General features: G+C 71.5%; 48 protein-coding genes, 1 tRNA gene and 1 riboswitch (1 of these 50 running past the window's edge). Of the genes, 22 read left to right on the top strand and 27 right to left on the bottom strand.

The window, feature by feature from the left end; translation table 11 throughout:
• The 10 genes from ACGFRG_RS33175 to ACGFRG_RS33130 all read right to left on the bottom strand — a co-directional run.
• Positions 1–62: the start of a DUF501 domain-containing protein gene (locus tag ACGFRG_RS33175; protein ID WP_361427538.1), read on the bottom strand. Its footprint begins 502 nt before the window's first position; 62 of the gene's 564 nt are visible here — the first part of the coding sequence; it begins with the start codon at positions 60–62; its stop codon lies off the left edge, out of view.
• Positions 63–141: 79 nt separating this feature from the next.
• Positions 142–618: a septum formation initiator family protein gene (locus tag ACGFRG_RS33170; RefSeq protein WP_361427535.1), complete on the bottom strand. Its 477-nt coding sequence runs from the start codon at positions 616–618 to the stop codon at positions 142–144.
• 144 nt (positions 619–762) lie between these two features.
• Entirely contained in the window at positions 763–2,049 is a 1,287-nt protein-coding gene (eno, locus tag ACGFRG_RS33165; protein WP_361427532.1) for a phosphopyruvate hydratase, read from the bottom strand.
• 383 nt (positions 2,050–2,432) lie between these two features.
• A complete protein-coding gene (locus tag ACGFRG_RS33160) occupies positions 2,433–3,122 on the bottom strand; it encodes a transglycosylase family protein (protein WP_393269974.1) in 690 nt (229 codons plus the stop codon).
• Between the two features lie 3 nt (positions 3,123–3,125).
• Positions 3,126–3,323: riboswitch (cyclic di-AMP (ydaO/yuaA leader) on the bottom strand.
• 259 nt (positions 3,324–3,582) lie between these two features.
• Complete coding sequence (locus tag ACGFRG_RS33155; protein ID WP_393269971.1) at positions 3,583–4,485, bottom strand: transglycosylase family protein; 903 nt, start codon at positions 4,483–4,485, stop codon at positions 3,583–3,585.
• A 220-nt stretch (positions 4,486–4,705) separates the two neighbouring features.
• Entirely contained in the window at positions 4,706–5,938 is a 1,233-nt protein-coding gene (locus tag ACGFRG_RS33150) for a cytochrome P450 (protein WP_361427523.1), read from the bottom strand.
• 25 nt (positions 5,939–5,963) lie between these two features.
• Positions 5,964–6,923, bottom strand: a complete 960-nt coding sequence (locus ACGFRG_RS33145) for a nucleoside triphosphate pyrophosphohydrolase (protein ID WP_361427521.1) — start codon at positions 6,921–6,923, stop codon at positions 5,964–5,966.
• 37 nt (positions 6,924–6,960) lie between these two features.
• Complete coding sequence (locus ACGFRG_RS33140; RefSeq protein WP_393269967.1) at positions 6,961–7,629, bottom strand: SurA N-terminal domain-containing protein; 669 nt, start codon at positions 7,627–7,629, stop codon at positions 6,961–6,963.
• Positions 7,630–7,690: 61 nt separating this feature from the next.
• Positions 7,691–8,125, bottom strand: coding sequence for a GtrA family protein (locus ACGFRG_RS33135; protein WP_393269964.1), 435 nt, complete (start codon positions 8,123–8,125; stop codon positions 7,691–7,693).
• Entirely contained in the window at positions 8,122–9,123 is a 1,002-nt protein-coding gene (locus tag ACGFRG_RS33130) for a glycosyltransferase family 2 protein (protein ID WP_361427512.1), read from the bottom strand. The genes ACGFRG_RS33135 and ACGFRG_RS33130 overlap by 4 nt, the downstream gene beginning before the upstream one ends.
• Positions 9,124–9,311: 188 nt before the next feature.
• Between ACGFRG_RS33130 and ACGFRG_RS33125 the strand changes: the two genes are divergently transcribed.
• A complete protein-coding gene (locus ACGFRG_RS33125; protein WP_393269960.1) occupies positions 9,312–11,768 on the top strand; it encodes a YfhO family protein in 2,457 nt (818 codons plus the stop codon).
• Positions 11,769–11,838: 70 nt separating this feature from the next.
• Here the strand turns inward: ACGFRG_RS33125 and ACGFRG_RS33120 are convergent, their stop codons facing one another.
• On the bottom strand, positions 11,839–12,726 hold the full coding sequence (locus ACGFRG_RS33120; protein WP_393269958.1) for a glycoside hydrolase domain-containing protein: 888 nt from the start codon (positions 12,724–12,726) through the stop codon (positions 11,839–11,841).
• A gap of 888 nt (positions 12,727–13,614) precedes the next feature.
• On the opposite strand from ACGFRG_RS33120, the gene ACGFRG_RS33115 reads away from it, so the two are divergent.
• Together ACGFRG_RS33115 and ACGFRG_RS33110 are read left to right on the top strand one after the other, a co-directional pair.
• A complete protein-coding gene (locus ACGFRG_RS33115) occupies positions 13,615–13,800 on the top strand; it encodes a hypothetical protein (RefSeq protein WP_393269955.1) in 186 nt (61 codons plus the stop codon).
• Entirely contained in the window at positions 13,778–14,500 is a 723-nt protein-coding gene (locus ACGFRG_RS33110) for a hypothetical protein (RefSeq protein ID WP_393269952.1), read from the top strand. Before ACGFRG_RS33115 ends, ACGFRG_RS33110 begins: the two co-directional genes overlap by 23 nt.
• A gap of 5 nt (positions 14,501–14,505) precedes the next feature.
• On the opposite strand, the gene ACGFRG_RS33105 is transcribed toward ACGFRG_RS33110, so the two are convergent.
• From ACGFRG_RS33105 to mfd, 3 genes are all read right to left on the bottom strand, one after another.
• A complete protein-coding gene (locus ACGFRG_RS33105; RefSeq protein ID WP_393270023.1) occupies positions 14,506–15,216 on the bottom strand; it encodes an HAD family hydrolase in 711 nt (236 codons plus the stop codon).
• A 124-nt stretch (positions 15,217–15,340) separates the two neighbouring features.
• A complete protein-coding gene (locus ACGFRG_RS33100) occupies positions 15,341–16,039 on the bottom strand; it encodes an HNH endonuclease family protein (RefSeq protein WP_361427500.1) in 699 nt (232 codons plus the stop codon).
• A gap of 167 nt (positions 16,040–16,206) precedes the next feature.
• Positions 16,207–19,740 (bottom strand): transcription-repair coupling factor, encoded by a 3,534-nt coding sequence (mfd, locus tag ACGFRG_RS33095; RefSeq protein WP_361427497.1) that lies wholly within the window; start codon positions 19,738–19,740, stop codon positions 16,207–16,209.
• Positions 19,741–20,046: 306 nt separating this feature from the next.
• Here mfd and ACGFRG_RS33090 point away from each other — a divergent pair, with 306 nt between their 5' ends.
• The 4 genes from ACGFRG_RS33090 (at position 20,047) to ACGFRG_RS33075 (ending at position 23,867) form a co-directional block, all read left to right on the top strand.
• Entirely contained in the window at positions 20,047–21,207 is a 1,161-nt protein-coding gene (locus ACGFRG_RS33090; protein ID WP_393269948.1) for an acyltransferase family protein, read from the top strand.
• 160 nt (positions 21,208–21,367) lie between these two features.
• The gene (locus ACGFRG_RS33085; RefSeq protein WP_361427491.1) at positions 21,368–21,862 is read left to right on the top strand and encodes a SigE family RNA polymerase sigma factor; all 495 of its coding nucleotides are present in this window, start codon (positions 21,368–21,370) and stop codon (positions 21,860–21,862) included.
• Positions 21,855–22,421: a hypothetical protein gene (locus tag ACGFRG_RS33080; protein WP_393269943.1), complete on the top strand. Its 567-nt coding sequence runs from the start codon at positions 21,855–21,857 to the stop codon at positions 22,419–22,421. Before ACGFRG_RS33085 ends, ACGFRG_RS33080 begins: the two co-directional genes overlap by 8 nt.
• Before the next feature lie 66 nt (positions 22,422–22,487).
• On the top strand, positions 22,488–23,867 hold the full coding sequence (locus ACGFRG_RS33075) for a DUF2079 domain-containing protein (RefSeq protein ID WP_393270020.1): 1,380 nt from the start codon (positions 22,488–22,490) through the stop codon (positions 23,865–23,867).
• 80 nt (positions 23,868–23,947) lie between these two features.
• Here ACGFRG_RS33075 and ACGFRG_RS33070 read toward each other — a convergent pair whose 3' ends face one another.
• Both ACGFRG_RS33070 and ACGFRG_RS33065 read right to left on the bottom strand, forming a co-directional pair.
• On the bottom strand, positions 23,948–26,521 hold the full coding sequence (locus ACGFRG_RS33070; protein ID WP_361427485.1) for an FtsX-like permease family protein: 2,574 nt from the start codon (positions 26,519–26,521) through the stop codon (positions 23,948–23,950).
• On the bottom strand, positions 26,518–27,306 hold the full coding sequence (locus ACGFRG_RS33065) for an ABC transporter ATP-binding protein (RefSeq protein ID WP_361427482.1): 789 nt from the start codon (positions 27,304–27,306) through the stop codon (positions 26,518–26,520). Before ACGFRG_RS33065 ends, ACGFRG_RS33070 begins: the two co-directional genes overlap by 4 nt.
• Before the next feature lie 427 nt (positions 27,307–27,733).
• Here ACGFRG_RS33065 and ACGFRG_RS33060 point away from each other — a divergent pair, with 427 nt between their 5' ends.
• From ACGFRG_RS33060 to ACGFRG_RS33050, 3 genes are all read left to right on the top strand, one after another.
• Positions 27,734–29,320, top strand: coding sequence for an MFS transporter (locus ACGFRG_RS33060; protein WP_393269939.1), 1,587 nt, complete (start codon positions 27,734–27,736; stop codon positions 29,318–29,320).
• Between the two features lie 296 nt (positions 29,321–29,616).
• The gene (locus tag ACGFRG_RS33055) at positions 29,617–29,961 is read left to right on the top strand and encodes a DUF485 domain-containing protein (RefSeq protein WP_361427479.1); all 345 of its coding nucleotides are present in this window, start codon (positions 29,617–29,619) and stop codon (positions 29,959–29,961) included.
• Entirely contained in the window at positions 29,958–31,550 is a 1,593-nt protein-coding gene (locus ACGFRG_RS33050; protein ID WP_393269937.1) for a cation acetate symporter, read from the top strand. The genes ACGFRG_RS33055 and ACGFRG_RS33050 overlap by 4 nt, the downstream gene beginning before the upstream one ends.
• A 222-nt stretch (positions 31,551–31,772) precedes the next feature.
• Here ACGFRG_RS33050 and ACGFRG_RS33045 read toward each other — a convergent pair whose 3' ends face one another.
• The 3 genes from ACGFRG_RS33045 to ACGFRG_RS33035 all read right to left on the bottom strand — a co-directional run bounded on the left by ACGFRG_RS33045 (position 31,773) and on the right by ACGFRG_RS33035 (position 36,516).
• Complete coding sequence (locus tag ACGFRG_RS33045) at positions 31,773–32,675, bottom strand: cellulose-binding protein (RefSeq protein ID WP_393269934.1); 903 nt, start codon at positions 32,673–32,675, stop codon at positions 31,773–31,775.
• A gap of 239 nt (positions 32,676–32,914) precedes the next feature.
• On the bottom strand, positions 32,915–35,536 hold the full coding sequence (locus tag ACGFRG_RS33040) for an SUKH-4 family immunity protein (RefSeq protein WP_393269931.1): 2,622 nt from the start codon (positions 35,534–35,536) through the stop codon (positions 32,915–32,917).
• A gap of 5 nt (positions 35,537–35,541) precedes the next feature.
• Positions 35,542–36,516: an SMI1/KNR4 family protein gene (locus ACGFRG_RS33035; protein ID WP_393269928.1), complete on the bottom strand. Its 975-nt coding sequence runs from the start codon at positions 36,514–36,516 to the stop codon at positions 35,542–35,544.
• 290 nt (positions 36,517–36,806) lie between these two features.
• Here ACGFRG_RS33035 and ACGFRG_RS33030 point away from each other — a divergent pair, with 290 nt between their 5' ends.
• Positions 36,807–37,328 carry a YwqJ-related putative deaminase gene (locus tag ACGFRG_RS33030; protein ID WP_361427464.1) on the top strand — a complete coding sequence of 174 codons (522 nt, stop codon included), beginning with the start codon at positions 36,807–36,809 and terminating at the stop codon, positions 37,326–37,328.
• A gap of 10 nt (positions 37,329–37,338) precedes the next feature.
• Positions 37,339–37,830, top strand: a complete 492-nt coding sequence (locus ACGFRG_RS33025; RefSeq protein WP_361427461.1) for an SUKH-3 domain-containing protein — start codon at positions 37,339–37,341, stop codon at positions 37,828–37,830.
• A gap of 61 nt (positions 37,831–37,891) precedes the next feature.
• Here ACGFRG_RS33025 and ACGFRG_RS33020 read toward each other — a convergent pair whose 3' ends face one another.
• Positions 37,892–39,205 (bottom strand): histidine kinase, encoded by a 1,314-nt coding sequence (locus ACGFRG_RS33020; RefSeq protein WP_361427458.1) that lies wholly within the window; start codon positions 39,203–39,205, stop codon positions 37,892–37,894.
• Between the two features lie 173 nt (positions 39,206–39,378).
• On the opposite strand from ACGFRG_RS33020, the gene ACGFRG_RS33015 reads away from it, so the two are divergent.
• The 5 genes from ACGFRG_RS33015 (at position 39,379) to pth (ending at position 43,593) form a co-directional block, all read left to right on the top strand.
• Positions 39,379–39,453, top strand: a tRNA-Gln gene (locus ACGFRG_RS33015).
• Positions 39,454–39,586: 133 nt separating this feature from the next.
• Positions 39,587–41,035 carry a bifunctional UDP-N-acetylglucosamine diphosphorylase/glucosamine-1-phosphate N-acetyltransferase GlmU gene (gene glmU, locus ACGFRG_RS33010; protein WP_361427455.1) on the top strand — a complete coding sequence of 483 codons (1,449 nt, stop codon included), beginning with the start codon at positions 39,587–39,589 and terminating at the stop codon, positions 41,033–41,035.
• 117 nt (positions 41,036–41,152) lie between these two features.
• A complete protein-coding gene (locus ACGFRG_RS33005; RefSeq protein ID WP_361386297.1) occupies positions 41,153–42,127 on the top strand; it encodes a ribose-phosphate diphosphokinase in 975 nt (324 codons plus the stop codon).
• 195 nt (positions 42,128–42,322) lie between these two features.
• Positions 42,323–42,910 (top strand): 50S ribosomal protein L25/general stress protein Ctc, encoded by a 588-nt coding sequence (locus ACGFRG_RS33000; protein ID WP_361427452.1) that lies wholly within the window; start codon positions 42,323–42,325, stop codon positions 42,908–42,910.
• 89 nt (positions 42,911–42,999) lie between these two features.
• Positions 43,000–43,593: an aminoacyl-tRNA hydrolase gene (gene pth / locus ACGFRG_RS32995; RefSeq protein WP_361427449.1), complete on the top strand. Its 594-nt coding sequence runs from the start codon at positions 43,000–43,002 to the stop codon at positions 43,591–43,593.
• Positions 43,594–43,659: 66 nt separating this feature from the next.
• Here the strand turns inward: pth and ppc are convergent, their stop codons facing one another.
• Positions 43,660–46,389, bottom strand: coding sequence for a phosphoenolpyruvate carboxylase (ppc, locus tag ACGFRG_RS32990; protein ID WP_361427446.1), 2,730 nt, complete (start codon positions 46,387–46,389; stop codon positions 43,660–43,662).
• A gap of 218 nt (positions 46,390–46,607) precedes the next feature.
• Between ppc and ACGFRG_RS32985 the strand changes: the two genes are divergently transcribed.
• The 3 genes from ACGFRG_RS32985 to ACGFRG_RS32975 all read left to right on the top strand — a co-directional run bounded on the left by ACGFRG_RS32985 (position 46,608) and on the right by ACGFRG_RS32975 (position 50,313).
• Entirely contained in the window at positions 46,608–47,636 is a 1,029-nt protein-coding gene (locus ACGFRG_RS32985) for a fatty acid desaturase (protein WP_361427443.1), read from the top strand.
• A complete protein-coding gene (locus ACGFRG_RS32980) occupies positions 47,636–48,331 on the top strand; it encodes a TetR family transcriptional regulator (protein ID WP_393270017.1) in 696 nt (231 codons plus the stop codon). Before ACGFRG_RS32985 ends, ACGFRG_RS32980 begins: the two co-directional genes overlap by 1 nt.
• 278 nt (positions 48,332–48,609) lie before the next feature.
• The gene (locus ACGFRG_RS32975; protein ID WP_393269920.1) at positions 48,610–50,313 is read left to right on the top strand and encodes an FG-GAP repeat domain-containing protein; all 1,704 of its coding nucleotides are present in this window, start codon (positions 48,610–48,612) and stop codon (positions 50,311–50,313) included.
• A 67-nt stretch (positions 50,314–50,380) separates the two neighbouring features.
• On the opposite strand, the gene ACGFRG_RS32970 is transcribed toward ACGFRG_RS32975, so the two are convergent.
• Together ACGFRG_RS32970 and ACGFRG_RS32965 are read right to left on the bottom strand one after the other, a co-directional pair.
• Positions 50,381–50,746, bottom strand: a complete 366-nt coding sequence (locus ACGFRG_RS32970; protein ID WP_361427434.1) for a VOC family protein — start codon at positions 50,744–50,746, stop codon at positions 50,381–50,383.
• The gene (locus ACGFRG_RS32965; RefSeq protein ID WP_393270014.1) at positions 50,747–51,724 is read right to left on the bottom strand and encodes a methyltransferase domain-containing protein; all 978 of its coding nucleotides are present in this window, start codon (positions 51,722–51,724) and stop codon (positions 50,747–50,749) included.
• Positions 51,725–51,936: 212 nt separating this feature from the next.
• On the opposite strand from ACGFRG_RS32965, the gene ACGFRG_RS32960 reads away from it, so the two are divergent.
• Complete coding sequence (locus tag ACGFRG_RS32960; protein WP_361427428.1) at positions 51,937–52,434, top strand: MarR family transcriptional regulator; 498 nt, start codon at positions 51,937–51,939, stop codon at positions 52,432–52,434.
• Here ACGFRG_RS32960 and ACGFRG_RS32955 read toward each other — a convergent pair.
• Positions 52,393–53,160 carry a response regulator transcription factor gene (locus ACGFRG_RS32955; RefSeq protein WP_361427425.1) on the bottom strand — a complete coding sequence of 256 codons (768 nt, stop codon included), beginning with the start codon at positions 53,158–53,160 and terminating at the stop codon, positions 52,393–52,395. The genes ACGFRG_RS32960 and ACGFRG_RS32955 overlap by 42 nt on opposite strands.
• Before the next feature lie 253 nt (positions 53,161–53,413).
• Here ACGFRG_RS32955 and ACGFRG_RS32950 point away from each other — a divergent pair, with 253 nt between their 5' ends.
• Positions 53,414–53,857, top strand: coding sequence for a GNAT family N-acetyltransferase (locus tag ACGFRG_RS32950; RefSeq protein ID WP_361427422.1), 444 nt, complete (start codon positions 53,414–53,416; stop codon positions 53,855–53,857).
• 15 nt (positions 53,858–53,872) lie between these two features.
• On the opposite strand, the gene galK is transcribed toward ACGFRG_RS32950, so the two are convergent.
• The 3 genes from galK to galT are packed head-to-tail and all read right to left on the bottom strand — an operon-like array spanning position 53,873 to position 57,061.
• Positions 53,873–55,042, bottom strand: coding sequence for a galactokinase (gene galK / locus ACGFRG_RS32945; protein WP_393269914.1), 1,170 nt, complete (start codon positions 55,040–55,042; stop codon positions 53,873–53,875).
• Positions 55,035–56,006 (bottom strand): UDP-glucose 4-epimerase GalE, encoded by a 972-nt coding sequence (galE, locus tag ACGFRG_RS32940; protein ID WP_393269911.1) that lies wholly within the window; start codon positions 56,004–56,006, stop codon positions 55,035–55,037. Before galE ends, galK begins: the two co-directional genes overlap by 8 nt.
• Positions 56,003–57,061 carry a galactose-1-phosphate uridylyltransferase gene (gene galT / locus ACGFRG_RS32935; protein ID WP_361427413.1) on the bottom strand — a complete coding sequence of 353 codons (1,059 nt, stop codon included), beginning with the start codon at positions 57,059–57,061 and terminating at the stop codon, positions 56,003–56,005. Before galT ends, galE begins: the two co-directional genes overlap by 4 nt.
• Positions 57,062–57,308 lie beyond the last annotated feature (247 nt).

The raw sequence follows: 57,308 nt of genomic DNA, 5'->3' as shown, positions 1-57,308 counted from the left end.
AACGCGGCGATGTCCGCGGCGGTCGGCTCGGTGCTCGGCGTCTGGGGCGGAGGGGTAAGCATCTGGATTTCTTCTGTCTCTTGTCTGTCTCTGTCTACCGCTGGACTTCAGAGGGGGCGGCGCCGGGCCTCGACGGCCGGGTCAGTCGGCCGGGCGGTCGGCCTTGTCCACGCCGTCCCAGAGGTTCGAGTGCCAGGCGCGGCCGGTCGCGGCCTTGCCGTCGCGGCGCTCCTTGCCGGCCGCCGGGTCGGGCACGGTGTAGCCGGTCTCGCCCGGGAACTGCATGTGCAGATGCTCGCGGGCGAGCCGCTTGATGTACGCGTCGTCCTGGAGCCGCGCCTTCTCGTCGCGCAGCCGCTCGACCTGCGCGGCCGCCTCGCGCTCCTTGCGGCGCTGCTCGGTGATGTCGCCGCGCTGGGACACGTACTGCCGCATCGGGTACGCGAGCGCCACCACCAGCGAGCACATCACCAGGGCGAGCAGCGCGGCCCGGCCGGTGAGCCGGGAGCGGCGGGCCTGACGCTTGGTCTGGGAACGGTAGACCCGGGCGGCGGTCTGCTCGCCGAGCACCTTGAGCCGGGCCGCGGTGGAGAACCGGTCCCGGTTGCCCTTGGCCATTCGCCCCGCTCCCGTCACGTACGTACAACGTCCCCGGACACGGTACGGGACCGCGGCCGGGGACGTACGTACGACAGGGCGGTCAGCCCATGTCAGGACTGCTCAGCCCACATCAGGGACTGGTCGGTCCGCGTCAGGGACTGCTCAGCCCTTGAAGCGCGGGAACGCGCTGCGGCCCGCGTACACCGCCGCGTCGTCGAGGATCTCCTCGATGCGCAGCAGCTGGTTGTACTTGGCGACGCGGTCCGAGCGGGCCGGGGCGCCGGTCTTGATCTGACCGCAGTTCACCGCGACCGCGAGGTCGGCGATGGTGACGTCCTCGGTCTCGCCGGAGCGGTGGGACATCATGCACTTGAAGCCGTTGCGCTGGGCCAGCTCGACGGCGTCCAGGGTCTCGGTCAGCGAGCCGATCTGGTTGACCTTGACGAGCAGGGCGTTGGCGGAGCCCTCCTCGATGCCGCGGGCCAGTCGCTCCGGGTTGGTGACGAACAGGTCGTCGCCGACGATCTGGACCTTGGCGCCCAGGCGCGAGGTGATGGTGTTCCAGCCGGCCCAGTCGTCCTCGTACAGCGGGTCCTCGATGGAGACCAGCGGGTACGCGGAGACGAGCTCCTCGTAGTACTCGGTCATCTCGGCGGCCGAGCGGGACTTGCCCTCGAACTCGTACTTGCCGTCCTTGTAGAACTCGGACGCGGCGACGTCGAGCGCCAGCGCGATGTCCTTGCCCGGGACGTAACCGGCCTCCTTGATGGCCTCAAGGATGAGGTCCAGGGCGGCGCGGTTGGACTCCAGGTTCGGGGCGAAGCCGCCCTCGTCGCCCAGACCCGTGGAGAGGCCCTTGTTCTTCAGGACCTTCTTGAGGGTGTGGTAGACCTCGGCACCCCAGCGAAGGGCCTCGGAGAAGGACTCCGCGCCGATCGGGGCGATCATGAACTCCTGGATGTCGACGTTGGAGTCGGCGTGCGACCCACCGTTGAGGATGTTCATCATCGGGACCGGCAGCAGGTGCGCGTTCGGGCCACCGAGGTAGCGGAACAGCGGCAGGTCGCTGGCCTCGGAGGCGGCGTGCGCGACGGCGAGCGAGACGCCGAGGATGGCGTTGGCGCCCAGCGAGCCCTTGTTGTCCGTGGCGTCCAGGTCGAACATCGCCTGGTCGATCAGGCGCTGCTCGGTGGCGTCGTAGCCGACGAGCTCCGGGCCGATCTGCTCGATCACGGCGAGGACGGCCTTCTCGACGCCCTTGCCCTGGTAACGGTTGGGGTCACCGTCACGCAGTTCGATGGCCTCGAAGGCACCGGTGGAGGCACCCGAGGGGACGGCGGCACGGCCGGTGCTGCCGTCGTCGAGGCCGACCTCGACCTCGACCGTGGGGTTGCCTCGGGAGTCCAGGATTTCCCGGGCTACGACGACGTCGATGGACGGCACGAGCATCTCCTTCTGGGATGTGACGCGAATACGACCGGGCCGCGTGGTCCGGCACCCCTGAGCCTAGCCGCCTCCCGGCCATCGGCCAGCCGACCGACCGGCCCGTGGGACGAAACGGGGGGCGAAATGTTTCTGAACGGAACAAAGCCCCGCCCCCGCGCGACGGGGGATGCGCGCGGGGGCGGGGTTTTGTGCGGGGCTCGCCCCGCAGCCCCGGTTCAGCTTTCAGCTGAGCGGGTTCGCTGCACCTTCGGTGCGGGGCGGTTCGCTGCGCGTTCGGTGCGGGTCCGTTGTGGCTGGTCGCGCCCACGCGGCGGAGCCGCACAATGTCACAGCCCCGCGCCCCTTGGTGGGCCCTTCGGGCCCTCCCCAGGGGCGCGGGCGACCGCTTACGCCAGGTGCAGCTGCTGGCCCGGGTAGATCAGGTTCGCGTCCTTGACGACGTCCTTGTTCAGCTCGAACAGCTTCTGCCAGCCGCCCTTGACGCCGTGCGCGGCGGCGATGGAGCCGAGGGTGTCGCCGGACTTCACCTTGTACTCGCCGTCGCCGGTCTGGACCGGCGCCGGGCGGGACTCGCCGCGGGAGGCGGGGGCCGACTCGCGCTGCGGGGCCGGGGCGGCCTTGGGCGCGGCCTTCTTCGGCGCGGCCGGCTTCGAGGACGAGGAGGAGTGCGAGCCCGAGGTGTCGACGTTCGGGGACGCGCCGCCGGACGTCAGGTTGCCCGCGCCCGCGCAGGACCAGGCACCCGGGCCCTGCATCGCGAGCAGCTTCTCGGCGGTGGCTATCTGCTGGCCCTTGGTGGCCAGGTCGGCGCGCGAGGCGTACTGGGTGCCGCCGGCGGCCGCCCAGGACGACTGCGAGAACTGCAGGCCGCCGTAGTAGCCGTTGCCGGTGTTGGTGGACCAGTTGCCGCCGGACTCGCACTGGGCGACCGCGTCCCAGGTGGCGACGGAGGCGGCGGAGGCCGAGCCGGTCGCCATCAGCGGGGCGGCGACGGCGGCGCCGGTGACACCGGCGAGCGTGGCGATACGGGTGGCCTTGCTGGGGCGGCGGTGCTTGCCCTTGCCGGAAAGCAGCATGGAGTGTCTCCTCACCGACGCCTGCGAGGTGAGCTGTCGGGTTCGGGCGTGAGCTGCCCGGCCGCGCGTACTGGCGCGCGGCTTCACCCCAAGCCGGTCCGTGGCCGTCTCGTACGTCGCGCCGTCTGGCGTACGTCCCTCAACGGCCGGGCCCGGCACTTACCTTGGGTCCCCCGCTCCTGCCTACGGCGCGTCAAGCGTCGGCTGTTCCCGGCGACCGACGGCAGGATTCGGCGTTTTCGGTCGCAGGGGCTCGTGGTGACGAGCGCTCCGACCGTAAACACACCAACCCCTGATGTTCAAAGGGGCACATCGGGGAGAAAACGCCCGTAGCGATCCTCCCGTAACCACTGTTTCCGCAGGTCGGGGGCGTCCCGCACGTACCGGACGTACGGGACACGCCAGTTGACGGAAAGAGACTCATGTCTCACTTGCGCAGAAGTGGACATACGCCCCTGAACTACCCGTGGGTGATGGCCGGGTTGTCCGGCTTTGCCAGGTTCAGGTCAAGGCTCTGGCCGGGCAGGATGAGGTCCGGGTCGGAGCCGATCGTCTTCTCGTTCGCCTTGTAGAGCGCCGACCAGCCGCCCTCGACCTTGTGCGAGCGCGAGATGTCCCACAGGTTGTCGCCGGGGCGGACGGTGTAGTCGCCGTTCGCGGCCGTGGCGTCGCCCGCCGTACGTGAGTCGACGTCACCTCGCGAGGCGCGGGGCTGCGATGCGTGGGTGTCGTCGGTGCCGCCCGGGCCGGCGGTCGCGGGCGCGCCGGTCTCGGCCGGGTCGGGGGTGCCGCGGTGCTTGCCGCCGGAGGACGTGCTGGGCGCCGGGGCCGTCTTGTCGGGCGCCGACGGCGTCGAGCCCGTCTTGCCGTCCTTGCCGCTCTTGCCGTCCTTGCCCGTCGACGGGGTCGTGGACGGCTTGGGCGCCGTGGAGGCGGAGCCGGAGGGCGTGGCGGGCGCCGGAGTCGTCTTGGCGGGCGCGGACGGCACGTCGGCGGAGGGGGACGTGGGCGCCGCCGACGCGGTGGTGCCCGGGTCGACGGCCGGGGTGCCGCCGCCGCTGGTGAGCCCGGAGACCTCGGTGCAGCTGGTGAACGCCTTCGGGCCCTTGGCCGCGAGCACCTTCTCGCCGACCGCGATCTGCTGCGCGCGGCTGGCCATGTCGGGGCGCTCGGCGTACGACGTGCCGCCGTAGGTCTCCCACGTCTCCTGCGAGAGCTGGAGCCCGCCGTACAGGCCGTTGCCGAAGTCGGCGCTCCAGGCGCCACCGCTCTCGCATTCGGCGACCCGGTCCCAGGTGGTCGCCGAGGCCGCGTTCGCGCCGCTCGCCGCGAAGAGCGGGAGGGCGAGGGCGGAGCCCGTCACCCCTGCCGCGACGACGAGGGCAGGAGCCTGGCGGGGTCGTCGGTGACGTCCGTTCCCGGAGCGCATGCTGTGGCCTTCCGTGTGACTACGTCGGTGACCGCGGAGCCGGTTGGTGAACCGGTTGCCGAGTCGAGGGGTGAACGTAGCCGTACTCGAACGCTTGTCACAAGTCGATGCACCCGCGATAACGCGAAAGTCACAGTTTTGACGGTCCGTCAGGTTACCGGCGGTGCGACGGCGGTGTGAACTCGACCGGGAGCGTGCGCAGTCCGCGCATGATGAGTCCGCCGCGCCAGCGCAAATCGGCAGGATCCGCCCCGAGCCGCAGGTCAGGAAGGCGCCGCAGCAACGTCGCGAGCGCGGTCCTCGCCTCCAGGCGGGCCAGTGGCGCGCCCAGGCAGTAGTGGATGCCGTGCCCGTATCCGAGGTGCTGGTTGTCGCGTCGGCCGAGGTCCAGCGCGTCCGGGTCGGCGAAGCGCTCCGGGTCGCGGTCGGCGGAGGCGAGCACGACCAGCACCGGGTCGCCCGCCGCGATGTCCTGGTCCCCGATGCGCAGCGGCCGGGTGGCGAACCGCCAGGTGGCCATCTCCACCGGCCCGTCGTAGCGCAGCAGTTCCTCGACGCCGGTGTCCAGCAGGTCCGACTCGCCCGCCGCGAGCGAGGCCTGCAGCCGCTCGCGCTGACCGGGGTTGCGCAGCAGCGCGTACATCCCGTTGCCGATGAGGTTCACGGTCGTCTCGAATCCGGCGAACAGGAGGATGAAGGCCATCGCGGCGGCCTCGTTCTCCGTCAGGTGCTCGCCGTGGTCGCTCGCGCGGATCAGCCCCGAGATGAGGTCGTCGCCCGGGTTCTCCCTCTTACGGTGGATGAGCTCCAGCAGATAGCCGCGCATCTTCTTCACCGAGCGGGCCACGCCGCCGCGCGGGCCGCCGCCGTGGCGGATCATCATGCCCGCCCAGTCGCGGAAGTCGTCCTGGTCCTCGCGCGGCACGCCCAGCAGGTCGCAGATCGCGTAGATGGGGAGCGGGAACGCGAACTCATGGATGAGGTCGGCCTCCCCGCGCTCCGCGAACCGGTCGATGAGGTCGTCCGTCAACTCCTGCACCCGGGGCGCGAATTCGGCGACCGTACGGGGAGTGAACGCCTTCGACACCAGCCGCCGCAGCCGGGTGTGGTCCGGCGGGTCGATGTTCAGCAGATGCGTCATCAGGTCGGCCTTGCGCTCGCCCGGGATGCCCGTCTTGCCCTTGGCGTGCGCGGGCTCGTCGTGGTGCGCGGGGTTCTTGGAGAGCCGCTGGTCGGCGAGCGCCTGCTTGGCGTCCGCGTACCGCGTCACGAGCCAGGCCTCGACTCCGCTGGGCAGCTTGGTCCGATGCACCGGCGCGTGCTCCCGCAGCCAGCCGTACGCGGGGTAGGGGTCGGTGGCGAACTCCCAGGTGAACATTTCCGGCATCGATGATGTGGGGTCCTGCACCGGGTCAGCCCGTCTCCGCCGTGCGGATCGCGTCGCGGTAGGCGCGGGCCGCCGCGCGCAGGGCCGCTTCCGGGTCCGTGCCGTCGGCCTCGGCCGCGACCGCCAGGGCCAGCAGGCGGTAGCCGATGCCCTCACCGGTGGGCAGCGGGACGTCCAGGCCCGCCATCCGCACCCGGGACGCCAGCTTCGCGGCGAGCGCGAGGCCCGGCTGGCCGACAGGGACGCCGTCGGTCACCGACTCGCGCCGCTTCTCCGCCGCCTTCTGCCGCAGCCAGTGCTCCTTGACCTCCTCCGGCGTCTCGGCGCTCTCGTCGCCGAAGACGTGCGGATGGCGGTGGATCAGCTTCTCGACGATGGTCCCGGCCACGTCGTCGACGGAGAACGGCTCGTTCTCGTCCTCCTCGGCGATGCGCGCGTGGAAGACGACCTGGAGGAGCACGTCCCCCAGCTCCTCGCGCAGCTCGTCGCGGTCACCGTCCTCGACGGCCTCGACCAGTTCGTACGCCTCCTCAAGCGCGTACTTCGCGAGCCCCTTGTGGGTCTGCCGCGCCGACCACGGGCACTCGCGGCGGATGCGGTCCATGACCTGGACGAGGTCGAGCAGCCGGGCGCCCGGCAGGTCGTACGAGCCGGGCAGCAGCTCCAGGTCCGGCATGGAGACCCGGCCGGAACCGGCGAGCCGGGCCAGCCCGTCGGTGAGCCGCCGGTCGCCCTCGCCGGACTGCAGGACCACCACGGTCCGCCCCCCGGCGCACTCCTCGACCAGCTCCTGCGCGGCGGGCGCGGCCGTTACGACCTCGACGCCCGCCTCGCGCAGATACGGCAGCTGCGGGTGCGCGGGGTCGGCGCACAGCACCCGGTCGGCGGCGCGCAGCGTCTGCCACGCGGGCCAGGACAGCAGTCCGGGCGCCACGCGGTGGCTGGCGGTGAGCAGGACGACGCGGCCGGGTTCTTCGAGAGTCACCTCCCGAACCTACCCCGACCCGTCCGGCCGCCACCCGTCACCCGGTGACCGCGGCGTCCTGTTCCGGCTGGTCGGGCTTGGTCTTGGTGACCTGGCTGAGCCACGGCGCCTGGTAGTCGGTGAGCTGGATCGCTTTGTCGTCCCAGGTGCCGTACCGGGGATTGACGTCGATCCTCAGCGCCTTCGACGCGGCCGCGAGCGTCTTGGTGACGGCCGCCTGGCCCTGCGGGGTGCCGAGGTCCGCGCCGGTCGCGGCGGCCAGCTTGGTCAGCTGGACCTGCTCGCGCACCGCGTCGTCGATCTGGTCGGGGGCGAGACCGCGCTGCTGGAGGAGCATGTCGGCGAACGCCTTCGCGCCGCCCGCCTGCTGGGCCATCGCGGCCCGGGCTTCCTGGAGCTCCTTGCGGCTGACCGTGACCCCGGCGTCGGCGGCGGCCCGGTCGAGGACCTTGTCGAAGATCAGCCCGTGCAGCTTGGCCCGGCTGAGCTGGCCGGTGTTCTTGATCAGCTGGGCGGCCTGCGGCGAGGCCTGCTGTGCCGTACGGACGTCCTTGACCTGGCTCTGGAGCGCGGAGACGGCGATCCGGTCGCCTCCGACGACGGCCGCGGCGCCCGGGTGGGCCTCGCTGCCGCAGGCGGTGAGGAGTGGGCCGGCGCCGAGGAGCGCGACGGAGACGGCGAGTGCGGTGCGACGGCGGCGGTGCAAAGGAGCCTCCCGGCGGATCGTGCGACAGTGCAGCGACCTGATGACCTTGCGGTGATCGATGTTAGGCAGTCTCAGTGGCGCGGGCCACTGGTTCGCCCAACGATTCGGCCGCCGCCGGGGTCTCGGGCCGCAGCATGATCGTCCGGGAGAGGACGAAGGTGACCGGAATCGCCGCCGCCGCGGCGATCAGCGGCGCCCAGGTGCTGCTCAGCCCCAGCACGCCGACCAGTACGTACATCCCGGTCGTGGTGATCACGAAGTTGGCCGCGTTGGTGAGCGGGAAGAGCAGGAACTTCCGCCAGGTGGGCCGGGTGCGGTAGGTGAAGTACGAGTTGAGGAAGAACGAGCCGACCATGGCCAGCAGGAAGGCCGTGACATGGGCCGCGACGTACGGCACCCAGCGCAGGAAGAGCAGGTAGAGCCCGTAGTACGCACCGGTGTTGACCACCCCGACGAGGGCGAAGCGGACTATCTGGGTGGCGGTTCCCGGCTTCATCGGCGGGCGAACTCCCGGTTTTGACGGTCGGGGTGCTGGCGGTCGGGCTGCTGCGGAACGGCCGGGGACGTGCCCGGGGCCTCGGTGTTCGTCGCCTGGACCAGGAAGTGCGGACGGCGCTTGACCTCGTAATAGATACGGCCGACATATTCGCCGACCACCCCGAGCATGACCATCTGCACTCCGGCGAGCGCGGTGACCACCACGAGCAGGGTCACATATCCGGGGGTGTCCACGCCGTTCACCATGGCGACACCGACGATCCACGCGGAATACGCCGTGGCGATCCCGAGCAGCAGCATGCCCAGATAGACGGCGGCCCGCAGCGGCTTGTTGTTGAACGAGATCACCCCGTCCAGGCCGTAGTTCAGCAGTTTTCCGAACGTCCACGCGGAACGTCCCTGCTCACGCACCGCATTCTCGTAACCGAACGTGGCGGTGGGGAATCCGACCCAGGCGAAGAGCCCCTTGGAGAAGCGGTTGTACTCGGTGAGTTCGAGTACCGCGTCGACCGTCCTGCGCGAGAGCATGCGGAAGTCTCCCACGCCGTCGACCAGTTCCACATCGACCAGGCGGTTGATCAGCCGGTAGTACAGGCGCGCGGTGAGGGTGCGGGTGACGCGGTCGCCCTTGCGGGTGCGCTGGGCGATCACCTGGTCGTGCCCCTGGTCGTGCAGCTCCATCATGCGGCCGATCAGCTCCGGCGGGTGCTGGAGGTCGGCGTCCATGATCACCACGGCGTCGCCGGTGGCGTGCCGCAGCCCGGCGAGCATCGCCGCCTCCTTGCCGAAGTTCCGGCTGAACGAGACGTAGCGGGCGCGCGGATCGCGGGCCGCGATCTCCTGGAGCAGGGGAAACGTGCGGTCAGCGCTGCCGTCGTCGACATAGAGAAGTTCGAATTCCGCGTCCAGCCGGGAGATTTCCTTGGTCACCTGATCATGGAAGCGGCCGATGATCTCCTCTTCGTTGAAGCAGGGCACGACAATCGAGATGAGCACGGTTCTCCCCCGTCGATACGGAGTACGGCTGTGGCAGTCAACGAAGAACAGCGGGGCCAGACGTCGGGGGCGGATTCACCGAATGACGGCCGAGCGTCGATTAAGTGAACTGAACCCCTGGACCGCTGATTTACGTGCACGGGTCCGGCATATTCGAGGGCAGCGAACAGCAGAGGATCCCGAAGACGATGCCGACTCTCGAAGCCGTCCAGCTTCCCCCCGCCGCCCCGGCCGTGCCCGCGGGTCCCGGCCGCCCCCGCGCGCGGGCCGCCGCTCTCGCCGCGCTGATCACCGTGGTCGCGGTCTGCGCCGCCGACGCCGTCGCCCGTACCTTCCCCTTCGGGCGGCACACGCGCAGCGTCAACGACCTGGGCAACCAGTTCGTGCCGTTCCACGCCCACCTGTGGGACCTGCTGCACGGCCGCGCCCACGGCGGCGCCCTGGTCAACTGGCAGTCCGGCTACGGGACGTCGTTCCTGCCCGACGTCGGTACGTATCTGGGCAGCCCGTTCGCCCTGCTCGTCGGCGTCTTCCCGCGCGACGAGATCGACCTCGCGGTGTACGTGATCACCGTCCTGAAGATGGTGGCGGCGGCCGTCGCCATGACCGTGCTGCTGCTCGCGCTGCGCCCGGGGGCCGGGCGGCGCTGGGCGGCGGGGGTGCTCGGGGCGGCGTACGCGCTGTGCGGATGGTCGGTCGTCGAGGCCACGTACAACACGATGTGGCTGGACGGTCTGATCGCCTTCCCGATGCTCTGCCTGGTCGGCGAGTGGGCCAGGAAGCGGACCCGGTGGCACTGGCTGACCGGGCCCGTCGTGGTGGCGCTCGCCTGGACGGCGAACTTCTACACCGCGTACATGGCGACGATCGGCGCCGGTCTGGTCCTGCTGCTGCGGCTGTTCCTGGAGGAGACGGACGTACGCGCACGGGTGTGGGCGCTGGTGCGCGCGGGCCTGTCGAGCGCGCTCGGCATCGGGCTCTCGGCGCCGGTCCTGTTCACCGTCTTCCTGGGCACGAAGCACGCGTATCCGGGCTGGAGCAAGGAGTTCGCACCGGTCCCGTGGAGCGACTTCCTGGCCCGGTGGCTGCCCGCCACCTACAGCTTCTCCAGCCCCGCGCTCTTCCTCGGCACCGGCGCCCTGCTGCTCGCCTGCACCCTCGCCTTCAACCCCGGGGTGGAGAGCCGGGAGCGGTACGCCTGGACCGGGCTCGCCCTCCTCGTCGCGCTCTCCTTCCAGTGGAAGCCGACGCATCTGGCGTGGCACGCCTTCCAGACCCCCAACGGCAGCCCGTACCGCCAGACGTTCGTGCTCAGCGGCATCCTGGTGATCGCCGCCTGGCTGTCCCTCGCCGACGGGCTGCCCGGACGGCGCGCGCTGCTCGGCGGCGGCGGGGTGCTCGCCGTGATCGCGCTCGGCGCGGCCTTCAGCGACCTCGTCTCTGCCTGGTCCTACCCCATGTTCGCGGGCGGGCTCGTGGCCGCGCTCGGCGCACTGCTGCTGGCCGCGCGTGCCCGGGGGCGCCGGGGCGTGGTGCTGGCCGCCGTGCTGCTGATGGCCGGGGCGCAGACCGCGCAGGGGGCGGTGACCGTGGCGTACGGCGACCGGGAGCGGCTGCACCGGCTCGACAGCTACCCGGCCTGGGGCACCGCGCACGACCAGCGCGAGGCGGCGGTTACGCGGGCCGACGGCTGGCCCGCGTACCGCACCGACCCGGGCCGGCGCCAGATCACCGGCAACGACCCGCTCCTGATCGGCGGCGAGGGCTCCTCGTACTACAGCAGCCTCACCCCGGACGTCCTGACGAAGACGATGACCGCGCTCGGCGGCGGCTGGACCTCGCGCGGCCGGTCCGTGCAGAGCCTCGACAACCCGGTGACGGACGCGATCTTCGCGGTCGGGGCGCGGGTGCACACCGAGAAGGGCCACGCGCCCACCGTCACCCGCGCCCCGGTGCCGCCGCTGGTGACGGTGCGGGGCGGCAACGGGAGCCCGAAGTACGGGAGTTCGCCGTTCCGGAATCAGGAGATGCTGCTCGGGGCGCGGGTGTACACGCTGCCGCGTACGGTCGCCCAGGGGTGTGCGGCCGGGCAGGAGGTGTTCCTGTGGGCGCCCGAGTACACCGGGTGGGCCCGGCTCGGCGGCGGCAAGTGGGTCGAGTTCCGGGGCGGCGCCCCCAAGCGCCGCGCGGCCCTGGCCCCGCTGGGTCTCTCCACCGGCACCGCGTCCGGGGTGACCCTGCGCCCCGCGTACAAGAAGGCGCGGATCGGCTGCCTGGACCGGGGCGCGCTGACGGCGGCGGTGGACCGGCTGCGTACCACCGGGGCCACGGACGTGAAGGTCACCGACAGCGGCGTCCGGGCCACGCTGCCCGCCGGGGCGCGCGGCACGGCGGTGTTCGCGATGCCGCGCATCGCGGGCTGGCGGTGCGGTACGGACGGGGGTCCGGCGAAGCCCGCGAAGTCGTATCTCGGCCTGGTCTCCGTCGAGTTGACGGGCAAGGGCTCCCCCTCCACCGTCTCCTGCGCCTTCCGCCCGCCGGGTCTGAAGGCGGGGGCGGCGGCGGGGGCGGCGGCGCTGGCGGGGCTGATCGGGGTGGGCGCGTTCACGGTCGTCCGCAGGCGGCGGGCCGGAGCCCGCCCCTGAGTCGTCCGTATACGTGAGCGGCGGGGCAGGGACGGCTGTCCGTCCCAACCCCGCCGCTTCCTCCCGCGTCCTACTTGGCCACGACCGCGACCAGCGAGTCCCAGGCGTTGTGGTCGACGGTGAGCGTCACGCCGCCGTACGTCTCCTTCTTCTCCACCGCGTACTGGTGGCCCCGGCGGTGGCCCGCCCACTTCGTGCCGAAGGGGTAGCCGGTGGTCGTCGACGCCGTGCCGTCGTACGCCGCGTACCAGATCGCGTCCGGCATGTCGGTGCCCGGCGACTCGGCGGCGACGGCGGCCGCGCTGGAGGAGGCGAAGCCGTAGAAGCCGGTGCGGTACGCCTTGGCGTGCACGGCCTTGTTCCAGGCGCGGGTGTAGGTGAGCACGGTCTGCTTGCAGGAGGTGTTCGCGGTGTCGAAGCCCTCCATGTCCAGATAGACCGCGCCGCCCGGGCGCATGCCGAGCGCGGACGCCTTGGCGGCGGCGTCCGCGCCGTCGGCCGCGCCCAGCGAGGCGGCGTCGGCGGCCGTCATCTTCTCCGGGTTGCTCCCGGAGCGGCACGGCGGCTGCGCACCCACGTACAGCGGGATCAGCTTCCAGCCGGACGCCGAGACCGACTTCACCCAGGAGGCGGTGAGCTGCGGCTGGGCGCAGCCCCGGTTCTTGCCGCCGATGTAGACGGCGGCGGCCCCGTACGGCGAGGCCGTCTTCCACGCCTTCATCTGCGCGAGCGTGGGCGCGGTGCAGGTGTCGAAGGCGCGGCCGGTGAAGGCGGCGGGCTTGGCGAGCGCCACCGGCCGGGCGGGGGCGGCACCGGCGGCGGCCGTGGCCCCCGACCCCGAGCCCGACCCCGACGAGGAGGCCGCCTGGGCGGTGAGCGCACCCCCGACGAGCAGGACGACACCGCCCACGGCCATCGCCACGGTGCGGTGCTTTCTGGATATGCGGTGCTTGGGCAAGGATCCCCGGTTCCTGTCTCGCGACCGGGCGCTCGGCACGGTCACGTCTCTGGTTCCCGGCCTGGTGGGTGGCCGGTACGCACATCGGCGGGCGTGGTGCGGCGGTTGCCGCGACCACGCCCGCCGAAGGGCGACTTGATGGTATTCGCCGTCCTCAGTGAGCCGGGGTCATTCCCTCGCCCGAGTGGACCCTGCGGGGCTGCCGTCCAGAGCCAGCGGAAGCACGTTCAACAGCTTCACCGCTGAACCGACCGGAAGCGCTCCGATTTCCACGTACGCGCGCCCCTTGTTGGTGACCAGGGGACGCGCCCGCGCTGCCTCTTGCTCGGGAATCCCGGCGCGTCGCAGTGCTGCCCTCAGCAACGCCGCCGTGTGCTCCGCCTCAGCGAGTGCGCTCTTGTACTGGTCCATGGGGATCACTGCCCCGCCTCCTTCGGGGCGCAAGCCGTATGCCAGTAGGCCACGCTGGGAGAGGACTCCCGGCGGGCCGGCATTCCCCGACGGCACGTCTCAAGGCTCTTGACCGGCTTCAGGCACGCGGGGCACGTTTCGCCTTTGGGCGCGTACGTCGTGTACTCCCACTGTCCGGCGCTGGTGTCCGCCTCGGTCATGCGCCGGCCCCCGCTCGCCGGTGCAGCGTGAGGGGGCCGGTTGTAGCTTTGGGCACTGTCGTCAGCCTCCATGCGGTTGGTGGCCACGCCCCCGGACGTTCGCCGCGTCGCGGGGGTCTGACTGTTCGGCACACGAGTCGTGCCGCCTGAAGAGCTTCAAGCAGGCAGGGCACCGGAAGGAAGAGCGAACGGGGAACCCCGCAAGCCCATTTGGGGAACCCCGTTACGGAGCCGGGGCTACCCTGGGAAGATCACTTCCGTCCCGGCGAGGTGGCCCATGGACGACCGCGCAACCCAACGCAGCGGTTACCCGCTGACGATCCCCGACGCGCTTCTACAGAGCGAGGTCATGCGACAGGCCTGCGCCGCAAGGGACTTCCAAGAGATCTTCCGTCTCGTCAACCGGCGCACCGGTTCCAGTTACGCCGTCATGGCGGCAGATGGCGGGTTGGCTGGCACTTGATGCAAACAGTCACGCCACCGCCACAAATTATTTCGTGGAGGCTGTTCGAGTCGGACGTGAGGCAGATGAGCCAGGGCTCGCAGCAAGCGCATTGGCTTACATGAGTTTGCAGGAAACATATCGAGGTCAGCGAGCCTCTGCCCTCTCCCTGGCCCAGGAAGCCGCCGCATTGAACTCTCGGAAGCTCACGCCACTGACCCGCACGATCCTCGCAACCAGGCTGGCCAGGGCATATGCGGCCATGGGGGATGAAAGATCGTGCTTGAAAGCACTGGAAGCGGCAAGAAATGATTTTGATAAGGCAGGCGGCGTGGAGGAACCACACTACGTGTCCTATGTCGACTCCATTGAGGTTGCCGCCCAGGAAGGAGCCTGTTTTCTGGAACTTGGCATGAGCAAGGAAGCAGTTATGTCACTTCCCAGCGCGATCGGGCTCTTGGGTATTCATGCCCCTAACAGAGTTCGCAACCAGGTCCACTACCTTTCGCGGCTCGCCAAGTGCTATCTCCTTGACAGAGAGGTTGAACAGGCATGCCGGACAGGGCGTCACGCGCTCGATTTCAGTCGCACGATTGGTTCGGCGCGCGTCAGTGAACGTCTTGGGGAATTCGACGAACTACTCACACCTTATAGCGGCGTGTCCAGCGTCGCCGCATTCAAGGAAGAATACCGGACGTCTATGCGCGGGATGCCGGGCTGACCTTTCTAGATGCCCCGGGGGCCAAGAATTGCGGCACGCAGCGCTTCCCTATTGCTCAGGTCTGCGAGTACCAAATCGGCCCCGGATTCCATAAGCACCTCCACGGAACTGCTTCCGGTCGCTACGCCGACAGCGAATGCGCCTGCATCGTGAGCACCCTTGATATCATGCGGTGTGTCACCGATGACGAAAGTTCGCTTACCGGCAAAGGAGGCTGGATATTTCGTCTCTGCTCGTTCGCGAGCAAGCCGGACAAGATCGGCACGGTCACTTCCGTCATCGCCGTAACCGCCTACATCCAGGTCGATACCGTCGGCAAGTCCGAATGCTTGCAGCTTCGTCTTGGCAATAGGTCGAATGTTTCCAGTCACGACTGATTGCACTACGTGCTCGGCCTGGAGTGCCGAGATGGCCTCCAGGGCTCCCGGCAGTGCGTATCCGGATTCTCGAATACGCCCTTCCAGCTCCTGTGCTGCTGCTCCAAGAGCGGTGTAGAACTTTGAAACGGATGCCTGTGACGCTTCGACGTCATTCAGTTTCAGGGTCTCGATAATGATGGCGCGTTCTGTCCGGCCGACCATTGATGCAAGTTGGCGAAGGGGGCGCCCTGTAACTGAGCTGAAGGCGCTTTCGTAGATGGCGCGACTCACTCCGCCAATACTCACAAGAGTATGGTCCACGTCCCACAAGACGAGTGCTGCATCACGTTGACTCATCGACACTTGGGCATCGTCTCACGCCAACTCGGCTGCCAGGACTGGGTGAAGACGGGCTGAGGCGGATGCCCGGACCGCGCGGGACCGGGCCCCTCACCCCCTCACGCCGTCAGCCCGTCGCACCTCACCCCGTCGGCACCTTCTGCTGCGGGCACTCGGTGAGCACCTTCTTCATCGCGGCCTTCTCGGCGTCCGTCACCCACAGCTGGTACTTGATCTTGACGGCCACCTGGTCGGCCACATACGGGCAGCGGCCGCCGGCGAACGTGGGCAGCCAGGTCGCCGCGTCCCCGTCGCTCTTGCGGCGGTTCGCGCTCGCGTCGACGGCCAGCAGGTTCAGCGGGTCATTGGCGAAGGCCACCCGCTTCTTCTTGTCCCACTGCTGTGCGCCCTTCTGCCAGGCGTCCGAGAGCGCCACCACATGGTCGATGTCGACCTTGCTGGCGCCCCGGACGAACTTGATGCTGTCGCCGGTGTACAGGTCCTGGGTGAGCGTGCCGGACGCGACATCGCACTTGTTCTTCAGCTTCACGTCCTTCAGGTCCCGCTTGAGTATGTCCTCGCGGGTGGCGCAGCCGTTGGAGTCGGTGTCGGTCCAGCCCTTGCCGAACTGGTCGCGCGAGTAGCCGGTCTTGGCGGCGCGGCCCTTGACGGGCAGCGCGTCGACGGCGGCGAGCGCCGTCCCCTTCGCGGCGGGCCCGGCGGGAGCGGGCGCGCCGGACTTGTTCTTCTGGGCGTCGGAGCTCTTGGAATCGGAGCAGCCGGTGAGAGCGAGTGCCGCCGAAAGCAGGGCGGCGGGCAGGGCGATTCGATAGGTACGCAACACGGCGGGCCGTCCTCACAGGAGTTGGCGGAACCCGGCAATCCTATGAAGTCCTACCCGGCGATCCGGCGGCCACATCGGCGCGTAGGCGTACTGCGCGCGAGAGGGCGACCGCCCGCGCACGGCGCGGGCGGCCAGTGATCCCTACGACCCCGGAGCCCGGATTCCTACGACCCCAGAATGGTGGTGAGGAACTCCCCGGTCCACGCCAGCAGTTCGCGGCCCACCACCGGCTTGCCGCCGATCTTGCCCGCCGTCGGGCGCGGCACCAGGATCTGCCGCGTGGGCGCCTTGATGACCGTGCGCGGGTAGAGCCGCTTCAGGCGCAGCTCCTGGGACTCGCGCAGCTCCACCGGCGCGAAGCGGATGTTGGAGCCCTGGAGCACGATCTCGCCGACCCCGCAGGCCCGCGCCAGCATCCGCAGCCCGGCCACCAGGAGCAGGTTCTCGACCGGCTCGGGCAGCTTGCCGTACCGGTCGGTCAGCTCCTCGCGTACCGCCCTGATGTCCTCCTCGGAGTTGGCCGAGGCGATCGCGCGGTAGGCCTGCAGGCGCAGGCGCTCGCCCGGCGCGTAGTCGTGCGGGACGTGCGCGTCGACCGGGAGCTCGATCTTGACCTCCAGCGGCGCCTCCTCCTCGGCGCCGCCCTCCATCTGGGCCCGGTAGTCGGCGACGGCCTCGCCGACCATCCGTACGTACAGGTCGAAGCCGACGCCCGCGATGTGGCCGGACTGCTCGCCGCCCAGCAGATTGCCGGCGCCGCGGATCTCCAGGTCCTTCATCGCCACGTACATGCCCGCGCCCATCTCGGTGTGCTGGGCGATGGTGGCGAGGCGCTCGTGGGCGGTCTCGGTGAGCGGCTTCTCCGGCGGGTAGAGGAAGTAGGCGTAGCCGCGCTCGCGGCCACGGCCGACGCGGCCGCGCAGCTGGTGCAGCTGGGAGAGGCCGAAGTTGTCGCCGCGCTCGACGATCAGGGTGTTGGCGTTGGAGATGTCGATGCCGGACTCGACGATCGTCGTCGAGACGAGCACGTCGAACTTCTTCTCCCAGAAGTCCACGACGACCTGCTCCAGCTGGCTCTCGCCCATCTGGCCGTGGGCGGTCGCGATGCGCGCCTCGGGGACGATCTCGCGCAGCCGCGCGGCCGCCCGGTCGATGGACTCGACCCGGTTGTGGATGTAGAAGACCTGGCCCTCGCGCAGCAGCTCGCGCCGGATCGCGGCGCCGATCTGCTTCTCCTCGTAGGGCCCCACGAAGGTGAGCACCGGGTGGCGCTCCTCCGGCGGGGTGGTGATCGTCGACATCTCGCGGATGCCGGTGACCGCCATCTCCAACGTACGGGGAATGGGGGTCGCGGACATGGTGAGCACGTCCACGTTGGCGCGGAGCTTCTTCAGCTGCTCCTTGTGCTCCACGCCGAAGCGCTGCTCCTCGTCGACGATGACCAGGCCGAGGTCCTTGAACTTGGTCTCGGAGGAGAACAGGCGGTGGGTGCCGATGACGACGTCGACGGCGCCGTCCTTCAGCCCCTCCAGGGTCGCCTTGGCCTCGGTGTCCGTCTGGAAGCGGCTCAACGCCCGTACGTTGACCGGGAATTGGGAGTAGCGCTCGGAGAACGTGCCGAAGTGCTGCTGGACCAGGAGCGTGGTGGGCACCAGGACCGCGACCTGCTTGCCGTCCTGGACGGCCTTGAAGGCGGCCCGGACCGCGATCTCGGTCTTGCCGTAGCCGACGTCGCCGCAGACGAGGCGGTCCATCGGGACCGTCTTCTCCATGTCCTCCTTGACCTCGGCGATGGTGGAGAGCTGGTCGGGCGTCTCCGCGTACGGGAACGCGTCCTCCAGCTCGCGCTGCCAGGGGGTGTCCGAGCCGAAGGCGTGGCCGGGCGCGGCCATGCGCGCCGAGTACAGCCTGATCAGGTCGGCGGCGATCTCCTTGACCGCCTTCTTGGCGCGCTGCTTGGTCTTGGTCCAGTCGGCGCCGCCGAGCCGGTGCAGGGTCGGGGCCTCGCCGCCGACGTACTTGGTGACCTGCTCCAGCTGGTCGGTGGGGATGTAGAGCCGGTCGCCGGGCTGGCCGCGCTTGGCGGGCGCGTACTCCACGAGCAGGTACTCGCGGGTGGCGCCCTGCACGGTGCGCTGCACCATTTCGAGGTAGCGGCCCACGCCGTGCTGCTCGTGCACGATGTAGTCGCCCACCTCCAGGGTGAGCGGGTCGATGGTCTTGCGGCGCCGGGCCGGCATCCGGCCCAGGTCCTTGGTGGCGGTGCGCTGGCCGGTGAGGTCGGTCTCGGTGAGCACGGCGAGCTTGAGGGCGGCGTCGACGAAGCCGTGGTCGATGGCGCCGCAGGCGACATGGACGACCGAGGGGCTGATTTCGGCCAGATCCGCGTCCAGGCGCGCGGCGATGCCCTCGCCGCCCAGCACCTCGACGGTCCGGGACGCCGGGCCGTGGCCCTCTGTGACATACACCGCACGCCAGCCGTCGGCGAGCCACTGCTTGGTGTCGGCGAGCGCGCGCTGGGTGTCGCCCCGGTAGGTCTCGGGCGCGTGCATGCCGAGCTTGAGGGTCTCGTCGTCCTGATCGGTGTCGTCGGCCGCGAACGGCGAGACCGACCACCACATCATGCCGAGCTCACGGGCCCGGTCGCGGACGTCCGCGATGCCCCACAGCGAGGCCGCGCCGACGTCGATCGGCGCGTCCCCGCCCCCGGCCGTCGCCGCCCAGGACGCCTGCAGGAACTCCTGGCTGGTCGCCACCAGGTCGGTGGCCCGGGTGCGCACCCGCTCGGGGTCGCACACCACCGCCATCGCGCCCTTGGGCAGCACGTCGAGCAGCAGCTCCATGTCGTCGACCAGGACCGGCGCCAGGGACTCCATGCCCTCGACCGCGATCCCCTCGGCGATCTTGCCGAGCAGTTCGCCCAGCTCCGGATGCGCCTCGGCGAGCGCGGCGGCTCTGGTACGGACGTCGTCGGTGAGCAGCAGCTCACGGCAGGGCGGCGCCCACAGGCCGTGCTCGGCGACTTCGAGGGACCGCTGGTCGGCGATCTTGAAGTACCGGATCTCCTCGACGTCGTCGCCCCAGAACTCCACGCGCAGCGGGTGCTCCTCGGTCGGCGGGAAGACGTCCAGGATGCCGCCCCGGACCGCGAACTCGCCGCGCTTCTCGACCAGTTCGACCCGCGAGTACGCGGCCGCCGCAAGCCCCTCCACGATCTCGTTCAGATCCGCCGACTGCCCACTGCGCAGCGCCACCGGCTCCAGGTCGCCGAGCCCCTTGACCTGCGGCTGGAGTACGGAACGGATCGGCGCGACCACCACGCTCACCGGGCCCGCCGCCGGGTCGTCGTCCCGGGGGTGCGCCAGGCGCCGCAGCACGGCGAGCCGGCGGCCGACGGTGTCGCTGCGGGGAGAAAGGCGCTCGTGCGGCAGCGTCTCCCACGACGGGTACTCCGCGACCTCGTCCGGGGGCAGCAGCGAGCGCAGAGCCGCCGCCAGGTCCTCGGCCTCCCGGCCCGTCGCGGTCACGGCGAGCACCGGGCGGCCGCTCTCGCGGGCCAGTGCGGCCACCGCGAAGGGGCGGGCGGCGGGCGGGCCGACCAGGTCGACGTGCATCCGGTGGCCGTCGGTGGCGGCCTTCACCGCTTCGGCGAGCGCCGGGTCTCGTACCACCGCGTCCAGCAGACCGTGCAGGCTCATGAAGGGCATCCATCCCGGGGAGTGGGCAACGCGAACCACCCGACACGTCACACGGGCCGGGGGCTCCCAGCGTACGCCCGCCCGTCTCCCGACCACCGCCCCACACTCAGGCGCTGCGCGCCGCCCCTCCGGTCTCAATGACAGTCGCCCGCGTACACCCTCTTCGGCCAGCTCAGGTGGGCCGAATCTCCCCGGTCGTGATAGTCCTGAGCAAAGGGTGAGCCTTTGCAAATCCTGTGGAACGCCATAGGCTCCGGCGGACGTGCCCTTCGCGCCGAGCCAGACGGCGGCGTCGCGGCGCAGGCCATGACATCAGTGCCCGAGGGGAACCCGCTCGACATGCCCGACCAGGCGCGGACAGCGCTCCTTCAGCCCGAGCCGGCGCTCCCGAGCACCGGCACCCAGCAGCGGACCGGCCCCGCCGTCGAGGGGAGCAGGCCCAGCCGCATCTACGCGCTCGACGGGCTGCGCCTCCTCGCCGCGCTCACGGTCGTCATGTTCCACTACATGGCACTCACCGGACGATGGCCGGAAACGGACTCCAGGGCCAGATTCCCGGCCACTTACCCCGTCGCCGCCTACGGCTGGCTCGGTGTGCAGCTCTTCTTCCTCATCAGTGGCTTCGTCATCTGCATGAGTACCTGGGGCAAGCCGCTGCAGTCGTTCTTCGTCTCGCGCGTGGTGCGGCTCTACCCGGCGTACTGGTTCGCGGTGATCGCGACCACGGTGGTGGTGGCGGCCGTTCCGGGCGGGATGCAGCCGCTCTCGCTCGCCGATGTCGCCACGAACCTGACGATGTTCCAGGAACCGCTCGGCGTCGAACACGTCGACAGCGTCTACTGGACCCTGTTCGCCGAACTCCGCTTCTATTTGCTGTTCGCAGTGATCGCCTGGCGCGGGCTCACCTACCGCCGTCTGATCGTCTTCTGCACCGTCTGGGCGGTGGCCAGCGCACTCGTCTACCAGTCCGACGACAGCACGCTGCGGATGATCGTGATGCCGGACAACAGCTGGTACTTCATCGCGGGTGTCGCCTTCTATCTGATGTACCGGTTCCGGCCGAATCTGATGCTCACCGGGATCGTGCTGTTCTGCGCGGCCGCCTCGCTGCCCGCCGCCCACACCACCTGGCACCACTCGCAGGAGCGCCTGGCGCACCCCATGCCGTTCTGGCCGGTGCCCCTGGTGATCGCCGCGTGCTTCGCGATCATGGGCCTGGTCGCGACGGGGAAGCTGAACCGGATCCAGTGGCGCTGGCTGCCGTACGCGGGCGCGCTGACCTATCCCCTCTATCTGCTCCACGAGTACATCGGCTGGGAGATGATCGGCTCGCTCTCCCCGTGGGTGCGGCCAATCCCGCTGGTCAGCGGTGTGATCGCGGTCATGCTCCTGGCGGCCTGGCTGGTCCACCGGTATGTGGAGCGCCCGCTCGCCAAGCGGCTCAAGCGAGGGCTCCAGCAGCTCTGACCCCGCTCCGACCCCACCGGGGAACATCCGGACCCCCCGGACCCCCACCTGGGAAGTTCCGAAAAAAGTGACGGCGGCCTGTCAACCGGACGGCCGCCGTCAGGCGTACCTCCCGTGAGACCTGTCCGCCGACGGGTCTGTCCAGCCGACGGGAGCCGCTTTGACCGACGACGAGTTCGAGGAGTTCTACGCTCACTCGGTCACCCGGCTTGTCGGGCAGCTCTATCTCATGACCGGCGACCTGCACGAGGCGCAGGACGTCGTCCAGGAGGCGTTCGTACGGGCCTGGGCGCGCCGCGCGAAGCTGCTGCGCGAGGCCGGGCCCGAGGCGTGGATCCGCACCGTCGCCTGGCGGCTCGCGGTGAGCCGGTGGCGGCGCGGCCGACGCGCCGGTGAGGCCTGGCTGCTGCACAGCGGCGGCCGCGCCGAGGCCGAGCGCGGCCCCGACCCCTCCTCGGTCGCCCTCGTCGACGCGCTGCGGCTGCTCTCCGAGCGCCAGCGGCGCGTCGCCGTCCTGCACTACGTCTGCGATCTCACCGTCGAGCAGGTGGCCGCCGAGACCGGCCTGTCCAGCGGCACCGTGAAGACGCATCTCTCCCGTGCGCGCGCCGCGCTGCGGCCCCACCTCACCTCCGAGGAGGAGCAAGGTGTCTGAGAACAGGCTGTCCCCGCCGGGCGACGGCCCCGAGCGAGATCCGGCGCTGGCCCGGGCGCTGAAGCGGGCCGCCGACGACGGCGGCCGACGGGTGGTGCCGCAGCCGCCCGCCCGGGTCGCCGAGCGCGGGCTGCGCCGGCGCCGCCGCAATCTGGCCGCGACCGCCGCGTGTGTCGTGTGCGTGATCGCGGGTACCGGCGCGCTGGCCGCGGTGCGGCTCCAGAGCGGGTCGGACGCGACGGTTCCGGCCGATCCGTCGCGCCCGACCCGGCACCCCTCGACGTCCCCGCCGCCGCCGTCCGAGTCGCCGTCCTGGTCCACGTCGTACGGGCCGGGCTCCCCGCGCCCGGGCCTGTCCGCCCCGCCCCGCGGGACCCACTTCGCCACCCCGTCCGCGTCCAACCCGCCGCCGACACCCTCGGGCGGCTCGCCGTTGGACGGCGCCGTCGGCGCCTCCCCGGGCAGCAGCCCGCCCACGCCGACGACGCGCCCCCACCTGAACGGCTCCACCGCGACGGGCACCGCGACCGCCAGCCCGACCCCGTCCCGCTCCCGCTGACCCAAGGACCTCACCGTGCACGGAGCTCTCCTCACGCTGCCCGAAAACAGGGTTCAGCCCACGCACATATCCGACGAAAGCCCATCAAAGGGGCGTCGGCGCACGCCCGGCGCCCGTGACCCGTACGTCCTCGCCGCCGCCCTGTTCCTCGCGTACGCGACCGTCTCCGTGCTCCGGTTCCGGCGGATGGAGACGCTCTCCTGGGACCTCGGGATCTTCGAGCAGGCCGTGCGCGGCTATGCCCATCTGCGGGCGCCCGTCGCCGATCTGAAGGGGCCGGGCGCGAACATACTCGGCGACCACTTCAGCCCGGTCACCGCGCTGCTCGCGCCCTTCTACCGGCTCTTCCCGACCCCGGTCACCCTGCTCATCGCCCAGTCCGCGCTGTTCGCGCTCTCGGCGGTGCCGGTGACCCGGGCCGCCGCCCGGCTGCTCGGGCGGGGCGCCGGGCTCGCGCTCGGCGTCGCCTACGGACTGTCGTGGGGCCTCCAGCGCGCCGCCGACTTCGACTTCCACGAGATCTGCTTCGCGGTGCCGCTGATCGCCTTCTCGCTCGAAGCGGTCCTGGCCCGGCGGTGGCGGGCGGCGCTGTGCTGGGCGCTGCCGCTCGTCCTGGTCAAGGAGGACCTGGGGCTGACGGTGGCGGCCCTCGCGGCCGTCGTCGCGCTGCGCGCCCGGCGGACCTCGCGGCGCACCGCCGTGTACGCCGCCGGGGTCGCCGCCTTCGGCATCGCCGCCGTCGCGGTGACCCTCACGGTGGTCATACCCGCCTTCAACTCGACCGGCGCGTACGACTACTGGAGCAAGACCAGTGGCGCCGGGCCGTTCACCGCGTCCGGCACCAAGGTGCGCACCCTGCTGTGGCTGCTGCTGCCCACCGGACTGCTCGCGCTGCGCTCGCCGCTGGCACTGGCCGCCGTGCCGACGATCGGCTGGCGCTTCCTGTCGTCCGACGACCACTACTGGTCGACCGACTGGCACTACAGCGCCGTCCTGATGCCCGTCCTCGCGCTCGCCCTGGCCGACGCCGTGGACAGCGGCCGCCGCAGCCCGCGCCCGTGGCTGCGCGCCTACGCCCGGCAGCTGCCCGCCGCCGCGGCCGCTGCCGCCCTCGCGCCCACCACCGCGCTGCCGCTGTCCGCCCTCACCGCATCGGCCACGTACGCCAAGAGCGCCGAAGTGAGCGCGCGCGAGCGGATGTTGGACCGGATCCCCGACGGCGCCACCGTCGAGGCGAACGTCGGGCCGATCTCCCGTCTCACCTCCCGCTGCCGTGTCCTGTGGGTGGGCGACGCCCGGCGGGTGACCCCCACCTACATCGCGCTCGACAACGTCTCGGGCTGGGCGGGCGACCCACTGGAGTACGCCCGCAAGCTGCACCCGGCCGCGAGATACGCGATCACGGGCGTCGCGTACGGATACGTACTCCTCGAACGCCAGACATGACCCGGCGTCAGACATGAAGCGGCCCCGGGGAGTTCGTGGTGAACTCCCCGGGGCGCGCCCCGCCGACCCCCGTACGGCGGCTAGTCGCTCGCGATCGCTCCGAGCACATTCATACGGCCCGCCCGGAAGGCCGGGACCAGGGCGGCGAACAGGCCCACGAACGCCGAGGCGACGAAGACCGTGATGATCGTCGGCCACGGGATGTCGAGGACACCCATGCCCTCCAGGGCCAGCAGCTTCTGCGCGGTCGTTCCCCAGCCCATGCCGAGGCCGAGGCCGAGCAGCGCGCCGAAGAGCGCGATCACCACCGACTCCAGGCGGATCATGCGGCGCAGCTGGCGGCGCGAGAGGCCGATGGCGCGCATCAGGCCGATCTCCCGGGTCCGCTCGACCACCGACAGGGCCAGGGTGTTCACCACACCGAGGACGGCGACGATGATCGCGAGGGCCAGCAGGCCGTAGACGATGTTCAGGAGCTGGCCGATCTGGTCCTTCAGGTCCTTCTTGAAGTCCGTCTGGTCCTGCACCTTGTACTGCGGGTAGGGCTTGAGGGCGTCCTTCAGGGAGGCGTACGCCTCCTTGGCCTTGCCGTCCTGCGCCTTGGCGAACATGATCATGTTCTTGGGCAGCTTGTCGGCCGGGAGGTAGCGCTCGGCGGTCGTGACGTTGGTGTACATCGCGCCCTTGTCGACATTGGTGTCGTCCGAGGTGATCGCCGCGACCTTCAGCTTCGTGGTTCGGCCGCCCTTGAAGGCGACGGTCAGCGAGTCGCCCACCTTCACGTTGTGGTCCTTGGCGAACTTGTCGCCGACCGACATCGCGTCCTTGCCGTAGGCGTCCGCCAGCGTGCCGGAGACGATCACCCGCCGCAGGTCCTGGGCGTACGTCGGGCTCACCGCGGCCAGCGTCTTGCTGTCGGTCTTGCCGTCGGGCGTGGTGACCTTCGCGTCCACCGCCTTGTAGTCGGTGACGTGGGCGATGCCCGGGGTGCGGCGCAGCGCGTCGGCCGCCTGCGGCACGATCGGCTGACCGTTGCCCGCCTGGACGATGAAGTCCGCGCCGACCGACTTGTCGAGCTCGTCCGTGGCCGAGGCGACCATCGAGGAGCCGACCACCGACAGGCACGCCACCAGGGCGAGGCCGATCATCAGGGCGGCGCCGGTCGCGCCGGTACGCCGCGGGTTGCGCAGCGCGTTGCGCTCGGCCATCCGGCCGACGGGGCCGAACATCCGCAGCACCAGGGCGCTGATCACCCGCACCACACCGCCCGCGAGGAGCGGGCCGATGACGACGAAGCCGATGAGGGTGAGGACCACGCCGAGGCCGAGGACGCCCGCGCCGGAGCTGGCCTTGTCGGCGTGGGCCGCCGCGTACAGCGAGGCGGCGCCCGCGCCGGTCAGGACCAGGCCGATGACGGCCCGCACCACGCCCGCCTTGCCGTCCGCCGGCGTACCGGCGTCGCGCAGCGCGGCCATCGGGGAGATCTTGCCCGCCCGGCGGGCCGGGAGGTAGGCGGCGAGGACGGTGACGACGATGCCGAGCAGCATGCCGATCGCCGGGGTCGTCCACTTGACCGTGAGGTCGGCGGTGGACAGCTCCAGGCCCATCGAGCCCATCAGCTTCATCAGGCCGACGGCCAGGCCGACGCCCGCGCCGACACCGAGCACCGAGCCGAAGAAGCCGAGCAGCAGCGCCTCGACCAGCACCGAGCGGTTGACCTGCTTACGGCTGGAGCCGATGGCCCGCATCAGACCGATCTCGCGGGTGCGCTGGGCGACCAGCATCGAGAAGGTGTTGATGATCAGGAAGATGCCGACGAGGAAGGCGATTCCGGCGAAGCCGAGCATCGCGTACTTCATGACGTCGAGGAAGGAGCCGACCGAGTCGCGGTTGGAGTCCTTGGCCTCGGCCGCGGTCTCCAGCTTGTACGTCCCGGCGCCGAGCTTGGCCGCCACGTTCTGCTTCAGCTGCTCGTCGCTGACGCCCGCGGCGGCGGTGACGGAGATGTTGGTGAACAGGCCGGTACGGCCGAGCAGTTCACGCTGGGCGGTGGCCGTGTCGAGGTAGACGATGGCCGCGCCCGGGTTGGTGACCTTGAAGGAGGCGATGCCGGAGATCTTCGCGGTGAAGTCGCCGGTCACCGCGATGGTGCGCAGTTCGTCGCCGAGCTTGAGGTGGTGCTTGTCGGCGGTGTCGCCGTCGACCATCACCTCGGTCGGCCCGCGCGGGGCGTGGCCGGAGGTGATCTCCATGGCCTTCAGGTCGTTCTGCGTCCAGTTGCCCGCGATGGTGGGACCTCCGTTGGAAGATCCCATGTTCTCGTTCTTGGAGTTGACGACCGTCACGCTCAGGCTGGAGACGCCGCCCTCGGCGGACTTCACGCCCGAGGTCCCGCGCACCTGCTCAAGGGCCGAGGCCGGCAGCGTCTCGGGCTTGCCGGTCTGCGGCCGGTCGGCGTCCTTCGCGTTCTTCGGCTTGACGGTGACGTCGGCCGAGGTGGCGGCGAAGAGCTTGTCGAAGGTGGTGTTCATGGTGTCGGTGAAGACGAGCGTGCCGCACACGAACGCCACCGACAGCAGGACCGCGACGGCCGAGAGGGCCATCCGTCCCTTGTGCGCGAAGAAGTTGCGCATCGAGGTCTTGAGCACGGTCACGACGTCCGCCCCCGCGCGTCGAAGTCCTTCATGCGGTCGAGCACGGCGTCGGCGGTCGGGCGGAACATCTCGTCCACGATCCGGCCGTCCGCGAGGTAGAGCACGCGGTCCGCGTAGGAGGCGGCGACCGGGTCGTGGGTGACCATCACGATGGTCTGGCCCAGCTCGTCGACCGAGCGGCGCAGGAAGCCGAGCACCTCGGCGCCCGCGCGGGAGTCCAGGTTTCCGGTCGGCTCGTCGCCGAAGATGATCTCGGGACGGGCCGCGAGGGCACGGGCCACCGCGACACGCTGCTGCTGGCCGCCGGAGAGCTGGGTCGGGCGGTGCTTGAGGCGGCCGGCCAGGCCGACGGTCTCCACCACGCGGTCCAGCCACTCCCGGTCGGGCTTGCGGCCCGCGATGTCCATCGGGAGCGTGATGTTCTCCAGCGCGTTGAGCGTCGGGAGCAGGTTGAACGCCTGGAATATGAAGCCGATCCGGTCCCGGCGCAGCTGGGTGAGCTTCTTGTCCTTGAGGCCGGTGATCTCGGTCTCGTCCAGGTAGATCTGCCCGCCGGTGACCGTGTCGAGCCCGGCCAGGCAGTGCATCAGCGTGGACTTGCCGGAGCCGGACGGGCCCATGATCGCGGTGAACTGCCCGCGGGCGATGTCCACGTCGACGTGGTCGAGCGCGACGACCTTGGTCTCCCCCGACCCGTACGCCTTGACGACCTGGCGCGCCCGAGCCGCGACCGCCGTTCGCCCTCCAGTACCCCCGTGCCTGGGAATGGTCACAGCCGTTGTCACGGTTCTTCTCCTCGGTGCGAGTCAGTTCGCGTCGTACGTCTCGATTGCCGTCGTACGCCGTCGTGGCCTACGCCGTTTTCTTCTACGCCTTGAGTCTGTCGAGCGCGGGGGTCCGGCGCCCTGGTGCCCGGCGGTGTCTTCCACCGGGGGTTTTCCCTACCCCGTCGACCGCGCCCCCCGTGGCCGCGGTGTAAGACCACGCTAAAGAACCGCGCCCCCGCTTCTCGTCCTCCGCCAGGACGAACAGCACCTGGCCCCAAGTAGGGAGTGACCCCTAGGTGATCTCCACCCAAGGGCGGAGATCACCTAGGGGACTTGTCCACCCTTCTGTGCGGGCTCCTCCACCCGCCCCGCTCTCTGTCGCCGCTCAGGGCCCGGATGAGAAGGTGGAGCCGGCCCAATACATGCACCGTGAAGGGATCTTGGGGTGACCACTGGGGGTGGCGGGTCCGGGGGATCCGGGGGATCCGGCGGGAGTACGCGGGCGATACCCGGCGCGACGGCCTCCGCCGTCCCCGCCAAGGGGCGCGGCCCGGTCGTCGCGGCCCTGATGCTGGGCATGGCGCTCGCGGCGCTCGACGGCACCATCGTGTCGACGGCCGTCCCGCAGATCGTCGGCGACCTCGGCGGCTTCTCCGTCTTCTCCTGGCTCTTCTCCGGCTATCTGCTCGCCGTCACGGTCACCCTGCCGGTGTACGGCAAGCTCTCCGACACCTTCGGCCGCAAGCCCGTACTGATCGCGGGCGTCATCCTGTTCCTCGCCGGGTCGGTGCTCTGCTCGATCGCCTGGAACATGGCCGCGCTGATCGCCTTCCGGGTCTTCCAGGGCCTGGGCGGCGGGGCGCTGCAGGGCACGGTCCAGACGGTCGCGGCCGATCTGTACCCGCTCAAGGAGCGCCCGAAGATCCAGGCCAGACTGTCCACGGTCTGGGCGGTGTCGGCGGTCGCGGGCCCGGCGCTCGGCGGCGCCCTCGCCTCGTACGCCAGCTGGCGCTGGATCTTCCTGATCAACCTGCCGGTGGGGGCGGTCGCGCTGTGGCTGATCGCCCGTCATCTGGTCGAGCCCGTACGGGACAAGCCCGTCGAGCGGCCCCGGATCGACTGGGCCGGCGCGCTGTGCGTCTTCGCGACCGGCACGCTGCTGCTCACCGCGCTGGTCCAGGGCGGGGTCGCCTGGTCCTGGCTCTCCGCGCCCTCGCTCGGCCTGTTCGCCGCGAGCGCCGCTCTCGCCCTGGTCACGGTCCTGGTGGAGCGGCGGGCCGCCGAGCCCGTCATCCCCGGCTGGGTGTGGCGGCGGCGCAGCATCTCGGCGGTCAATCTGGCGATGGGGGCGCTGGGGCTGCTGATGGTGGCGCCGACCGTCTTCCTGCCGACGTACGCGCAGTCCGTGCTCGGCCTCGATCCGGTGGCGGCGGGGTTCGTCCTGTCGGTGATGACGCTGAGCTGGCCGGTGTCGGCCGCGCTCTCCAACCGGGTGTACACCCGGATCGGGTTCCGCGACTCGGCCGTCATCGGCATCGCTCTCGCCGCGCTGATCCTGGCGGCGTTCCCGCTGCTGCCGTTCCCGGGGCACGCGTGGCAGCCCGCGCTGATCATGCTGGCGCTCGGCGGGGCGCTGGGGCTGTTCCAACTCCCGCTGATCATCGCGGTGCAGTCTTCTGTGGGGTGGTCCGAGCGGGGTACGGCGACCGCGTCCGTGCTGTTCTGCCGACAGGTCGGGCAGTCGGTGGGGGCCGCGCTGTTCGGGGCGGTGGCGAACGCGACGATCACCGCGCGGCTGGCGTCCGCGCCGGTTTCGGGACTGCCGTCCGATCTCGACGGCGTGTCGCGGGCGTTGTCGCATCCTGCGGGGCTGAGCGGGTCGGCCGTCGATTATCTGCGGCGGTCCGTCGCGGTGGCGGTGGGGCATGTGTATGTGGGGGCGGCTCTGGCCGCCGTGGTGGCGTTGGTTGTTCTGCTGCTGCTCGCTCCGCGACGGTTTCCCGTGCGGGAGCATGAGGCGGATGCGGTCTGAGGTGCGTGGATCTGTGGCGAGTCGGGCTGCGGACCGTGCGTGGCCGGTCGCGCCCACGCGGCGGAGCCGCACATTGACACAGCCCCGCGCCCCTTGAAGGGCCCCTGCGGGGCCCATAGCGGGGCCGTCCCCATCGGGGTGGGAGGGCACGCCTCCGTTTGTTACCCAGGGTAACTGAGTCCTCGTATCGAAAAGTTCGCGCCAAGGGCTCCCCAGTGGTGCATACCGACCGGTAAGTTCGCCGCCACTTCCCAGCGCTCCCGGCTTCCCCCTCCCCCCTCTGCAAGGAGCAGCCGATGTCGCACCACCGGTCGTCCCCCGACATCCGCCAACTGCGCACCGCCTACCGTCTGTTGCGGCGCGTCTCCACGTTCACCGCCCTCGGGTACTTCGTACTGTTCCTCGTCCTCAGCGCCTACGCGCCCGGGCTGCTCGGCCATCACGTCAGCGGGTCGCTCACCGCCGGCCTGCTGCTCGGGCTCTGCCAGTTGCCCGTGATGATCACCGCGATAGCGGTGTACGAGTGGACCGCTCAGCGGACCGTCGACCCGCTCGCCGCCGCGATCCGCCACCAGGCCGCCCAAGCCGCCGCCCAGGCCGTGCCGAACGCCCGGCGGTACACGGACGGAGCCGCCCGATGATCGGATCCGACTCCCAGGCCATGTCCCTGATCGCGTTCATCACGGTGATCAGCGTGACGCTGCTGCTCTGTGTGATGACCGCGCCCGACCGCGACGACCTCACCGAGTTCTACACCGGCGCCCGCTCGCTCTCGCCGCTGCGCAACGGCCTCGCCATCGCCGGGGACTACGTCTCGGCGGCCACCGTCCTCAGTACGGTCGGGGTCATCGCGCTCACCGGGTACGACGGTCTCGTCCTCACCCTGAGCACCGCGCTCTCGCTGGTGCTGCTGATGTTCCTGCTGGCCGAACCGCTGCGCAACGCGGGCCGGTTCACCATGGGCGACGTGCTCACCCGGCGCACCCCCGGCCCCGCCGTCCGGATCACCGCGTGCCTGGTGACGCTCACCGCGCTGCTGCCGCTGCTGGTGGTCCAGCTCGCGGGCGCGGGCGACCTCATCGCGTTCGTGCTCGGCTTCGACGCGGCCGCGTTCAAGACCGGCTGCATCGTGATGCTCGGGCTGCTGATGATCGGCTACGCGGCGATCGGCGGTATGAAGGGCACCGCCTTCATCCAGGCCGTCAAGACCGTCGTCCTGGCCGCCGCCTCGCTCGCCGTCGCCGCCCTGATCCTGCACCGGTACGGCTGGAGCTCCGGGCGGCTGCTCGGCCGGGCGGCCCAAGGCAGCGGCGCCGGACCCGCGTACCTCTCCTCCGGGCTCGAATTCGGCGGCGACAAGCTGGACATGATCAGCTCCCAGCTGACGGTGGTGCTCGGCGGGGGCTGTCTGCCGCACATCACCATGCGGATGTACAGCGCCCCCAGCGCCCGCGCGGTGCGGCGCTCGCTGTCCTGGGCGGTGTCGGCGGTCGCGGTCATCTGCCTGGCGCTGATCGTCATCGGCGTCGGCTCGGCGGCCGTGGTGGGGCGCCACGCCATCACGGCGGCGGACCCGCAGGGCAGGACGTCCCTCCTCCTCACCACCCAGGCGCTGATCGGCCCGCACGCCTCGACCGCGGGGACCGTGCTGTTCACCGCGGTGGCCACGGCGATCTTCCTGACCCTGCTCGCCTCCATCTCCGGGATGACCCTGGCGTGCGCCAACACGCTCGCCCACGACCTGGTCGCGCACGGGCTGCGCGGCCGGGCCGGGGTGCGGGGCACGACCGAGACGAACACGGCCCGGGTCGCGGCCCTCGCCGTCGGCGTCCCGGCGCTGCTGCTCGCGGCCGCGACCCAGCACCACAACCTCCAGCCGCTGGTCACCGTCTCGTTCTGCCTGGGCGCGTCCGCCCTCGCCCCGGCGCTGGTGCTCACGCTGTTCTGGCGCCGCTACACCCGGGCGGGGCTGCTGTGCACGCTGATCGGCGGCACGGTGTTCACGCTGGTGGTGATGACCGGCACGAAGCTGGTGTCGGGCTCGCCCCAGTCCGTCTTCCCCACCCATGACTTCAACTGGTTCCCGTTCACCACGACGGGCATCGTCTCGATCCCGTTCGGCTTCGCGGCGGGCTGGCTCGGCACGGTCCTGAGCCGCCACGACGTGTATACGCAGCGGCAGCGGTACGAGGCGGTGGAGGGGTGGATCCTCGCGGGCGCCCGCCGATGATCCACCCTGAGCCGGAAGACGGTTCGGCTGCGGGCCGTGCGTGGCTGGTCGTGCCCCATTGCTTCCGCGCGCGGTGGATTCGGCTGCGGACCGTGCGTGGTTGCTCGCGCCCACGCGGCGGAGCCGCAAATCGACACAGCCCCGCGCCCCTTGGAGGGCCCTGCGGGCCCATAAGAGGGCCCTGCGGGCCCATAAGCGGGGCGGTCCGCGCCCCTGAAATGCTCAGCCCTCCGCCGGGGCTCGGCCCGTCAAACCCGTGAGGCCGTTGCGTACGTGGGTCATGTGCGCGACGGTCTCCTCTCGGGCCTCCGTGTGTTCCCGCAGCACCCGTTCCGTATCGCGGCCGATGCGCTCGGCCCGTACCCGCGCCGCCGCGACCAGTTCCGCGGCGCGGGCCTCGGCGTCCTCCTGGCCGTGCCGGGCGTGCTCCTCGGCTTCGGCCAGCGCCCGCTCGGCCTCGGCCAGCTCCGCCTCGGCGAGGGCGGTGTGTTCGGTGTGCCGGGCGTCCGACTCGGCTTCGCGCGCGGCCACTTCGCGCTCGAAGGCGTCCAGGCGCTCGGCGTGCTCGCGCGCCTGGTCGGCCAGCGTGCCGCCGGTCCGCTCGCGCACCTCGCGCAGCGCGTCCGCCGCCTCCCCGCGCCGCTCGTCCGCCTCGGTGCGGGCCTCGCCGGTGTGTTCGTCGGCGGTGGCGCGGGCGGCGAGCAGTACCTGCTGGGCCCGGGCGTCGGCCTCGGCGAGGAGCGCTTCCGCGTACGTACGGGCATCGTCGCGCGCGAGGCGCCCGGCCGCGTCCGCCGCGTCGCGCACGGCCGCCGCCTCCTCGTGGGCGGCCGCGCGCACGGCGTCGGCCTCCTCGACCGCGAGCGCGTACAGCGTCCGGGCGCGGCGGCCCAACGCCTCGTACGACTGCGGGGCGAGGGCGGCGACCCGGTCGCGCAGGGCGGCCGCCTCCGCCTCCATCCGCTTGGCGAGGACGGTGAGCCGGGCGGCCCGCTCCCAGGCGGCGTCCCGCTCCGCGCCGACGGCGGCCAGGCTGCGCTCGACCTGGTCGGGCCGGTAGCCGCGCCCGCCGCGCGTGACGGCGAAGCCCGGTGGTGACTGCGGTGACTCAGGCGCTGCACTCATCCTTGCCGTCCCTCTCCGAGCTCTGCGGCCTCTCCGGCGCACATCCTGCTTGATCGAAGCGAAGTGGTCATAACGCGACACTCCGCCCATACGTAACGGTCAAGCATGCGCCAATTTGCGGAAGAAGCGGAAGCCGGGCCGGGGGCGGGGCCGGAAACGCGACCAGGCGTTCGCCGCGCGGTGCGGCGAACGCCTGGTCGTACCAACCGGTTTACCTATCTACGCCAGGGGCCGTACGGTCAGAGCAGGCCGTCCCAGAACTGCTCCAGGAGCACCGACCACCAGCTCTCCGGCGACGCCAGCGCGGCCGGGTCGAGGGCGGCCAGCTGAGCCTGGAAGTCGACCGTCCAGCGGCCCGCCTGCTCGGGGTTGAGCCCGTACCGCAGCCGCCACATGGTGCCGAGCAGCGCCATGCACCGTACGAACTCGGGCAGTCCGGAGTTGACGAACTGCGGCGGCACCGACTGGCCGCCCGGGCCCGCCTCCACCGGCACCGCGACGATGTTCGCCGTGCCGTACTGGACGCAGATCGCGCGGCCGAAGTCGGAGCCCATCACGAGGTACGAACCGGCGTCCGGCGCGGGCTGCACCTGCCGCTGCATCGCGAGTTCGGCGAGCGTCGGGACCGGCTGCCCGGGCACGGCCTGCGCCCAGAAGAACGGCCCGAAGTCCACCGGCAGGCCCGCCCACATCAGCGTCATCGCGACGACCTCGGGCACGCCCTGGCGGGACACCGCCCGCTGGTCGAAGCGGAAGACGCCCTGCGGGCCGAAGGCGTTGCCCAGTTCGTGGGCGACGCCCTCCGGCGGCAGCGGCGGCGCGGGCTGCACCTGCGGCAGCGGCGCGCGCACCGGCTGCGGCCGGGCCGGACCGTCCGCGACCTGCGCCAGCTCGCCCTGGTGGGTGAGCAGATGCTGGACGCCCTGGCGGCGCGAGGCGTGGTCCGTGCCGTACGGGGCGACGGAGGTGATCCGCACCTGCGGCCAGGTCTCCCGGATCATCCGGGCGCAGTAGCCGCCGGGCAGTTCGCACGACGCGAGCTCGGTGTGCAGCTCCAGGACGTGGTCCGGGGGCACGTTCATGCCGCGCAGCTCGTGGAAGATCTGCCACTCGGGGTGCGGGATGCCGGGCGCGGAGCGCCGGATGAGCTGCTGCTCGGACCCGTCGGCCGCGCGGTAGCGCAGCACCGCCTGGTAGCCGGGCCCGACGGTCGGCAGCCCGGTGGGCTGCTGCTGCGGATAGCCGTACGCGGGCGGCGGTACCGGACCGGGCGGCTGGGGCGCGCCGGGACCCATCTGGGCGGGGCCCGCCAGCATGGTCGCGGCCTGGTGCACCGCGCCGGGGGCGGGCGCCGCGGGGGCGGACTGCGCACCGGGTACGCCAGGGGCACCCGGCGGGGCGGGCGGCTGGGGCGCGCCGGGGCGGCCGCCGAGCTTGCTCGGGTCGGCGAGCATGGTCGCGGCGTAGTGGGCGTCGCCACCGGGCGGCGGCGTACCGGGGGCAGCGGGCGGCTGGGGCGCGCCGGGCACACCGGGAGGCCCGGGCGGCCGGGGCGCGCCGGGCGGACCCGGCGGCTGGGGCGCCCCGGGACCGGCGGCGCGACCGGCACCGGGTGCGCCGGGCGGACCGGGCGGCTGCGGGGCACCGGGGCCCGCGGGACCGCCCGGGCCCAGCTGGCTGGGGTCGGCGAGCATGGTCGCGGCGTGGTGGACCCCGCCCCCGGCCGGAGGCGGAGGCGGCGTCGGCGGCCCGGGCGGCTGGGGTCCGTCGGGCCCGAGCTGCGAGACCAGCTGCGTCGGTACGTACGGCAGCGCCCCGCCCGGAGCCCCGGGCGCACCCGGCGCACCGGGCGGCGGCGGAGTACCGCCCCGGGCCGCACGCGGCGGCGGCGCCTTGCTGGTGGCGGCCTCGGCGATGTCGGCGGCGGAGACGGGCGCGGGGGTGGAGACGGGTGCGGGACCGGCCGGGATGACGGGATTGGCCGGTGCACCCGGGCCACCCACGGGCGGCTGGCCGAGCGGGGCGCCCGGGCGGGGCGCGTGGGGGTCGAGCGCCGGGGCCACCGCCGTCGGCGGAAGCTGGCTGCCGCCCTGGAGCAGCGCCGTCTTCGCCTCGGGCAACGCCCTCGGCGGCGGGGTGTCGTCGGCGTCCGAGCCCGACAGCGCCGGCGCGAACACGGTCGCGGGCAGCGGTACGGAACCGTCCTCCGACCCGGCGTTGGTGTCCGTCCCGGCCCACGGGGTCGCCCCGGCAGGCGCATCGGCAACCGGCGCGGGCCACGCGGGAGCGGGCGCGGGCGGCGGAGTCGGCACGGGTGCGGCGGGAGCCGGTGCGGCGGGTGCGGGCGTCGGTGCGGCGGGTGCGGGCGTCGGCTGCGGCGCGGGCGTCACCGCGGCCGGGGCCTCGGCCCGGGCCGGCGCGACCGGCGCACCGCCACCGGCGGCACCCGCATCCGCGGGCTCCGCACCCCCGCGCCGGTCCGGGATCCCCATCCGGTCCGCCGCCTCCTGAAGCCACTCCGGCGGCGTCAGCAGGAACGACGTCTGGTTCAGGTCGATGCGTTCGGGCGGCGGCGCGGGCACCGCGTCCTCGGCGTCGGACGGCACCCCGTACTCCTCCTCGTAACGGCGGATCACCTCACCCACCGGCAGGCCGGGCCACAGCGTGGCCTCCCCGCTGTCGCGGGCGATGACGAGCCGCTGGCGGCCGCCGTCCGAGGACGGACCGTCGGCGCGGTCCTCGGCCCACACCACGAAGCCCAGCTCGAACTCCCGCACCCGCACCTCGCGATGCTGGTACGCGGGAACGTCCCCGTTGATCCACTCTTCCGCGCGCTCCTGCGCCTGGGCGAAGGTCACCATCACACTCACTCCCCCACCGGCACGGCGCGCGCGAAGCCGCCGTCCACCATCAGGTTCGCCACGGTCTCCAGCTCCGGCGGGTTGCCCGCGAGCCGTGCCAGGAATTCGTCGAAGTCCGCCCCGCAGGGCAGCAGCAGGCGCTCCACGCGCTCCTGCACGCTCCAGCCGTCCCGGTCGCGCGCGTCGTCGTACGCGCAGAACCAGACCGAGCCGGCCGCCTGGCCCTTCACCTTCACCGCGAGGATGCCGCCCTGCACGAAGGCGACGCCCAGGTAGTCCTTGGTGAGGTGGTCGCGCAGGCACTTGTTGATGTAGACGAGGTCGTTGACCGCCGCCTCGTCCCGCACCGTGAAGAACGGCTGGTCCACCAGGAGCCCCAGCTCCGCGTCGAGCGCCGCGCCGACCGGCGCGCAGCCGCCCGCCGCCTTCAGGAACGAGCGGTAGGCGCTCGGCAGCCGGTAGCCCAGGTCCTCCTCCACGCCGAGGAGTTGGGACTCGGAGACCGAGACCAGGTGCTTGGGCACGCCGAAGTGCGCCGGGCGCGTCTCCTGGAGCGGGCGGGTGCCGCGCTTGTCCTGGTCGACGTCGGCCGTCGCCAGACCGCCGTGGTGCCGCAGCAGGGCCTTCACCTCGACCGGGACCAGTTCCAGCCGGCGGGTGCCCGGCACGTGGTGCCAGGTCCAGCCGTGCGGGGTGGCGACCGCCGGGATGGTGTCCCACAGCTCGTGGCCCTCGGCGGCGAGCGCCGCGTTGGCCGACACGTAGTCGGTCAGCCGCAGCTCGTCCACGCCGAAGCCCTCCGGGGGCTCGGCGATCTCGGCGACCGCGCGCGCGTACGCGGAGAAGTCCGGGTGCCCGTTCCCGTCCACCCGCACCCCTCTGGGGTGCCGGGCGGCACGGACCGGGTCCGGGAAGTTCACGACCTGCCCGGCATAGGCCGCGTTGGGTGGCGCGGCGTGCCCGAGCCGACCTGTCGTCATGGCGGATGCCCCCTGCGTGCGTCCTGCTGCGTCTGGCTGGTGAGGACCAGACTATGCGGTGGGGCAATACCGGGTCCCGGCCCCGCACCCCCGTCCCGCCGCCACTGTGACCAGCTGTCACAAGCAGGTCACCGAGCGACGACCGTGACGACACGGACCTTGTCGTAGCAGTGCCCCAGCTTCCGTACCACTGGGCACATTTGGCAGTCTGTTCCCTCAACGGGGCGTTAACGGGGGCGTTGACAACCGGCGGCGGACCCCGCCGGCAACGGGGAGGGACAACCAGCACCATGCACGGAACGACCGACATATCGGGTACGGCCACGGGCGACCCGCGCACCGGCGACCCACGCCTTCAGTGGAGCGCCACCAGCGCGTCCGCGCCCGTGCTGAGGCACCGCCGCGACGGCATCCTCCCCGCCGTCGCCGCCGCGCTCTCGGTCCGGGGCGAGACGCTGACGTGCACGGCGGGCAAGGGCGACGCACCACCCGTCCTCCACCCGCTCGTACAGGACTTCCACGACACCCTCACCAGCGGTCAGCGCGAACGGTTCACCGGCCGCTGCCCGGAGGCGATCCTGCTCTCGCGCCGGCTCGCGGCCCTGGAGTCCGGCCGCTCCAAGCGCGCCGCCCGCAAGCCGCTCACCCACGGCGAGGCCCGCCGCGCGCTCAAGCACGCCAAGCTGACCGCCCGCCGCATCCGCGAGGACGGCGACCCGCTGCACGGCAGCTACGCGCCGCCCTGCCGCTCCTGTACCGCGCTCCTCGCCCACTTCGGGGTGCGCGCCGTCGACACCGCCGAGAAGGGCTGAACCGACCGCGATGCCGGACGTCTCCACCACCCGCTTCCCCGTCCCCGTCGACGCCGCGCTGCGCGCCGCCGGGTGGCAGCCCGGCCGCTGGGACATCAGGCAGGCCGAGGCCTGGGCCGACGTCCTGCGCTCGCACACCTCGCCCGCCGGGCACCGGCACACCGTGTTCCCGGCCGCCGTCGAGGCGTGGGCCGAGTTCGGCGGCCTGCGGCTGACCTCGCCGGGCCCCGGCCGCCACAACGCCCCCGCGACCGTCCGCTTCGACCCCGTCGCGGGCCTCCACCTCGCCCGCACCTTCGCGGACCTCGGCCGCGCCCTGGGGACCGAGCTGGCCCCGCTCGGCGAGGAGGGCGACCAGCAGGCCGTCCTCGCCATCGACGCCGAGGGCCGCGTCTACAGCATCGACCACACCGGCGACTGGTACCTCGGCGCGGACCTGGACCTGGCCCTGAACACCCTGGTCACGGGCGTCCAGCCGGTCCGCCTCACATCGGCGGGCTGAGGAGAGCCGAGGGGACACGGGCGTACGCACCCGAGCGCGTCAGGCCCTGCGGCCGAACCGCTCACTCCGGGCAGCGCGCGCGGTCCGGGAGCACCGCCGACACCCGCCAGCCGCCCGCGTCCGTCACGCCGGACACGAACACGCCGCCCAGGCCCGTCACCCGCTCGCGCATCCCGATCAGGCCGTTGCCGCCGCTGGGGAGCCCGGCGTCGGCCGTGGCGCCGTCGGCCGGGCCGTTCTCGATCTGCATGGCGACCTCGTCCTCGCGGTGGGCCAGGCGCACCATCACCTTGGCCCCCGCCGCGTGCTTGTGGACGTTGGTCAGTGCCTCCTGGACCACCCGGTACGCGGTCTGCTCCACCAGCGCGTCATACGCGCGCCCCTCGCCGTGGACCGCCAGCTCGACCACCATCCCGGCCTGGCGGGACTGACCGACCAGCGCCTCGATGTCCGCCAGGCACGGGCCCTCCTCGGCAGCGGCGGCGGCCGCGGCGGCCGCCGCGCCCACGGCCGCCAGCGGGACGGGCACCTCGGCCCGGGGCACCGGCTCGCCGGTGCGCAGCACGCCCAGCATCTCGCGCAGCTCGGTGAGCGCCTGGCGGCCCATGTCGCCGACCAGGACCGCGTTCTTGACCGCCTTCTCCGGGTCCTTGCGGGCCACCGCCTGGAGCGCGGCCGCGTGCACCACCATCAGCGAGACCCGGTGGGCCACCACGTCGTGCATCTCGCGGGCGATCCGGGTGCGCTCCTCCGTACGGGCCCACTCGGCGCGCTCCTCGGCCCGGTCGGCGAGCAGCGAGAGCTCCCGCTCCAGCGAGTCGGCGCGCTCGCGCAGCGACTCCATCAGGCGGCGCCGGGCGCCTATGTAGAGCCCGAGGAGCAGCGGCGGGCCGGTGAGGCCGAGCGACATCACGGCGGAGAAGAGCGGCACCAGCCAGCGCCCGCCGCTGAAGGCGCCGTCGTCGACGCTCTGGTTCATCCGGACGAAGGTGACGATGAACGTCCCCGCCAGGCACATTCCGGCCAGCGTCGCGGTGATCCGGCGCGGCACCTCGGAGGCGGCGAGCGTGTAGAGCCCGACGATGCCGAGCAGGAAGCCCATGTTGGCCGGGGTCACCGCGATCGACACCAGCACGACCGCGACCGGCCAGCGCCGCCGCGCGGCCAGCGTCGCCCCGGCCAGCAGCCCGAACAGCACCCCCACCGGCACGGGAACCCCCGCGTCCCCGGCGAACTTCACACCCTCCAGTGCGCATTCGAACGCGGACACCAGCCCGAGCCCTACGTCAAGGACGGCACTGCGCCGCCGCTCCCACCACCACCAGCCGCGGGAGGTCGTCCCCGCGCTGACGTGGTCTGCCCCCGTTGCGGTCATACCTCCCAGCCTACGGGCGCCCGCCAGCGATTTTCCGGCGACTTCGGCCGCCTTCGCGGTGATCGGGCGGTGATCAAGGTGATCGACACCGTCGCGTCGAAGGCGCTTGGTACGGCATAGTGTGGGGTGCCGATCCGGTGACCTGACGTAATGTCCGGCCAATCCGGTTTCCATCCCCCGTGGTGTAATTGGCAGCACTGAGGCTTTTGGTGCCTTATGTCCGGGTTCGAGTCCTGGCGGGGGAGCCAGCGCAGTTCGGGTCCTGACCTCAGAGGTCGGGACCCGGTTGTTTTTCCGGCTCCCGGCCCCCACCCGGATTTCCGCCTACGAACCCCCCGGTATCCTGCGGATGTCCACCACCCAAAGCCGAAGGGCATTCCCGTGAGCGCCAATCGCCCGGCAGCCGTCGTCGTCCTCGCAGCGGGTGAGGGCACCCGCATGAAGTCGGCCACCCCCAAGGTCCTGCACGAGATCTGCGGGCGCTCGCTCGTCGGCCACGTCGTCGCGGCCGCCCGTGAGCTCGACCCCGAGCACCTGGTCGTGGTCGTCGGCCACGCCCGCGAGCAGGTCACGGCCCACCTCGGCGCGATCGACGCCTCGGTGCGCACCGCCGTCCAGTACGAGCAGAACGGCACCGGCCACGCGGTCCGGATGGCGCTGGAAGAGCTCGGCCAGTCCATCGAGGGCACCGTCGTCGTGGTCTGCGGCGACACCCCGCTGCTCACCGGCGACACCCTGGCCGCCCTGACCCGTACGCACGAGGAGGACGGCAACGCCGTCACCGTGCTGACCGCCGAGGTCCCGGACTCGACCGGCTACGGCCGGATCGTGCGCGACGGCGAGTCGGGCGCGGTCACCGCGATCGTCGAGCACAAGGACGCCACCGACGTCCAGCGGGCCATCAAGGAGATCAACTCCGGCGTCTTCGCGTTCGACGGCGCGCTGCTCGCGGACGCGCTCGGCAAGGTGCGCACCGACAACAGCCAGGGCGAGGAGTACCTCACCGACGTCCTCGGCATCCTGCGCGAGGCCGGGCACCGCGTCGGCGCCTCGGTCGGCCGGGACCACCGCGAGATCCTGGGCATCAACAACCGCGTCCAGCTCGCCGAGGCCCGCCGCCTGCTCAACGACCGCCTGCTTGAGCGCGCGATGCTCGCGGGCGTCACCGTCGTCGACCCGGCGACCACGTTCGTCGACGTCACCGTCACCTTCGAGCAGGACGCGCTGGTCCACCCGGGCACCCAGCTGCTGGGCGCCACGCACCTGGCCCGCGGCGCCGAGGTCGGCCCCAACTCCCGCCTGACGGACACGCGGGTGGGCACGGACGCGCGCGTGGACAACACGGTCGCCTACGACTCCGAGGTCGGCGCGGGCGCCAGCGTGGGCCCGTACGCCTATCTGCGCCCGGGCACCCGCCTCGGCGCCAAGGCGAAGATCGGCACGTACGTCGAGACCAAGAACGCGACGATCGGCGAGGGCACCAAGGTGCCGCACCTGTCGTACGTGGGCGACGCGACGATCGGCGAGTTCACGAACATCGGCGCCGCGAGCGTCTTCGTGAACTACGACGGCGAGGCCAAGCACCACACCACGATCGGCTCGCACTGCAAGACGGGTTCGGACAACATGTTTGTTGCTCCTGTCACAGTCGGGGACGGCGCGTACACCGCCGCCGGGTCGGTCATCACCAAGGACGTGCCCGCCGGTTCGCTGGCCGTCGCCCGTGGCCAGCAGCGGAATATCGAGGGCTGGGTGGCCCGCAAGCGTCCGGGCAGCGCGGCCGCGCAGGCGGCTGCGGCCGCCTCCGAAGACGCCGTTGGCGAAAACTGACCGGAAACACCTACGCCTGGCACGGCGTACCGTGATAGACGCACACGATTCGGCTGGCTCGTCGCCAAGGGACCGCGCGGGCTCAGCAGCAGATGACACCTCTGAGGAGACAGTGCTGTGACCGGGATCAAGACGACCGGCGAGAAGAAGCTGATGCTCTTCTCCGGCCGCGCCCACCCCGAGCTGGCCGAGGAGGTCGCGCACCAACTGGGTGTCGGCCTCGTGCCGACGAAGGCCTTCGACTTCGCCAACGGTGAGATCTACGTCCGCTTCCAGGAGTCGGCGCGCGGCGCCGACTGCTTCCTGATCCAGAGCCACACGGCTCCGATCAACAAGTGGATCATGGAGCAGCTGATCATGATCGACGCGCTGAAGCGCGCGTCGGCCCGCTCCATCACGGTGATCGTGCCGTCCTACGGGTACGCCCGCCAGGACAAGAAGCACAAGGGCCGCGAGCCGATCTCGGCCCGTCTGATCGCCGACCTCCTGAAGACCGCCGGCGCCGACCGCATCCTCACGGTCGACCTGCACACCGACCAGATCCAGGGCTTCTTCGACGGCCCGGTCGACCACCTCACCGCCCTGCCGGTCCTCGCGGACTACGTGGGCGCCAAGGTCGACCGCTCCAAGCTGACGATCGTCTCCCCGGACGCGGGCCGCGTGCGCGTCGCCGACCGCTGGTGCGACCGCCTGGACGCGCCGCTGGCGATCGTCCACAAGCGCCGCGACAAGGACGTCGCCAACCAGGTGACCGTCCACGAGGTCGTCGGTGACGTCAAGGGACGCGTCTGCGTGCTCGTCGACGACATGATCGACACCGGTGGCACCATCTGCGCCGCCGCCGACGCGCTGTTCGCGCACGGCGCCGAGGACGTCATCGTGACGGCCACGCACGGCATCCTGTCCGGCCCCGCGGCCGACCGGCTGAAGAACTCCAAGGTCAGCGAGTTCGTGTTCACCAACACGCTGCCCGACCCGAGCGACCTGGAGCTCGACAAGATCACGGTCCTGTCGATCGCCCCGTCGATCGCCCGCGCGATCCGCGAGGTCTTCGAGGACGGCTCGGTCACGAGCCTCTTCGAGGAGCAGTAGGCACAAGGACCCTCCGGGGGTCCTGGAAGATCCTTTTGGGTGCGGCCTCCCGGCCGGGTAGACTCATCGAGTTGCTCGGCGAGGGAGGCCGTACCTGTTCGGTACGGCGGTCCGTTATCGACGCGCTCTTCGTAGCAGGCCAGTCGTGGCCGGGTAACCGCCACACTTATCGATCTGCTTATACGAGGAGTGCACATGTCCGAGATCAAGCTCGCCGCCGAGGTCCGTAACAGCTTCGGCAAGGGCGCCGCCCGCAGCATCCGCCGCGAGAACAAGGTCCCCGCGGTCGTCTACGGCCACGGCGCCGAGCCGGTCCACGTCACCCTGCCGGGCCACGAGCTGCAGCTCGCCCTGCGTACCCCGAACGTCCTGCTCTCCCTGGACATCGAGGGCAAGAACGAGCTCGCGATCCCGAAGGCCGTCCAGCGCGACGCCATCAAGGGCTACCTGGTCCACGTCGACCTGCTGCTCGTCCGCCGCGGCGAGAAGGTCACGGTCGAGGTCGCGGTCGAGACCGAGGGCGACCTCGCCCCGGGCAGCTTCCTCGTCGAGAACGTGCTGAACACGCTCTCCGTCGAGGCCGAGGCCACCCACATCCCGACCTCCGTCTCGGTGTCCATCGAGGGCCTGGAGGCCGGCGCCTCCATCCACGCCAAGGACATCGCGCTGCCCAAGGGCACCACGCTGGCCACCGACCCCGAGGCCGTCGTCATCCAGATCCTGGCCGCCCAGGCCGAGGAGCCGGCCGCCGAGGGCGAGGGCGACGAGGCCGCCGAGGCCTGAGCCGTACGCTCTGCCTGACGGGGTGGCGGGCCACTGCGGCCCACCACCCCGTTTTTTCTTGTCGTCGCACGAGGAGAGACGCAGCACAGATGACCACCGACGCGAACGCCCCCTGGCTGGTCGTGGGGCTCGGCAACCCCGGCCCGGAGTACGCGGGCAACCGGCACAACGTCGGCTTCATGGTGGCCGACCTGCTCGCCTCCCGCATCGGCGGCAAGTTCAAGGCGCACAAGGCCCGTGCGCAGGTCGTCGAGGGCCGCATCGGCCCGGCCGGCCCGCTCAACCGCCGGGTGATCCTGGCCAAGCCGCTGTCGTACATGAACCTGTCGGGCGGCCCGGTCACCGCGCTGCGCGACTTCTACAAGGTGCCGGTCGAGAACATCGTCGCCGTCCACGACGAGCTGGACATCGACTACGGAGTGCTGCGCCTCAAGCTCGGCGGCGGCGACAACGGCCACAACGGCCTCAAGTCGATGACCAAGTCGTTCGGCCCCGACTACCACCGCGTCCGCTTCGGCATCGGCCGCCCGCCGGGCCGTATGCAGGTCGCCGACTTCGTCCTCAAGGACTTCTCGTCGACCGAGCGCAAGGAACTCGACTACTTCGTGGACCGCGCGGCGGACGCCGTTCAAGCCCTGGTCATCGAGGGCCTTGAGCGGGCGCAGTCGACGTACAACTCCTGACGTACGCAGCGAAAAGCCCCGGCGGCCGAACGGCCACCGGGGCTTCGCCATGTCCGCGTGCGGGGGTCAGCCCGTGTTGCGCAGGCCCGCCGCCACACCGTTCACGGTCAGCAGCAGCGCCCGGGCGAGCAGCGGGTCCGGGCTCTCGCCCCGGTCCGCCTCCGCGCGCTGGCGGGCCAGCAGCGCGACCTGGAGGTAGGAGATCGGGTCCAGGTAGGCGTCGCGGATCGCGAACGTCTGCTGGAGCACCGGGTGCGAGCCGAGCAGTTCCTCGCCGCCGGTGATCCGCAGCACCTCGCTCACGGTGAGCGCGTGCTCCTCCTCGATGTCCGCGAAGACGTGCTTGAGGTCGTCGGGGACGAGCGTGTCGACATAGTGGCGGGCGATCCGCAGGTCCGTCTTGGCCAGCGTCATCTCGACGTTGGAGATGAAGTTCCGGAAGAAGTGCCAGCGCTCGTGCATCTCGTCGAGGACGGTGTCCAGACCGGCCTCGCGCAGCGCCTTCAGACCCGAGCCCACGCCGTACCAGCCCGGCACGATCTGCCGCGACTGCGTCCAGCCGAACACCCACGGGATGGCCCGCAGACCGTCCAGGCCCGCGCCGGAGTCCGGGCGGCGCGACGGGCGCGAGCCCAGGTGCAGCTCGGCGAGCTGGTCGACCGGCGTGGAGGCGAAGAAGTACGCCGGCAGATCCGGGTCCTCGACCAGCTTGCGGTAGGCCGCGTGCGCGGCGTCGGACACCGTGTCCATCGCCGCGTCCCAGCGCGCCAGCGCCTCGTCGGACTGGCGCGGGGCGGTGTGCAGCGCGGACGCCTGGAGCGTGGCCGCCACCGTCAGCTCCAGGTTCTCCCTGGCCAGCGACGGGATGAGGTACTTGTCGGAGATGACCTCGCCCTGCTCGGTCACCTTGATCTCGCCCTCCAGGGTGCCCCAGGGCTGCGCCAGGATCGCGTCGTGCGAGGGGCCGCCGCCACGGCCGACGGTGCCGCCGCGGCCGTGGAAGAGCCGCAGCCGTACGCCGTAGCGGTGGGCCACGTCGCGCAGCCGACGCTGGGCGCGGTGGATCTCCCACTGCGAGGTGGTGATGCCGCCGAACTTGGAGGAGTCGGAGTAGCCGAGCATGACCTCCTGGACGTCGCCGCGCAGCGAGACGAGGCGCCGGTACGAGGGGTCCGCCAGCATCTCGTCGAGGATCACGTCGGCCGCGCGCAGCTCGTCCGTGGTCTCCAGGAGCGGCACGATGCCGATCTTCGCCCAGCCCGCGTGCAGATCGACGAGCCCGGCCTCCCGGGCGAGCACGGCCGCCGCGAACACGTCGTCGGCGCCCTGGCACATCGAGATGATGTACGACTCGATCACCTCGGGCCCGAACCGCTCGAACGCCTCCTTGATGGTGCCGAAGACGCCGAGGGTCTTCTGCCCGGCCTCGTCCAGCGGGGCGGGCGTGGGGGCCAGCGGGCGCCGCGAGCGGAGCTCCTTGGCGAGCAGCTTCTGTCGGTACTCGCGCGGCATGTCGGCGTAGCGCCAGGACTCCTCGCCGAGCCGGTCGAAGAGCTGCCCGAGCGCGTGGTGGTGGGCGTCCGCGTGCTCGCGTACGTCCATGGTGGCGAGCTGGAGTCCGAACGCCGCGAGCGTGCGGATCGTGCGGTCCATGCGGCCGTCGGCGAAGAGGCCGCCCCGGTGCTCGCGCAGCGACGTCTGGATCAGCGTGAGGTCCGCGAGCAGCTCGGAGGTGCCCAGGTAGTCGCGGCCCGGCTGGTGCGGGGTGCCCTTGGCCAGGCGCTCCTTGGTGTTCACCAGCTTCTGGCGGACACAGGTGGCCTTGAGCCGGTAGGGCTCCTCGGCGTTGAGGCGCTTGTAGCGGGGGCTGATCTCGGGCAGCGCCTCCAGGTCGGCCTGGAGGGAGGAGAGCAGTTCCTCGGTCGCGCCCGCGTACCGGATCGAGTTCGAGAGCAGTCCGCGCAGGAAGTCGATCAGTTCGAGCGCGTCGTTGATGCCGTGCTCGTGCTGGAGGATCAGCACGTCCCAGGTGACCTGCGGGGTCACATTGGGGTTGCCGTCGCGGTCGCCGCCGATCCAGGTGCCGAAGGTGAGCGGCCGGGTCCCGGCGGGCAGCTCCACGCCGACCCGCTCCAGCTCGGCGGCCAGGTCCTCCAGGACGTCGCCGACCGCGTTCGCGTGCAGCTCGTCCAGGTAGTAGATGGCGTTGCGCGCCTCGTCGGCGGGCTCGGGGCGGACCACCCGCAGCTCGTCGGTCTGCCAGATGAGGTCGATGTTCTCGGCGAGCCGCAGGTCCACGCGGCGCCGGTCGGCCTCGGTGACCGGCGTCTCCAGGAGGGCCGCGATACGGCGGAGCTTGTTGAGCACGGAGCGGCGGGCCGCCTCCGTCGGGTGCGCGGTGAAGACCGGGCGCACATTGAGGTTCCGGACCGTCTCGCGCAGATGCTCGGGGTCGGCGTCCTTGAGCATGTCGGCGGTACGGGCGAGCAGCCCGCCCTCGGCGGCCCGGTGGGCGCGCAGCTCACGGCCGCGGTGCACCTGCTCGGTGACGTTGGCGAGGTGGAAGTAGGTGGAGAAGGCCCGCACGAGCTTGGCGGCGGTCTCCACCTCGGTCCCGCCGAGCAGCTCGGCGGCGGCCTCGGTGTCCGTACGGGTGAGCGCGCGGACGCGCTCGACGAGCTCCAGGAGCTCGGGGCCCTCCTGGCGGACCAGGGCCTCTCCGAGGAGGTCACCCAGTCGGCGGATGTCGGCGCGAAGCTCGGGGCTGGCGGCGTGGGTCTGGTCGGCACTGCTCACAGGTGCGGCTCCTTGCAGTGTTTGAGCACGTCTGGAGGGGTACTGGAGGCTTGCGGACCGCGCTGTCCGACGCCACCCAGGATAGGTGTCCCCGCGCGCCGCGCGGTCCACCGCCCTCTTGAACGGCGCCGGGTCACTGCCATACTTACGACGCCGTAGGTTACGCATCCGTAGCCAGGCGTCTCGTCTTCTTCACTCACCCCCCGGGGGGACGCCCGATGACCACCAGCCCCGATCTGATCGACCCGGCCACCGAGCCGCCGGGTTCCTCCGCCACCCGCGGGGGCGAGAGCAAACGGTCCGTCGAGCAGATCGCGCTGCTGCTCTTCATCGTCGTGCCGTTCGTGGCGCTGCTCGCCGCCGTGCCGCTGGCCTGGGGCTGGGGCGTGAGCTGGCTGGATCTCGGCCTGATGGTGTTCATGTACTACCTGGGCTGCCACGGCGTCACGATCGGCTTCCACCGCTACTTCACGCACGGCTCGTTCAAGGCGAAGCGCCCGCTGCGCATCGCGCTGGCCGTCGCCGGGTCGATGGCCGTGGAGGGCCCGGTGGTGCGCTGGGTGGCCGACCACCGCAAGCACCACAAGTTCTCCGACGCGGACGGCGACCCGCACTCCCCGTGGCGGTTCGGCGAGACGCTGCCCGCGCTGATGAAGGGCCTGTGGTGGGCGCACATCGCCTGGATGTTCAACGAGGAGCAGACCTCCCAGGAGAAGTACGCGCCCGACCTGATCAAGGACCCGGCGATCCGCCGCATCTCCCGCGACTTCGTCTACTGGACGATCCTGTCGCTGGCCATTCCGCCGATCGTGGGCGGTCTGGTGACGATGTCCTGGTGGGGCGCGTTCACCGCGTTCTTCTGGGGCTCGATGGTCCGGGTCGCGCTGCTGCACCACGTCACCTGGTCGATCAACTCCATCTGCCACGCGGTCGGCAAGCGCCCCTTCAAGTCCCGTGACCGCTCCGGGAACGTGTGGTGGCTGGCGGTCCTCTCGTGCGGCGAGTCCTGGCACAACCTGCACCACGCCGACCCCACCTCGGCCCGGCACGGCGTGATGCGCGGCCAGATCGACTCCAGCGCCCGCATCATCCGCTGGTGCGAGCAGCTGGGCTGGGCGTACGACGTGCGCTGGCCCACCGAGGCCCGCCTGGAGTCCAAGCGCAGCGAGCCCGGCGCCCCCTCCCGGCGCACGGAGAAGGCCCACGAGGAGAGCTCCCGTAAGGAGAAGGCCGCAGAGGCGGCATGATGGAGGACGTGGCGACCGACTCCAGCACCCGCGCGACCAGCACCAACGGTCCGGCGGGCCCCGACAGACCCAGGCGGACCCGCCGCACCCGGATGACGGGCGCGGAGCGCCGGGAGCAGCTGTTGGACATCGGTCGCACGCTCTTCGCCGAGAAGGGCTTCGAGGGCACCTCGGTGGAGGAGATCGCCGCCAAGGCCGGTGTCTCCAAGCCGGTGGTGTACGAGCACTTCGGCGGCAAGGAGGGGCTGTACGCGGTGGTGGTCGACCGCGAGATGCGCTCGCTCCTGGACGGGGTGACGGGCGCGCTGACGGCGGGGCATCCGCGCGAGCTGCTTGAACAGGCCGCGTTCGCCCTGCTCGACTACATCGAGAAGTACACGGACGGCTTCCGGATCCTGGTGCGCGACTCCCCCGTGGCGCAGTCCACCGGCACCTTCGCGTCCCTGATCTCCGACATCGCCACCCAGGTCGAGGACATCCTCGGCCTGGAGTTCAAGGCGCGCGGCTTCGACCCCAAGCTCGCCCCGCTGTACGCGCAGGCGCTGGTCGGCATGGTCGCGCTCACCGGTCAGTGGTGGCTGGACGTGCGCAAGCCCAAGAAGGCGGAGGTCGCCGCCCATCTGGTGAACCTGGCGTGGCACGGCCTCGACGGCCTGGAGCAGAAGCCGCGCCTGATAGGGCACCGCAAGAGCTGAGGCCGCCGAAGCCGGGCCGGCAGGCGCTTCACAGAACGGCCACCGGGGGTTTCCCGTGGCCCAATTCGCTCTTCAACCACCACCGCATCAGCTGTAAGCTTCACGCACATTCCCGGGGGGGATTTCGTCATTCCTTCGTGTGCGGCAACGCATGCGCAAAAAGCGCCGTGGGTGCCCCGCGAGGAATGTTCCGCGTGCGCCGCTTTCCGTGTGCGCCGCGATGAATTCGACCCGGTTCACCCGCATATTCCCTGGGGGGAATTTTGTCTTCTGTGCGCATGATGCGCGCCGGCCGCCTCGCGGCCTGCACCGCCCTCGCACTCTCGGCCGGGATGCTGCTCTCCGGCACCGCCTCCGCCGACGCGAACCCGGCGGCCCCGCACCGCACCGTCGAGAGCGCCAAGCCCGCCGCCGCCCAGCCGTCGGCCGCGCTGCCCAAGAAGCAGCGTGTGCGGGCGGCGGCCGTCGCGGCCGCCCACCCGGCCAAGCCGCGCCTTGACCTCAACAAGGACGGCTACACGGACCTGCTCTACCGGGACCTGAACAGCAAGACGTACCTGGAGACCTGGACCGAGAAGACCAACGCCGAGTACGCCAACTCGTTCGGCACCTACAAGGACCTCATCACGCCGGGCGACCTGGACGGCAACGGTAGCCCCGAGCTGCTGACCCTGGGCGCGGACGGCACCCTGTCGCTCTACGCCGACGTGTCGGCAGGCGGCAACTCGTACCCCACCTGGACCGGCGGCGGCTGGAACGCCTACAACAAGGTCGTCGGGGCCGCCGACCTCACCGGTGACGGCAAGGGCGACGTGCTGGCCCGTACGCCCGGCGGCGACCTGTACCTCTACCCGGGCACGGGCACCGCCCACGGCGACCCGTTCGGGAGCCGGATCAAGGTCGGCGGCGGCTGGGAGGCCTACGACCAGCTGGTCGGCGTGAACGACATGAACGGCGACGGCTTCGGCGACGTCGTGGCCCGTACGCCCGGCGGCGACCTGTACTTCTACGCGGGCACCGGCGACGCCTCCGCCCCGCTGAAGCCGCGCGTGCGCATCGGCGGCGGCTGGAACGCCTACAACCAGCTCCTGTCCATCGACGACGGGAACGACGACGGCTACGCCGACCTCGTCGCCCGCAGCAACAGCGGCACGCTGTACTTCTACGCCTCCGACGGCAAGGGCAACTTCGCCAGCCCCACGCGGATGGGCACGAACTGGCAGGAGACCCAGGCCTTCAGCGGTTCGGGCGCCAACCCCACCCCGGTCAAGAACGGCATCGTCGGCCGTGACACCCGGGGCACGCTGTACCACTACTACACGATGTACAACGGGCAGCTCTCGCCGCGCATCCAGGCGAGCAACACCGGCGACTTCGCGGACGCGAGCCGCCTGGCCTTCTCGGCCTCGCTCAGCGGCGGCCTCTACGGCGACCTGCTCCAGTGGGACTCCGGCCACCTCTACATCGGCGCGTCCCTCAACGACGCGGGCGGCGGCTGGGGCCAGTACAACACCCTCGTCGGCGCGGGCGACCTGAACAACGACGGCAAGAACGACCTGCTCGCCCGGGACGCCTCCGGCACCCTCTACCTGTACCGGGGCTACGGCAACGGCTACCAGTTCGCCTCCCGGCTGAAGATCGGCGGCGGCTGGAACGCGTACGACAAGATCGTCGGGGCCGGTGACATCAACGGCGACGGGCTCGCGGACATCGTCGCGCGCACCGGCGACGGCCGCCTCTACCTGTACCCGGGCACGGGCAACTCGTCCGCGCCGTTCGCCTCGCGCGTCTACATCGGCGGCGGCTGGCAGCAGTTCAAGAACATCGCCGCCCCCGGTGACATCAACGGCGACGGGCGCGCCGACCTGGTGGCCACCAACTCCCGCGGCGAGGCGTTCCGTTACGTCTCCAACGGCTACGGCGGCTTCCAGTCCCGGGTGAAGCTCGGCGACGGCTGGAACACGTACCGCGACCTGTACTAAGCGGTAAGCGTGAGTGCCCCGCCGCCGGGTTTCCGGCGGCGGGGCACTCGTATGTCCTCGCTCCGCGCTAGGACGCCTCCGGCTCCAGGAACTCCAGCCGGTTGCCGACCGGGTCCTCGGAGTAGAACCGTTTGTGCCCGGGCAGGTCGGCGTCCCAGACCACTTTCGCGCCGCGCTCCTCCAGGCGACGCGCGTACGCCTCTATGTCCGTGACGCGCAGCCCCGGATGGGCCTTGCGGGCCGGACGGAAGTCTTCCTCGACACCCAGGTGGAGCTGGACCGGGCCGTATCCGAACCAGCAGCCGCCACGCGCGGCGAGCACCGGCGGCTTGGGGATCTCGGTCATGCCGAGCACGCCCTCGTAGTACGTACGGAGAAGGTCCTCGCTGCCCGGTGGGGCGGCCAGTTGGACATGGTCGACTGCGGCGAGCATTCAGGAATCCTTCCTTCGCGCGACGGCGAAGATGCGGCGGAACGGGAAGACCGTGCCGTGCGGGCCCGGCGGATAGGCCGCGCGCAGCAGGTCGCGGTACTCGCCGAGGAAGGCGGCGACCGCCTCCTCGTCGTCACCGAGTTCGGTGAGGACCGGGCGCAGGGCGGTGCCCTTCACCCAGTCGAGAACGGGGTCCTCGCCGGACAGCAGCTGGGAGTACGTGGTCTCCCAGACGTCCACCTCGCAGCCCAGGCCGATGAGCCGGAGCAGATAGTCGGCGGGTTCGAGGATGTGGACGTAGCGGCGCCCGTGGTCGCCCAGCCGCGTGCGCCAGCGCGGGGACTCGCACAGCTCGCCGAGCAGGGCGTGGCTGGGCGAGGTGAAGTTGCCGGGCACCTGGAAGGCGAGGGTGCCGCCGGGTGTGAGGCCGTCGATCCAGCGGGCGAAGGACTCGGGGTGGTTGGGAACCCACTGGAGGGCGGCGTTGGAGACGATCAGGTCGTACGGCTCCTCGGGCGTCCAGTGCGCGAGGTCGGCCGGGCGGAAGTCCAGCCAGCCACCGCCCACCGTGGTGCCCGCGTGGTCCTTGTCGGCCTGGGCGAGCATTTCGGGCGAGAGGTCGAAGCCGGTGATCCGGGCGTCGGGCCAGCGGTCGGCGAGCAGCGCGGTGACATTGCCGGGGCCGCAGCCGAGGTCCGCGATGCGGGGCGGGCGCCGGGTCCCGGCGCCGAACGGGCCGCGGCCCTGGCCGGGCACCCACCCGGCGGGGCGGCCCGTCCCGGCCGGGCCGGTGCGCCCCAGGCCGAACGGACCGAGCATGACCGGGCCGTCACCGGCGGCGGCCGTGTCGGCGGCGGCCGCGCCGGTGTGGCCCGCGCCGGGCAGCGGCGGGATCCGGGTGAGCAGGTCGAGGAACGGGCGGGTGCGGTGGCCGGAGTGGTGCAGATACTGCTGCGGGTCCCACACGGGCGCGGGCAGCGAGGTGGATGTCCGGGCCGGCGACCCGGTGAACTCCCGGGGCGGCGTCTCGACGGACTCCGGGACGAAATCGGAATGCATGTTCGAGCCCCCTTGCAGGTACGGCTGGGCGAAGCGGAACAGGGTCCCGGCCCCTCCATGCCCAATGGTGGGGGTTTATATATCTTGACGTCAAGAGACTTCACATCGACAGACCCTCTACACTGATCGTCATGGAGGACGAGGTCGACCGACTGGTCTCAGCATGGCGCCGCGAGCGCCCGGACCTCGACGTGGAGCCGCTTGAGGTGCTCAGCCGCGTCAGCAGGCTGGCGCGCCATCTCGACCGGGCCCGCAGACTCGCCTTCGCCGAGCATCAGCTGGAGCCCTGGGAGTTCGACGTCCTGACGTCGCTGCGGCGCGCGGGCGCCCCGTACCAGCTCTCACCGGGGCAGCTGCTCACCCAGACGCTGGTCACCTCCGGCACCATGACCAACCGGATCGACAGGCTCGCCAAGAAGGGCCTGGTCGAGCGGCTGCCCGACCCCAGCGACCGGCGCGGGGTGCTGGTCCGCCTCACCCCCGAGGGGCGCGACCGGGCCGACCAGGCGCTGGCCGGGCTCCTGGAGCAGGAGCGGGCCATCCTGGCGCAGCTGTCGCGCGCCCAGCGGGGTGAACTGGCAGGGCTGCTACGCCAGTTGACCGCCCCGTTCGACAACATCCCCGGCTAGGTCGACCGGCCCCACCCCGGCCCGCCGCGCCAGCGCGACGGCGGCGAGCGTGGAGTGCACCCCCAGCTTGCCCAGCACGTTCTGCATATGCGTACGCACGGTGTGCGGGGAGAGGAACAGGCGCTCGGCGACCGCCTTGCGGCCGAGCCCCGCGACCATGCAGCGCAGCACCTCGCGCTCGCGCGGAGTCAGCGACTCCACCAGGCGCTCGCTCTCGGTGCGGTGCTTGCGGGCCGCCGTGAGCTCCCGCAGGACGCCGGTGAGCAGCGCGGGCGGCAGATGCGTCTCGTCCCGCAGCACCCCCCGGATCACCGCGAGCAGCCGCTGCAGCGAGCAGTCCTTGGCGACCCAGCCGGACGCCCCCGCCTGGAGCGCGAGCGCGGCCCGGCGCGGATCGTCCTTCTCGGCGAGCACCACCGTACGCACGGCGGGCTGGCCCGTGCGGACGCCCGCCACCAGCGAGATGCCGTCCACCAGACCGTCGGCGCCGCCGCCGTCCGGCACGGCGCGGGCCACCGGCGCCCCGGCCAGCGCGCCGAGGTCGGCGTCGACGAGCATCACGTCGAAGCGGCGCCCCTCGGCGGCGCCGCGCTCCAGACAGCGCAGCGCGGCCGGGCCGCTGCCGGCCGCGGCGACGTCCACGTCCGGCTCGGCCGCCAGGGCCGCGGCCAGCGACTCCGCGAAGATTCGGTGGTCATCCACCACGAGAACCCGGATACGAACCACAACCACCCCCATGCGTCGGGGAACGGACCGGTACGGGCACGGCGCCCGGAAGGAGAAACGGCAGTCGCGCGGCCGCCGCCGTGGACTGACTGGTACCCCCACCCCGGGCGTCGTACCCGACTGTCTCGCCCCCTGATCAACACCGGCCCCCACCGGTGCTGTGCATCAGAGTAGGGCCGTGGGCCGGAAGCGGAAGGTACTTTGCAGAACTGATTGACCGGACTGATGGACCAGTGTGTTTAGGGTGGGGCGCATGTTTCGATTCGAGACGGAAGTGGACAAGGCCCGGCGGATTCTGCTGCACATGCGGCTGCGGGACACCAACACCGAGCGCTCCCCCGTGCTGCGCGCGCTGCGCGGCACCCCCGCCGAGGACGAAGTCCCGCTCCATGTCTGGGCGCTGGACGAGTCGGGCACGCTGGCCGCGGGCCTGGCGGGCCGCACCTGGGCGGGCTGGCTCCACGTCGAACTGCTCTGGGTCGACGAGGTCCACCGGGGCAAGGGCCTGGGCGCCCAACTCCTGGCCAGGGCCGAGGAGTCGGCCCGCACCGAACGCGGCTGCACCCGCGCCCGCCTGGAGACCTGGGACTTCCAGGCCCCTGGCTTCTACCGCAAGCAGGGCTACGAGGTGGTCGCCGAGGTGCCCGACTACCCGCCCGGCATCACCGAGTTCATCCTGACCAAGCGGCTGGCCTAGCAGGGCCGTACGGGCTCACAGGAGTCGGCGCGCGCCCGCCGACGGGATCGCCGGGAAGATCCTGGGCGCGGTGTACCCGGCTTGCGCGAACGCCTCCTGGACCGACTTGGCCACCGTGTCCGCCGCCGACTCCTCGACCAGCACGATCGCCGAGCCGCCGAAGCCGCCGCCGGTCATCCGCGCGCCGAGCGCCCCGGCCCGTACCGAGGCGTCCACCACCAGGTCCAACTCGGCGCAGGAGACCCGCAGATCGTCCCGCAGGGACGCGTGGCCCTCGGTCAGGACCGGGCCGACCGCACGCGGATCGCCCGCCGCGAGGTGGGCCGCGACGCGCTCGACGCGCTCGTTGTCGCGTACGACATGGCGTACGCACCGGCGGACGGTTTCGGAATCGAGGCTGGCCAGCGCATCCGGGAGGTGCGAGTACGCGATCGCGCGCAGGGTGGGTACACCGAGCGCCCGCGCACCCGCTTCACAAGCGGCGCGCCGCTCCGCGTACGCGCCGTCTCCGAGCGCGTGCTTCACGCGGGTGTCCACGACGAGGAGCCGGAGCCCGTGCGCGGCGAGGTCGAAGGGGACCTGGCGCAGCGAGAGGTCCCTGGTGTCCAGGTGCAGCACCTGGCCCTCGGCGCAGCACGCGGACGCCGTCTGGTCCATGATCCCGCAGGGCACGCCCACGAAGGCGTTCTCGGCCCGCTGCGCGAGGCGGGCCAACTCGGGCCGGGTGAGCCCCAGTTCGTACAGGTCGTTCAGCGCGAGAGCGGTGACCACCTCCAGGGCCGCCGACGAGGACAGGCCCGCGCCGGTCGGGACGGTGGAGGCGAGCTGGATGTCCGCGCCCGCCACCGGGTGCCCGGCCTCGCGCAGCGCCCACACCACGCCCGCCGGGTACGCGGCCCAGCCGCCGCCGGAGCGGGGCTCCAGGCCGTCGGCGTCGAGCCGGACGACTCCGCCGTCCATGTCCGCCGAGTGCAGCCGGAGCACCCCGTCGGTGCGCCGGGAGACCGCCGCGACCGCCGTGTGCGGCAGGGCGAGCGGCATCACGAAGCCGTCGTTGAAGTCGGTGTACTCCCCGATGAGGTTGACCCGCCCGGGCGCCGCCCAGACGCCCTGGGGGGCCGATCCGTACAGTTCCTCGAAGTCCCTTACGAGCCCGCCCACTTGGGATGCGGCGGTCTCAGTCATCCAGACCCTCCAGGCTCCGGGCGAACGCCCAGGCGTCCGCGACGATCCCCGCGAGGTCCGCGCGGGACGGCTGCCAGCCGAGGGCTTCGTGGGCGCGGGCGGCCGAGGCCACCAGGACCGCCGGATCGCCGCCCCGGCGGGCGGCGGCGACCTCGGGGATCGGGTGCCCGGTCACCTTGCGCACGGTCTCGATCACCTCGCGGACCGAGAAGCCGTTGCCGTTGCCCAGGTTGCAGATGAGGTGGCTGCCCTCGGTCGCCGCGTCCAGTGCGAGCAGATGGGCCTCGGCGAGGTCGGCGACATGGATGTAGTCGCGTACGCACGTGCCGTCCGGGGTCGGGTAGTCGTCCCCGAACACCGAGATCGACTCCCGCTTGCCGAGGGCGACCTGGAGCAGCAGCGGGATCAGATGCGACTCGGGGTCGTGGCGCTCGCCGCAGCTGCCGTACGCGCCCGCCACGTTGAAGTAGCGCAGCGAGACCGCCGCGAGGCCGTGGGCCGCCGCCTCGCCCGTGACCATGTGGTCGACGGCGAGCTTGGAGGCGCCGTACGGGCTGGTGGGGGCGGTCGGGTCGGTCTCGGTGAGCAGCGCGGAGACGGGCTCGCCGTAGGTGGCGGCGGTGGAGGAGAACACCAGCCGGCGCACCCCGGCCGTGCGCATCGCCTCAAGCAGCGCCATGGTGCCGCCGACGTTGTTCGACCAGTACTTCTCGGGCCGCGCCACCGACTCGCCGACCTGTGAGAACGCGGCGAAGTGCAGCACGGCGTCGTACGAGGGATCGAGCCACCGGGCCGCGTCCTGGACGCGGCCCTCGACGAAGGCGGCGCCCACCGGGACGGCCTCGCGGAATCCCGTGGAGAGGTCGTCGAGGACGGTCACCTCGTGGCCCGCGTCGAGCAGATGGCGCGCGACGACGCTGCCGACATAACCCGCACCACCGGTGACCAGGTATTTCCCGCTCATGAACTCGCTACCTCTCGCAGTCGCCGGGCCGCGGCCTCCGGCGGCACGTCATTGATGAACACACTCATGCCGGACTCGGAACCCGCGAGGAACTTCAGCTTGCCGGAAGTACGGCGAATGGTGAAAAGCTCTAGGTGGAGCGCGAATTCATCCCGGCCGACACCTTCGGGGAAATCCGTGAACGGAGCCTGGTGCCAGGCCGAGATGTACGGCGTGGGCGACTGGGCGTCCTCGAAGATCCGGTCGAAGCGCCGCAGGAGTTCCAGATAGACCCGGGGGAACTCCGCGCGCGCCGCCTCGTCCAGGGCCCGCAGATCGGGGACGCGCCGACGCGGATACAGGTGCACCTCGTACGGCCAGTGCGCGGCATACGGCACGAAGGCGACCCAGTGCTCGCCCGCCAGGACGATCCGGACGCCGTCCGCGAGCTCGCGCCCGACCACGTCGTCGAAGAGGTTGCGCCCGCCGGTGCGCTCGCGGTGCTCGGCGAGCGAGCGGAGCATCAGGGCGGTGCGCGGGGTGGTGAAGGGGTAGCCGTAGATCTGGCCGTGCGGATGGCCCAGCGTCACGCCGATCTCGGCGCCCCGGTTCTCGAAGCAGAACACCTGCTCCACCTGCGGGAGTTCGGCGAGCTCGGCGGTCCGGTCGGTCCACGCCTCAAGCACCAGGGCGGCCTGCTCCTCGGTGAGGTCGGCGAAGGAGGCGTCGTGGTCGGGGGTGAAGCAGACGACCTCGCAGCGGCCGGAGGGCCCGGCGAGGGAGGGGAAGCGGTTCTCGAAGACGGCCACGTCGTAGTCGGCGGCCGGGATCTCGCCGCGGCGCCCGTCCCGGGAGGGGCAGAGCGGGCAGTCGTCGGCGGGCGGGTGGTAGGTGCGGCCCTGGCGGTGGGAGGCGATGGCCACGCGGTCGCCGAGCAGGGGGTCGCGGCGGATCTCGGAGGCGGTGGAGACGGGGTCGAGCGGCCGGGTGTCGGTCTCGTCCCGTACGACGTCGTCCCGCGAGTCGTAGTAGAGCAGCTCACGGCCGTCGGCGAGCCGGGTCGACGTCTTCTTCACCTGCACCTCCATCAAACAGAACCGAACATAAATAACCATGAGCCAACAGCATCAGTCAATGGGGAGGACGAAGCGACGAAGACACGCACACAAGGGCGCACAAGAGTGTGGGGGGGGGCCCCCCCCCCCCCCCCCCCCCCCCCAAAAAAAAAAAAAAAAAAAAAAAAAAAAAAAAAAAACCCCCCCCCCCCCCCCCAAAAAACCCCCCCCCAACAAAAAAAAACAAACCCCCCACAATAGACCAAAC

Source organism: Streptomyces sp. NPDC048696, from assembly GCF_043198895.1.
GTDB lineage: Bacteria > Actinomycetota > Actinomycetes > Streptomycetales > Streptomycetaceae > Streptomyces.
Note: the sequence above shows the minus strand (reverse complement) of the source record. Positions and strands in the feature narration are given on the sequence as shown.

Bases quoted from the DNA above. Each gene is read 5' to 3' on its own strand.
- ACGFRG_RS33000 (WP_361427452.1), top strand. From the start codon at position 42,323: ATGTCCGAGATCAAGCTCGCCGCCGAGGTCCGTAACAGCTTCGGCAAG.
- ACGFRG_RS33125 (WP_393269960.1), top strand. From the start codon at position 9,312: ATGCCGACTCTCGAAGCCGTCCAGCTTCCCCCCGCCGCCCCGGCCGTG.
- ACGFRG_RS33050 (WP_393269937.1), top strand. From the start codon at position 29,958: ATGATCGGATCCGACTCCCAGGCCATGTCCCTGATCGCGTTCATCACG.
- ACGFRG_RS33110 (WP_393269952.1), top strand. From the start codon at position 13,778: ATGGCGGGTTGGCTGGCACTTGATGCAAACAGTCACGCCACCGCCACA.
- ACGFRG_RS32970 (WP_361427434.1), bottom strand. From the start codon at position 50,746: ATGCTCGCCGCAGTCGACCATGTCCAACTGGCCGCCCCACCGGGCAGC.
- galE (WP_393269911.1), bottom strand. From the start codon at position 56,006: ATGAGCGGGAAATACCTGGTCACCGGTGGTGCGGGTTATGTCGGCAGC.
- ACGFRG_RS32950 (WP_361427422.1), top strand. From the start codon at position 53,414: ATGTTTCGATTCGAGACGGAAGTGGACAAGGCCCGGCGGATTCTGCTG.
- ACGFRG_RS33020 (WP_361427458.1), bottom strand. From the start codon at position 39,205: ATGACCGCAACGGGGGCAGACCACGTCAGCGCGGGGACGACCTCCCGC.
- ACGFRG_RS33090 (WP_393269948.1), top strand. From the start codon at position 20,047: ATGACATCAGTGCCCGAGGGGAACCCGCTCGACATGCCCGACCAGGCG.
- galK (WP_393269914.1), bottom strand. From the start codon at position 55,042: ATGACTGAGACCGCCGCATCCCAAGTGGGCGGGCTCGTAAGGGACTTC.
- ACGFRG_RS33055 (WP_361427479.1), top strand. From the start codon at position 29,617: ATGTCGCACCACCGGTCGTCCCCCGACATCCGCCAACTGCGCACCGCC.
- ACGFRG_RS33025 (WP_361427461.1), top strand. From the start codon at position 37,339: ATGCCGGACGTCTCCACCACCCGCTTCCCCGTCCCCGTCGACGCCGCG.
- ACGFRG_RS33035 (WP_393269928.1), bottom strand. From the start codon at position 36,516: ATGACGACAGGTCGGCTCGGGCACGCCGCGCCACCCAACGCGGCCTAT.
- ACGFRG_RS33030 (WP_361427464.1), top strand. From the start codon at position 36,807: ATGCACGGAACGACCGACATATCGGGTACGGCCACGGGCGACCCGCGC.
- ACGFRG_RS32985 (WP_361427443.1), top strand. From the start codon at position 46,608: ATGACCACCAGCCCCGATCTGATCGACCCGGCCACCGAGCCGCCGGGT.
- ACGFRG_RS33040 (WP_393269931.1), bottom strand. From the start codon at position 35,536: ATGGTGACCTTCGCCCAGGCGCAGGAGCGCGCGGAAGAGTGGATCAAC.
- ACGFRG_RS32975 (WP_393269920.1), top strand. From the start codon at position 48,610: ATGATGCGCGCCGGCCGCCTCGCGGCCTGCACCGCCCTCGCACTCTCG.
- ACGFRG_RS33135 (WP_393269964.1), bottom strand. From the start codon at position 8,125: ATGAAGCCGGGAACCGCCACCCAGATAGTCCGCTTCGCCCTCGTCGGG.
- mfd (WP_361427497.1), bottom strand. From the start codon at position 19,740: ATGAGCCTGCACGGTCTGCTGGACGCGGTGGTACGAGACCCGGCGCTC.
- pth (WP_361427449.1), top strand. From the start codon at position 43,000: ATGACCACCGACGCGAACGCCCCCTGGCTGGTCGTGGGGCTCGGCAAC.
- ACGFRG_RS33115 (WP_393269955.1), top strand. From the start codon at position 13,615: ATGGACGACCGCGCAACCCAACGCAGCGGTTACCCGCTGACGATCCCC.
- ACGFRG_RS33150 (WP_361427523.1), bottom strand. From the start codon at position 5,938: ATGCCGGAAATGTTCACCTGGGAGTTCGCCACCGACCCCTACCCCGCG.
- ACGFRG_RS33170 (WP_361427535.1), bottom strand. From the start codon at position 618: ATGGCCAAGGGCAACCGGGACCGGTTCTCCACCGCGGCCCGGCTCAAG.
- ACGFRG_RS32980 (WP_393270017.1), top strand. From the start codon at position 47,636: ATGGAGGACGTGGCGACCGACTCCAGCACCCGCGCGACCAGCACCAAC.
- ACGFRG_RS32960 (WP_361427428.1), top strand. From the start codon at position 51,937: ATGGAGGACGAGGTCGACCGACTGGTCTCAGCATGGCGCCGCGAGCGC.
- ACGFRG_RS33045 (WP_393269934.1), bottom strand. From the start codon at position 32,675: ATGAGTGCAGCGCCTGAGTCACCGCAGTCACCACCGGGCTTCGCCGTC.
- eno (WP_361427532.1), bottom strand. From the start codon at position 2,049: ATGCTCGTGCCGTCCATCGACGTCGTCGTAGCCCGGGAAATCCTGGAC.
- ACGFRG_RS33105 (WP_393270023.1), bottom strand. From the start codon at position 15,216: ATGAGTCAACGTGATGCAGCACTCGTCTTGTGGGACGTGGACCATACT.
- ACGFRG_RS33160 (WP_393269974.1), bottom strand. From the start codon at position 3,122: ATGCTGCTTTCCGGCAAGGGCAAGCACCGCCGCCCCAGCAAGGCCACC.